Annotated in this window: 50 protein-coding genes and 1 tRNA gene (1 of these 51 running past the window's edge); 25 read left to right on the top strand and 26 right to left on the bottom strand. The window is 70.0% G+C overall.

The genetic code is table 11. From position 1 onward, the window contains the following. The 6 genes from K7862_RS16085 to dnaB all read right to left on the bottom strand — a co-directional run. On the bottom strand, positions 1-388 hold the 5' portion of the coding sequence (locus tag K7862_RS16085) for a LuxR C-terminal-related transcriptional regulator (protein ID WP_222963283.1). The gene continues 263 nt to the left of window position 1, outside the view; only the first 388 of its 651 coding nucleotides appear in the window; its start codon is at positions 386-388; its stop codon lies beyond the left edge, outside the window. Next, positions 340-1,407: a sensor histidine kinase gene (locus K7862_RS16080; RefSeq protein WP_222963282.1), complete on the bottom strand. Its 1,068-nt coding sequence runs from the start codon at positions 1,405-1,407 to the stop codon at positions 340-342. The genes K7862_RS16085 and K7862_RS16080 overlap by 49 nt, the downstream gene beginning before the upstream one ends. Before the next feature lie 38 nt (positions 1,408-1,445). Next, positions 1,446-2,801 carry an FtsX-like permease family protein gene (locus K7862_RS16075; protein WP_222963281.1) on the bottom strand — a complete coding sequence of 452 codons (1,356 nt, stop codon included), beginning with the start codon at positions 2,799-2,801 and terminating at the stop codon, positions 1,446-1,448. Beyond that, positions 2,798-3,595, bottom strand: coding sequence for an ABC transporter ATP-binding protein (locus K7862_RS16070; protein ID WP_222963280.1), 798 nt, complete (start codon positions 3,593-3,595; stop codon positions 2,798-2,800). The genes K7862_RS16075 and K7862_RS16070 overlap by 4 nt, the downstream gene beginning before the upstream one ends. Positions 3,596-4,079: 484 nt before the next feature. Further along, on the bottom strand, positions 4,080-4,514 hold the full coding sequence (locus K7862_RS16065) for a VOC family protein (RefSeq protein ID WP_222963279.1): 435 nt from the start codon (positions 4,512-4,514) through the stop codon (positions 4,080-4,082). Between the two features lie 73 nt (positions 4,515-4,587). Next, a complete protein-coding gene (gene dnaB, locus K7862_RS16060; RefSeq protein ID WP_222963278.1) occupies positions 4,588-6,045 on the bottom strand; it encodes a replicative DNA helicase in 1,458 nt (485 codons plus the stop codon). A gap of 390 nt (positions 6,046-6,435) precedes the next feature. On the opposite strand from dnaB, the gene K7862_RS16055 reads away from it, so the two are divergent. Continuing rightward, positions 6,436-7,908, top strand: a complete 1,473-nt coding sequence (locus tag K7862_RS16055) for an MATE family efflux transporter (protein WP_222963277.1) — start codon at positions 6,436-6,438, stop codon at positions 7,906-7,908. A 158-nt stretch (positions 7,909-8,066) separates the two neighbouring features. Here the strand turns inward: K7862_RS16055 and rplI are convergent, their stop codons facing one another. From rplI to rpsF, 4 genes are read right to left on the bottom strand one after another with little or no spacing between them, the layout of a single operon-like run. Then, positions 8,067-8,516: a 50S ribosomal protein L9 gene (gene rplI / locus K7862_RS16050; RefSeq protein ID WP_222963276.1), complete on the bottom strand. Its 450-nt coding sequence runs from the start codon at positions 8,514-8,516 to the stop codon at positions 8,067-8,069. 15 nt (positions 8,517-8,531) lie between these two features. Continuing rightward, entirely contained in the window at positions 8,532-8,768 is a 237-nt protein-coding gene (gene rpsR / locus K7862_RS16045; protein WP_031512678.1) for a 30S ribosomal protein S18, read from the bottom strand. Positions 8,769-8,808: 40 nt separating this feature from the next. After that, complete coding sequence (locus K7862_RS16040) at positions 8,809-9,393, bottom strand: single-stranded DNA-binding protein (protein WP_222963275.1); 585 nt, start codon at positions 9,391-9,393, stop codon at positions 8,809-8,811. A gap of 57 nt (positions 9,394-9,450) precedes the next feature. Beyond that, positions 9,451-9,741: a 30S ribosomal protein S6 gene (gene rpsF, locus K7862_RS16035; RefSeq protein WP_222963274.1), complete on the bottom strand. Its 291-nt coding sequence runs from the start codon at positions 9,739-9,741 to the stop codon at positions 9,451-9,453. A gap of 300 nt (positions 9,742-10,041) precedes the next feature. Between rpsF and K7862_RS16030 the strand changes: the two genes are divergently transcribed. From K7862_RS16030 to K7862_RS16020, 3 genes are all read left to right on the top strand, one after another. Further along, positions 10,042-10,344 carry a hypothetical protein gene (locus K7862_RS16030; RefSeq protein ID WP_222963273.1) on the top strand — a complete coding sequence of 101 codons (303 nt, stop codon included), beginning with the start codon at positions 10,042-10,044 and terminating at the stop codon, positions 10,342-10,344. Positions 10,345-10,515: 171 nt separating this feature from the next. Beyond that, positions 10,516-11,637, top strand: coding sequence for a lipid II:glycine glycyltransferase FemX (locus K7862_RS16025; RefSeq protein ID WP_222963272.1), 1,122 nt, complete (start codon positions 10,516-10,518; stop codon positions 11,635-11,637). A gap of 32 nt (positions 11,638-11,669) precedes the next feature. Continuing rightward, positions 11,670-12,710, top strand: coding sequence for an alanine racemase (locus K7862_RS16020; protein WP_222963271.1), 1,041 nt, complete (start codon positions 11,670-11,672; stop codon positions 12,708-12,710). A 126-nt stretch (positions 12,711-12,836) separates the two neighbouring features. Here K7862_RS16020 and K7862_RS16015 read toward each other — a convergent pair whose 3' ends face one another. Beyond that, positions 12,837-14,330, bottom strand: coding sequence for a glycosyltransferase family 87 protein (locus K7862_RS16015; RefSeq protein ID WP_222963270.1), 1,494 nt, complete (start codon positions 14,328-14,330; stop codon positions 12,837-12,839). A 103-nt stretch (positions 14,331-14,433) separates the two neighbouring features. After that, positions 14,434-16,737 carry a transglycosylase domain-containing protein gene (locus K7862_RS16010; protein ID WP_262413232.1) on the bottom strand — a complete coding sequence of 768 codons (2,304 nt, stop codon included), beginning with the start codon at positions 16,735-16,737 and terminating at the stop codon, positions 14,434-14,436. An 850-nt stretch (positions 16,738-17,587) separates the two neighbouring features. On the opposite strand from K7862_RS16010, the gene K7862_RS16005 reads away from it, so the two are divergent. The 3 genes from K7862_RS16005 (at position 17,588) to K7862_RS15995 (ending at position 20,730) form a co-directional block, all read left to right on the top strand. Further along, a complete protein-coding gene (locus tag K7862_RS16005) occupies positions 17,588-18,229 on the top strand; it encodes a PadR family transcriptional regulator (RefSeq protein ID WP_222963268.1) in 642 nt (213 codons plus the stop codon). 23 nt (positions 18,230-18,252) lie between these two features. Beyond that, complete coding sequence (locus K7862_RS16000; protein WP_222963267.1) at positions 18,253-19,335, top strand: inositol-3-phosphate synthase; 1,083 nt, start codon at positions 18,253-18,255, stop codon at positions 19,333-19,335. A 90-nt stretch (positions 19,336-19,425) separates the two neighbouring features. Further along, entirely contained in the window at positions 19,426-20,730 is a 1,305-nt protein-coding gene (locus K7862_RS15995; protein WP_222963266.1) for an MFS transporter, read from the top strand. Between the two features lie 237 nt (positions 20,731-20,967). On the opposite strand, the gene K7862_RS15990 is transcribed toward K7862_RS15995, so the two are convergent. Further along, positions 20,968-22,383: a CCA tRNA nucleotidyltransferase gene (locus K7862_RS15990; protein ID WP_222963265.1), complete on the bottom strand. Its 1,416-nt coding sequence runs from the start codon at positions 22,381-22,383 to the stop codon at positions 20,968-20,970. Positions 22,384-22,540: 157 nt separating this feature from the next. Between K7862_RS15990 and K7862_RS15985 the strand changes: the two genes are divergently transcribed. The 7 genes from K7862_RS15985 to trxA all read left to right on the top strand — a co-directional run bounded on the left by K7862_RS15985 (position 22,541) and on the right by trxA (position 32,915). Next, a complete protein-coding gene (locus tag K7862_RS15985; RefSeq protein WP_222963264.1) occupies positions 22,541-24,940 on the top strand; it encodes a DUF6049 family protein in 2,400 nt (799 codons plus the stop codon). A 26-nt stretch (positions 24,941-24,966) separates the two neighbouring features. Next, complete coding sequence (murJ, locus tag K7862_RS15980) at positions 24,967-27,405, top strand: murein biosynthesis integral membrane protein MurJ (protein ID WP_222963263.1); 2,439 nt, start codon at positions 24,967-24,969, stop codon at positions 27,403-27,405. A gap of 635 nt (positions 27,406-28,040) precedes the next feature. Then, positions 28,041-29,843, top strand: coding sequence for a serine/threonine protein kinase (locus K7862_RS15975; protein WP_262413255.1), 1,803 nt, complete (start codon positions 28,041-28,043; stop codon positions 29,841-29,843). 36 nt (positions 29,844-29,879) lie between these two features. Beyond that, positions 29,880-30,551: an RNA polymerase sigma factor SigM gene (gene sigM / locus K7862_RS15970; protein WP_222963261.1), complete on the top strand. Its 672-nt coding sequence runs from the start codon at positions 29,880-29,882 to the stop codon at positions 30,549-30,551. Continuing rightward, the gene (locus K7862_RS15965) at positions 30,548-31,456 is read left to right on the top strand and encodes an anti-sigma factor family protein (RefSeq protein WP_222963260.1); all 909 of its coding nucleotides are present in this window, start codon (positions 30,548-30,550) and stop codon (positions 31,454-31,456) included. The genes sigM and K7862_RS15965 overlap by 4 nt, the downstream gene beginning before the upstream one ends. 127 nt (positions 31,457-31,583) lie before the next feature. Next, on the top strand, positions 31,584-32,534 hold the full coding sequence (trxB, locus tag K7862_RS15960; RefSeq protein WP_222963259.1) for a thioredoxin-disulfide reductase: 951 nt from the start codon (positions 31,584-31,586) through the stop codon (positions 32,532-32,534). Positions 32,535-32,585: 51 nt separating this feature from the next. Beyond that, positions 32,586-32,915, top strand: coding sequence for a thioredoxin (gene trxA / locus K7862_RS15955; RefSeq protein ID WP_222963258.1), 330 nt, complete (start codon positions 32,586-32,588; stop codon positions 32,913-32,915). A 150-nt stretch (positions 32,916-33,065) separates the two neighbouring features. Here trxA and K7862_RS15950 read toward each other — a convergent pair whose 3' ends face one another. The 9 genes from K7862_RS15950 to rpmH form a co-directional block, all read right to left on the bottom strand. Beyond that, entirely contained in the window at positions 33,066-33,683 is a 618-nt protein-coding gene (locus K7862_RS15950) for a GNAT family N-acetyltransferase (protein WP_222963257.1), read from the bottom strand. Positions 33,684-33,761: 78 nt separating this feature from the next. Continuing rightward, positions 33,762-34,856, bottom strand: coding sequence for a ParB/RepB/Spo0J family partition protein (locus K7862_RS15945; RefSeq protein ID WP_222963256.1), 1,095 nt, complete (start codon positions 34,854-34,856; stop codon positions 33,762-33,764). Next, on the bottom strand, positions 34,853-35,971 hold the full coding sequence (locus K7862_RS15940; protein WP_222963255.1) for a ParA family protein: 1,119 nt from the start codon (positions 35,969-35,971) through the stop codon (positions 34,853-34,855). The genes K7862_RS15945 and K7862_RS15940 overlap by 4 nt, the downstream gene beginning before the upstream one ends. Before the next feature lie 330 nt (positions 35,972-36,301). Continuing rightward, the gene (rsmG, locus tag K7862_RS15935; RefSeq protein ID WP_222963254.1) at positions 36,302-37,039 is read right to left on the bottom strand and encodes a 16S rRNA (guanine(527)-N(7))-methyltransferase RsmG; all 738 of its coding nucleotides are present in this window, start codon (positions 37,037-37,039) and stop codon (positions 36,302-36,304) included. 125 nt (positions 37,040-37,164) lie between these two features. Then, the gene (locus tag K7862_RS15930; RefSeq protein ID WP_222963253.1) at positions 37,165-37,683 is read right to left on the bottom strand and encodes a Jag family protein; all 519 of its coding nucleotides are present in this window, start codon (positions 37,681-37,683) and stop codon (positions 37,165-37,167) included. Positions 37,684-37,698: 15 nt separating this feature from the next. Continuing rightward, a complete protein-coding gene (yidC, locus tag K7862_RS15925) occupies positions 37,699-38,895 on the bottom strand; it encodes a membrane protein insertase YidC (protein ID WP_308012014.1) in 1,197 nt (398 codons plus the stop codon). Positions 38,896-38,897: 2 nt separating this feature from the next. Further along, positions 38,898-39,215, bottom strand: coding sequence for a membrane protein insertion efficiency factor YidD (gene yidD / locus K7862_RS15920; protein ID WP_075016398.1), 318 nt, complete (start codon positions 39,213-39,215; stop codon positions 38,898-38,900). Next, positions 39,212-39,613, bottom strand: coding sequence for a ribonuclease P protein component (gene rnpA / locus K7862_RS15915; protein ID WP_222963251.1), 402 nt, complete (start codon positions 39,611-39,613; stop codon positions 39,212-39,214). The genes yidD and rnpA overlap by 4 nt, the downstream gene beginning before the upstream one ends. 27 nt (positions 39,614-39,640) lie before the next feature. After that, positions 39,641-39,778 (bottom strand): 50S ribosomal protein L34, encoded by a 138-nt coding sequence (gene rpmH / locus K7862_RS15910; protein WP_003975051.1) that lies wholly within the window; start codon positions 39,776-39,778, stop codon positions 39,641-39,643. Positions 39,779-40,151: 373 nt separating this feature from the next. Between rpmH and dnaA the strand changes: the two genes are divergently transcribed. From dnaA to K7862_RS15865, 9 genes are all read left to right on the top strand, one after another. Continuing rightward, complete coding sequence (dnaA, locus tag K7862_RS15905; protein WP_222963250.1) at positions 40,152-42,107, top strand: chromosomal replication initiator protein DnaA; 1,956 nt, start codon at positions 40,152-40,154, stop codon at positions 42,105-42,107. A gap of 810 nt (positions 42,108-42,917) precedes the next feature. Continuing rightward, positions 42,918-44,048, top strand: coding sequence for a DNA polymerase III subunit beta (gene dnaN, locus K7862_RS15900; RefSeq protein WP_222963249.1), 1,131 nt, complete (start codon positions 42,918-42,920; stop codon positions 44,046-44,048). 114 nt (positions 44,049-44,162) lie between these two features. Continuing rightward, positions 44,163-45,041 carry a phosphogluconate dehydrogenase (NAD(+)-dependent, decarboxylating) gene (gene gnd / locus K7862_RS15895; protein ID WP_222963248.1) on the top strand — a complete coding sequence of 293 codons (879 nt, stop codon included), beginning with the start codon at positions 44,163-44,165 and terminating at the stop codon, positions 45,039-45,041. Positions 45,042-45,114: 73 nt separating this feature from the next. Next, on the top strand, positions 45,115-46,260 hold the full coding sequence (recF, locus tag K7862_RS15890; protein ID WP_222963247.1) for a DNA replication/repair protein RecF: 1,146 nt from the start codon (positions 45,115-45,117) through the stop codon (positions 46,258-46,260). A 180-nt stretch (positions 46,261-46,440) separates the two neighbouring features. Then, on the top strand, positions 46,441-46,980 hold the full coding sequence (locus K7862_RS15885) for a DciA family protein (RefSeq protein ID WP_222963246.1): 540 nt from the start codon (positions 46,441-46,443) through the stop codon (positions 46,978-46,980). Positions 46,981-47,404: 424 nt separating this feature from the next. Beyond that, positions 47,405-49,405, top strand: a complete 2,001-nt coding sequence (gyrB, locus tag K7862_RS15880) for a DNA topoisomerase (ATP-hydrolyzing) subunit B (RefSeq protein WP_308012013.1) — start codon at positions 47,405-47,407, stop codon at positions 49,403-49,405. Positions 49,406-49,451: 46 nt separating this feature from the next. Further along, positions 49,452-52,085 carry a DNA gyrase subunit A gene (gene gyrA, locus K7862_RS15875; protein ID WP_222963245.1) on the top strand — a complete coding sequence of 878 codons (2,634 nt, stop codon included), beginning with the start codon at positions 49,452-49,454 and terminating at the stop codon, positions 52,083-52,085. A 3-nt stretch (positions 52,086-52,088) separates the two neighbouring features. Then, positions 52,089-52,703 (top strand): DUF3566 domain-containing protein, encoded by a 615-nt coding sequence (locus K7862_RS15870; protein WP_308012012.1) that lies wholly within the window; start codon positions 52,089-52,091, stop codon positions 52,701-52,703. Positions 52,704-52,750: 47 nt separating this feature from the next. Then, positions 52,751-52,827 (top strand) — tRNA-Ile (locus K7862_RS15865). 55 nt (positions 52,828-52,882) lie between these two features. Here K7862_RS15865 and K7862_RS15860 read toward each other — a convergent pair. Genes K7862_RS15860 through K7862_RS15845 form a run of 4 tightly spaced genes read right to left on the bottom strand, consistent with a single transcriptional unit; the run spans position 52,883 to position 56,077 of the window. Further along, positions 52,883-54,043: a tyrosine-type recombinase/integrase gene (locus K7862_RS15860; RefSeq protein ID WP_222963243.1), complete on the bottom strand. Its 1,161-nt coding sequence runs from the start codon at positions 54,041-54,043 to the stop codon at positions 52,883-52,885. Further along, entirely contained in the window at positions 54,043-54,222 is a 180-nt protein-coding gene (locus K7862_RS15855) for a helix-turn-helix domain-containing protein (RefSeq protein ID WP_222963242.1), read from the bottom strand. The genes K7862_RS15860 and K7862_RS15855 overlap by 1 nt, the downstream gene beginning before the upstream one ends. Beyond that, positions 54,219-55,646 carry a replication initiator protein RepSA gene (gene repSA / locus K7862_RS15850; RefSeq protein ID WP_222963342.1) on the bottom strand — a complete coding sequence of 476 codons (1,428 nt, stop codon included), beginning with the start codon at positions 55,644-55,646 and terminating at the stop codon, positions 54,219-54,221. The genes K7862_RS15855 and repSA overlap by 4 nt, the downstream gene beginning before the upstream one ends. Next, on the bottom strand, positions 55,646-56,077 hold the full coding sequence (locus tag K7862_RS15845) for a hypothetical protein (protein WP_222963241.1): 432 nt from the start codon (positions 56,075-56,077) through the stop codon (positions 55,646-55,648). Before K7862_RS15845 ends, repSA begins: the two co-directional genes overlap by 1 nt. 300 nt (positions 56,078-56,377) lie before the next feature. On the opposite strand from K7862_RS15845, the gene K7862_RS15840 reads away from it, so the two are divergent. Then, on the top strand, positions 56,378-57,157 hold the full coding sequence (locus K7862_RS15840) for a GntR family transcriptional regulator (RefSeq protein ID WP_222963240.1): 780 nt from the start codon (positions 56,378-56,380) through the stop codon (positions 57,155-57,157). After that, positions 57,154-57,651, top strand: a complete 498-nt coding sequence (locus K7862_RS15835; RefSeq protein WP_222963239.1) for a GNAT family N-acetyltransferase — start codon at positions 57,154-57,156, stop codon at positions 57,649-57,651. Before K7862_RS15840 ends, K7862_RS15835 begins: the two co-directional genes overlap by 4 nt. The last annotated feature ends 20 nt before the right edge of the window (positions 57,652-57,671 follow it).

Below are 57,671 nucleotides of genomic sequence, written 5' to 3'. Positions count from 1 at the left end.
GCACCGTCGCACCCGCCGCGACCTGCCGCACGGTCGCGATGAAGTCCGGCACGTTCCCGACCCGGTCCTTCAGCAGATAGCCGATCGCGCCCTCGCCGGACCGCAGCAACTCCCGTGCGTAGAGCTGCTCCACGTACTGGCTGAGCACCAGGACCGGCAGCCCGGGCCGGCGGGTCCTGGCCTCGATCGCGGCGACCAGGCCCTCGTTGGTGAAGGTCGGCGGCATCCGCACGTCGACCACCGCGATGTCCACCGGCTCGGACTCCAGGACGCGCGTCAGCTCCTCGACATCGCCGACCGCCGCCACCACCTCGAAGTCGTGCGCCAGGAACAGCCGGGTCAGGCCGTCCCTGAGGAGGGCGAGATCCTCGGCGATGACAACGCGCACCGTACCTCCATGGTCACCTGGGTCGGGCCGCCCGCCGGACTGTCCACGGTGAGGGTGCCGTCGAAGACCTCCAGGCGCCGCACGACCCCGAGCAGCCCGGTTCCCGCGCCCAGGTCCGCACCCCCGCAGCCGTCGTCGCCGACGAGCACGGTCAGCGTATCGTCGTCGTGAACGAGCCTGACCCAGGCCCGGGTTGCCCGGCTGTGCTTGACCACGTTGGCCAGGCACTCGGTCACCGCGAAGTACACCGCCGACTCCACGGGCGCCTGCAGCCGGCCCGGCACGTCCGCGGTGACGGTCACCGGCACCGACAGGTCCAGGGCCACCGCCTCCAGCGCGCCCACCAGCCCCCGGTCGGCGAGCACCGGCGGCTGGATCCCCTCCATGACCGAGCGCAGCTCGGCCAGCGCCGTCAGCGTGGTGGCCCGCGCCTCCACCAGCAGTTCGGCGACGGCTCCCGGGTCGCGGTCGAGGAGCTGGCTCGCCAGGCCGAGGTTCATCGCGAGGGACACCATGCGGGCCTGCGCGCCGTCGTGCAGGTCCCGCTCGATCCGCTTGAGCTCGGCGGCCTGCACGTCCAGCGCGCTGCTGCGGGTGCGGCTGAGCACCGCGATCCGGCCGGCCAGCTCCCGCTCCCGCGCGGCCGCCGGACGCCGCCGCCACAGCAGGTGCGCCAGCCACACGAGGGCCGCCGCGGGGACAGTGACACCCGGCCAGAACCAGCCCCCGCCGGACAGCACCCACACCGCCAGGTCGAGCAGGCAGTAGACGACGGTCAGCGCGCCGTGCACCGCGATGGCACGCTCACCGCGCGGCCTGCGCAGCCCCCAGCGGATGCCGTACTGGGCGGCGAGGCTGACCGCCAGGCCGAACCACACCCAGCGGGGCCAGTAGTACTGCGGACGCTGCGACGCCCACACCGCGGTCGTGCCCAGCCCTGCCACCACCGTCAGCCCGCACTGCGCCACCAGCATCGCGCCCCAGCCGCGCCCGCGTACGCCCGAGCCGGGCGGTGGCACACGCCGACCGCCCGGCTGGAGCCCTTCCGCCGTGCCCGTCACGAGGCCGCCCCGCGCAGCGCACCCGTCATCGGCCGCCGCACCGCCCGCCGGGTCGCGGTCATGCTCGTGGCCACCGTGAGGGCCACGACACCCGCGACCACCGCGAGGTACACACCGGCCGAGGTGTCCGGCAGCGCGCGGTCGGACACCGCCACGCTGTAGGGGACCACCGTCAGCAGCGCCGCGACCGAGCCGAACACGATCCCCGTGACCAGCACCAGCGCGGTCTCCGCGCCGACCAGCCGCAGGATCTGCCGCGGCGTCGCCCCGGTCAGCCGCAGCCGGGCGAACTCCCCACGACGGCCCGCGATCTCGGCCACCAGCAGGTTCACCAGCATGACCGCGGCGAACACCGCGATCATCCCCACCACCACGTAGTTCAGCATCTCCGTGCCCTCGTCGTCGGCCGCGGCAGGGTGCCGCCCCCCGTTCCAGATCGCCTCCATGGACAGGGTGCCGGTGGAGATCGCCGTGCACACGACGATCGGCATCATCGGCGTCGCCGCCCGCTGCAGCCGCTGCCGCACGCCCAGCATCCCGAGCTGCGCCGCCGGACCGCCCAGCGCGGCCAGCAGCGGGGCGAGCAGCGCGGCCGCGCCGCGCAGCAGGACCGGCGCCAGCAGCGCAAAGCCCAGCGACGCGAGGATGGCGCCCTCGGCCGCCACCGACTGCGTCACCATCTGCTCGCCGTCCATCACGGTCATGGTCGTCACACCGCAGTTGACGCCCGCGACCACCAGAAGGATGCCCGCCACCAGCCGGAAGCGGCTCATCCGCCGCCCGCCCGCCGACGCCTCGGTGAGCGCGCCCCGCGCACTGCGCCGGGCCCAGCGCCGGCCGGTCAGCCACGCCGCGGCCAGCGCCGCCACCAGGCAGCCGCCCGCGCCGATGGAGAGCGCGGCCGCACCGAACCGGTAGTGCGTGCCGTCCGCGATCTGCCCCGAGTGCCGCAGCGCCGCCAGCAGCCCGGCGCCGGCCCCGAAGCCGACGGGAACCGCCGCCACCACACCGAGCAGGCCGACCAGGGCCACCTCGCCGAGCAGCAACCGCGTCACCTGGCCGGGCGTCGCGCCCACCGTGCGCAGCAGCGCCAGTTCGCCGGCCCGCTGCCGGGCGGCCACCGCCACGGTCGTGGCCACCGCCGAGGCGACGATCACCGCGCCCCAGCCGCCGACCACGGAGGCCATGATGCCAAGCGCCGAACGATCGGCGTCCGTCACGCCCGGGCCGCCCGCGGTGTCCAGCAGCGACGCGAACGCCATGAGGATCGCCGCGCCCAGGAACACCGAGACGAAGGCCGCGACGAAGCCGCCCGAGCGGTGCCGGATCGAGGCCCGTGCCAGTCCGGTCATCGCGCCGCCCCCGTTCCGGCGTGGCGGGACGCGACGACCTCGTCGAGCCGGGTCATCCGCCGGGCCACCTCGTCGGCGTCCGGCGCGGCCAGCCGGTCCACGATCCGGCCGTCGGCGAGGAAGACGACGGATTCGGCGCAGGCCGCCGCCACCGGGTCGTGGGTCACCATCACCACGGTCTGGCCGAACTCGCGCACCGCCTCCTGGAGCAGCCGCAGCACCTGCCGCCCGCTCGCGGTGTCCAGCGCGCCTGTCGGCTCGTCCGCGAACAGCACCGCGGGCCGGCTCACCAGCGCCCGGGCGATCGCCACCCGCTGCTGCTGGCCACCCGAGAGCTCCGCCGGGCGCCGCTCCGCCAGCTCCGAGATCCCGAGCACGCCGAGCACGGTGGCGCACTCCTTGCGGGCGGGCCGGCGCCCGGCCAGCCGCTGCGGCAGCGTCACGTTCTGGGCCACCGTCAGATACGGGACCAGGTTGTACTGCTGGAACACGAAGCCGACGCGACCGCGGCGGAACCGGGTCACGGCCGCCTCCCCGCCCGACGGCAGCTCCTCGCCGCCGACCAGGACCCGGCCCGAGGTCGGCGTCTCCAGCCCGGCCGCGCACTGCAGCAGCGTGCTCTTCCCCGAACCCGACGGGCCCATCACCGAGGTGAAGCTCCCCGCGGGCAGGGTCAGCGAGACCGCGTCGAGCGCGGTCACCGGACGCGACGTCCCCTCGTACACCTTCGTCAGCGCTTCCAGCCGCAGCGCCTCGGCCGCCCGCGGCGGGCCTGCCGTCGTCACCCCGTACATGCTCGTCCCCTTCGTCGTCCGGCGTCACGGGCCGGCGTCTCGTCCGGCCCCACGGAGCGCGCGAAGGCCCCCGGATGTCCGGGGAGTTCAGGGGTTTCCCCCGCTTCGGCCGCGCTTCCCGATGCCTTCGAAACTACGGACCGCGCAGGTCAGGGGACATGACAGCAGCATCCCGTTCCCACCCTGCAGAAAACACCACCCCCGCACTGAACGAAAGCGCCGCGGCGGTGGCAGGGGCGCCCGGTTGACGCAGAGGGGACAGGAGGGCAAGCCCGTCCAGGCGACGGCCCGGCGAACCGGGTAGCCCCAGCGGGTGAGGGCCCGCACGACGGTCTCGGCGCCGACGGGGTTGGCGCTGTGGACGAAGAGGGTGCCGATCAGGAAGGGGCACCCGTGCCCCCCAGAATCACCGGTGCCGCCGCCTGCTCCCCCTCCACGCCTCCGCCCCCCGCACGGTGCCCGGGACGGAGTACGCCCGTCACTCTCAGTCGATGCAGAACTCGTTGCCCTCGACGTCCTGCATCGCGATGCAGGACTCGTTCTCCTCGTCGGCGACCAGCACCTGCACGCACACCGCGCCGAGCGCCTCCAGGCGGGCGCACTCGGCCTTGAGGACGGCGAGGCGGTCCTCGCCGACGAGCCCGGTGCCGACGCGCACGTCGAGGTGCACCCGGTTCTTGACGACCTTGCCTTCGGGAACCCGCTGGAAGTACAGCCGGGGACCCACGCCCGTGGGGTCACTGCACGCGAACCACGCGTCCTGCTTATCGGCCGGCAGCGAGGCGTTGTACGCGTCCCACGTGTCGAACCCCTCCGGGGGCGGCGGTGCGACGTACCCCAGCACCTCGCACCAGAAGCGGGCCACGCGCTCGGGCTGCGCACAGTCGAAGGTCACCTGGAACTGCTTGATCGACGCCATCGGCCCACCCTAGCGGCGCCCCCACCCACCCTTCACCGGGATATCGGAGAGCCGCGGCGAGGTGCGGGACCCATCAGGTCTGGGCCATGTCGACGAAGCGGGAGTAGTGGCCCTGGAAGGCGACGGTGATGGTCGCGGTGGGGCCGTTGCGGTGCTTGGCCACGATGAGGTCCGCCTCGCCGGCGCGGGGGGACTCCTTCTCGTAGGCGTCCTCGCGGTGCAGCAGGATCACCATGTCGGCGTCCTGCTCGATGGAGCCGGACTCGCGCAGGTCGGAGACCATCGGCTTCTTGTCGGTGCGCTGTTCGGGGCCACGGTTGAGCTGGGACAGCGCGATCACCGGCACCTCGAGCTCCTTGGCCAGCAGCTTGAGGTTACGGGACATGTCCGAGACCTCCTGCTGGCGGCTCTCCGGGCGGCGCGAGCCGCCCGACTGCATCAGCTGGAGGTAGTCGATGACGACCAGGCGCAGGTCGTTGCGCTGCTTCAGACGCCGGCACTTCGCCCGGATCTCCATCATCGACAGGTTCGGCGAGTCGTCGATGTAGAGCGGCGCCTCGGTCACGTCCGACATCCGGCGGGCGACCTTGGTCCAGTCGTCGTCCGTCATCGTGCCCGATCGCATGTGGTGCAGCGCGACCCGCGCCTCCGCCGACAGCAGACGCATCGCGATCTCGTTGCGCCCCATCTCCAGGGAGAAGATGACGCTGGGCATCTTGTTGGCGATCGAGCAGGCGCGGGCGAAGTCCAGCGCGAGGGTCGACTTGCCCATGGCCGGACGGGCGGCGATGACGATCATCTGGCCCGGGTGCAGGCCGTTGGTGAGGGAGTCGAGGTCGGCGAAGCCGGTCGGCACGCCGGACATCTGGCCGCTGCGCGAGCCGATCGCCTCGATCTCGTCGAGCGCGCCCTCCATGATGTCGCCCAGCGGCAGGTAGTCCTCGGACGTGCGCTGCTCGGTGACCGCGTAGATCTCGGCCTGCGCGCTGTTGACGATCTCGTCGACGTCGCCGTCGGCGGCGTACCCCATCTGCGTGATGCGGGTGCCGGCCTCCACCAGGCGCCGCAGCACGGCGCGTTCGTGGACGATCTCGGCGTAGTACTCGGCGTTGGCGGCGGTGGGCACCGCGTTGACGAGGGTGTGCAGGTACGGCGGGCCGCCGATGCGGGCGATCTCGCCGCGCTTGGTGAGCTCGGCCGCGGTGGTGATGGGGTCCGCGGGCTCACCGCGCGCGTACAGGTCGAGGATCGCGTTGTAGATCGTCTCGTGGGCGGGCCGGTAGAAGTCCTGGCCCTTGAGCACCTCGACGACGTCGGCGATCGCGTCCTTGGACAGCAGCATGCCGCCGAGCACGGACTGTTCGGCGTCCAGGTCCTGCGGGGGGACGCGTTCGAAGCCGCCGCCGCCCTCGGTGAACCGGCCCTCGTCGGAGGAGCCCTGAGTCCCCTTCTTACGGAAGGGCCTGACGGCCTGTGAGCCGTCCGGCGGGAGGTCGGACCAGGGTCCGTCGGTGGGTTCGGGCTGGCTCATGAGCGCCACCTCCCTCCCGTCCGACCGGTCCGTCGAACCGCGTGCGTGCCACTCTTTCACGGCACGGCTGACTACAACTGCGCCACCCGGCTTCCGCTCGCGACGCGTCGGGGGGACGGTCCACGGTAGGCCCCTCGGGCACCCGCACCAACCTCGTTATCCACAGGGGGTGTGGACGACGGCGGCATAGCTGTGGAGAACTGCCCCCAACCTGTGCACGAGCCTTGGGACAGCGCTGTGGACAAGCAGAAAATCTGCTAGCAGCACACCTGCTGACCTGCTGGTTCTCCATCCATAGCCTGTGCAGGAGAAAAACTTTCGCAGCCGGATCAAGATCACGACAAACAACGCGGAGGAGATCACTCTACGCAGTCGCGAGTAATGATCAGCATGCTACTTCACCTCTTACTTGTGGACGATTATGCTGATGCTGTGAACGCGGCACCCTCCCCCTCGGAACCGTCCTCGGCGACGCCTGCGCCCGCCGTCCTGCGGGACCGCCCTTCGAAGCGGTCCGGGCGGCGCCACGACCGCGAGATCCTCGCCCTGGCGCTCCCCGCGTTCGGCGCCCTGGTCGCCGAGCCGCTCTTCGTCATGGCCGACAGCGCGGTGGTCGGTCACCTCGGCACCGCCCAGCTCGCCGGACTCGGCGTGGCGGCCGCGCTGCTCACCACAGCCGTCAACGTCTTCATCTTCCTGGCCTACGCCACCACCGCGGCCGTCGCCCGCCGGGTCGGCGCCGGCGACCTGCGGGCGGCCCTGCGCCAGGGCGTCGACGGCATCTGGCTCGCCCTGCTGCTGGGAGCCGTGGTGGTAGCGGCCGTGCTGCCCGCCGCTCCCGCCCTCTCCCACCTCGCCGGTGCGTCGGACACGGCCGCCCCGTACGCCACCACTTATCTGCGCATCAGCGCCTTCGGCATCCCCGCGATGTTGGTGGTGCTGGCCGCGACCGGCGTGCTGCGCGGGCTGCAGGACACCCGCACCCCGCTGTATGTGGCGGTCGGGGGCTTCACCGTCAACGCCGGACTCAACGCGGCCCTGGTCTACGGCGCCGGCCTCGGCATCGCGGGCTCGGCCTGGGGCACGGTCATCGCGCAGAACGGCATGGCCGCGGTCTATCTGTGGACGGTCGTACGCGGCATCCGCCGCCAGGCCGCCGCGGACGGGGAAGGCGGAGGTGACGGCGGCGACTGGTGGTCCCTGCTGCGTCCCGACGCGGCGGGGATTCGCGCCTGCGCCCGCGCGGGTGCGCCCCTGCTGGTGCGGACGATCAGCCTGCGGGCGATGCTGCTGATCGCCACCGCGGTGGCCGCCCGGCTCGGTGACACCGCGATCGCCGCCCACCAGATCACCCTCACCGTCTGGTCGCTGCTGGCCTTCGCGCTGGATGCCATCGCCATCGCCGGCCAGGCCATCATCGGCCGCTACCTGGGCGCGGACGATGCCGCCGGGGCACGGGCCGCCTGCCGTCGCATGATCGAGTGGGGTGTCGCCTGCGGCGTGGTGCTGGGCGTGCTGGTGGCTCTCGCCCGCCCGCTCATCGGGCCGCTGTTCAGCTCCGATGCCGCGGTGCAGGGGGCGTTGTCCTCCGCGCTGCTCGTCGTGGCCGTGGGACTGCCCGTCACGGGTGTGGTCTGTGTCCTGGACGGTGTGCTCATGGGCGCGGGCGACGGGCCCTACCTCGCCTGGTCGATGCTGGTGACCCTGGCGGTCTTCACACCCGCCGCGCTGGCCGTGCCCGCCCTGGGCGCGGGCCTGGCGGCGCTGTGGTGGGCGCTGACGCTGATGCTGCTCACCCGGCTGACCGCTCTCTGGCTGCGCGCCCGATCCGGCCGCTGGGTGGTCACCGGCGCCGCGCGCTAGCCGGGCCGCCCGGCAACCACCAGGCAGCCCGGCACTCGGCAGCAGTCACCCGACCGGCACCATGCGCAACCGCGTACAACACCCCTATGGCACGCGAAAGGGCCGGCCCCCCGTTTCCGGGGAGCCGGCCCACTGTTCCACGTGGAACAAATGCCGCGTTACGCAGCCACGACCTCGACGTCGAGGACAGCCTCGACCTCGGGGTGCAGGCGCACCGAGACCTTGTGCGCGCCCAGCGTCTTGATCGGCGAACCGACCTCGACACGGCGCTTGTCCACCGCCGGGCCACCCGCGGTCTTGATCGCCTCGGCGATGTCCGCCGGGGTGACCGAACCGAAGAGGCGGCCGCTGTCGCCCGCACGCGTGCTCAGCTTGACCCGGACGGCCTGCAGCTGAGCCTTGACGGCGTTGGCGTCCTCCAGCGAGTGGATCTCGCGGATGCGACGTGCGCGACGGATCTGCTCGACGTCCTTCTCGCCACCCTTGGTCCACGCGATGGCAAAGCCACGCGGGATCAGGTAGTTGCGGGCGTAGCCCGGCTTGACGTCGACGATGTCGCCGGCGGCACCGAGGCCGCTGACCTCGTTGGTGAGGATGATCTTCGCCATGATGGTCACCCTCCCTTAGCGAGCAGTCGACGTGTACGGCAGCAGCGCCATCTCACGGCTGTTCTTCACGGCCGTGGCGACGTCACGCTGGTGCTGGGTGCAGTTGCCGGTCACGCGGCGGGCACGGATCTTGCCGCGGTCGGAAATGAACTTCCGCAGCATGTTGGTGTCCTTGTAGTCCACGTACACGGTCTTGTCCTTGCAGAACGCGCAGACCTTCTTCTTAGGCTTGCGCGGGGGCGGCTTCGCCATCGTGTTTCTCCTATGCGATCAAGAAGTGTGAGGGTCCGCCCTAGAAGGGCGGCTCGTCCGAGTAGCCGCCGCCGGAGGAACCGGAGCCGCCGCCCCAGCCACCTCCACCGCCCTGCCCACCGGCCGGTGCGCTGGTCGCCCACGGGTCGTCGGCGGGAGCACCGCCGCCGCCCTGCTGGCCGCCGCCGGAGCTTCCGCCCCAGTTGCCGCCACCCTGGCCGCCGCCTCCGTAACCGCCGCCCTGCTGGCCACGGCCGCCACCACTGGTCTTGGTGACCTTGGCCGTCGCGCTGCGCAGGCTGGCGCCCACTTCATCGACATCCAGTTCGTAGACCGTCCGCTTGACGCCGTCACGGTCCTCGTAGGACCGCTGCTTCAGCCGGCCCTGCACGATGACGCGCATGCCTCGCTGGAGCGACTCGGCGACGTTCTCCGCCGCCTGCCGCCAGACCGAGCACGTGAGGAAGAGGCTCTCGCCGTCCTTCCACTCGTTGGTCTGCCGGTCGAAGGTGCGGGGGGTGGACGCGACACGGAACTTCGCGACCGCCGCGCCGGACGGGGTGAAGCGCAGCTCCGGGTCGTCGACGAGATTGCCGACGACCGTGATGACGGTCTCGCCTGCCATGGGATGACCTCTCGACTGACTGTGAGCAGTGCTGGTGACTGCTACTCGAAGTCCGGACTAGTGCAGTTCCGGACGGAGGACCTTGGTCCGCAGCACCGACTCGTTCAGGTTGAGCTGACGGTCGAGCTCCTTGATGACCTCGGGCGTGGCCTTGAGGTCGATGACCGAGTAGATACCCTCGGGCTTCTTGTTGATCTCGTAGGAGAGACGACGACGGCCCCAGGTGTCGACCTTCTCCACGTTGCCGCCGCCGTTGCGGACGACGGACAGGAAGGACTCGATCAGCGGGGAGACAGCGCGCTCCTCGAGATCGGGGTCGAGAATGAGCATGAGCTCGTAGTGACGCATAGGGGAACCCACCTCCTTTGGACTCAGCGGCCACGGCATTTCCGTGGCAGGAGGGTTTGTGCTTGCGTCGCAACGGTAGCGCGGGGCACTGACAATGCGGCCGGAACGGACGATGCCGCCGACAGCGGCCAGTACCGCCCGGGCCGGAGCCCAGGCGCCCACGCAGACACCGGTGCAGACCGTACAGACTACCCGGGTCGGTCCCCCGGGTTGAAATCCAGTCCCTAATGCCCGCAATCTGTACACATCGGGTGTGTAGGGCGCTACACGGCGCCACGGCTCCGAAAGCGGAGGTGCCCCATGGCACAGCATGCGGAACGAACCCAGCGCCACCACTTCACGTTCAACACCGACGGCCGGCCCCATCCCCTGGAGAACACGCTGGTCGCCGTCACGGCGGTGCTCGGCATCATCTCGGTCGCCACCGCGGGCTTCTACAGCCTGCACCTGCTCGCCTCCTGGACGGGCCTGGTGGGCATCCTCACCGGCGGTCTCGGCCAGTTCATCTCGGTGACCACGGCGGAACGGTTCGCGCTTGTCATCGGCCTGGGCCTGGCGGGACTCGGTTTCTACCTCGGGGTGGCGCACGGCGGCCTCTGGTAGCCGTGGCGTCGTCCCGCACTCCGTGAGGACGCCTCACCAACCACGGACGACGACAGACGACAGGGGAAAGGCGGCCCCCCGGACCCCACCGGTCCCTAGCGGCGGCGCTTCCCATGAGCAGTAGGCTTCGGGCCAGTAAGCCCGCAGTCGTGAGCATGGGGAGCGCCCCGCATGAGCCTGACCCTGAGGACCATCAGCCGCGAGCAGCACCTGGCGTACATCCAGAGCCTGCCGTCGGCGAGCCACTGCCAGGTCCCGGCATGGGCTGATGTGAAGAACGAGTGGCGGTCGGAGAACCTCGGCTGGTTCGACGACAGGACCGGTCACATGGTCGGTGCGGGTCTGGTCCTGTACCGGCAGATCCCCAAGGTCAAGCGGTACCTGGCCTACCTCCCCGAGGGCCCGGTGATCAACTGGTACGCGCCCAACCTGGAGGAGTGGCTGCAGCCGATGCTCAGCCACCTGAAGTCCCAGGGCGCCTTCACCGTCAAGATGGGTCCCCCGGTGATCATCCGCAGGTGGGACGCCACCGCGGTCAAGGCCGGCATCGCCGACCCGGACGTCAAGCGGCTGCGGGACGTCGAGGCGACCTTCATCGAGCCGCGCGCCTTCGAGGTCGCGGACCGGCTGCGCCGCATGGGCTGGCAGCAGGGCGAGGACGGCGGCGCGGGCTTCGGCGACGTCCAGCCGCGGTACGTCTACCAGGTCCCGCTGGAGAACCGGTCCCTGGACGACATCCAGAAGAACTTCAACCAGCTGTGGCGCCGCAACATCAAGAAGGCCGAGAAGGCCGGCGTCGAGGTGGTCCAGGGCGGCTACGACGACCTGCCCGTCTGGCAGAACCTCTACGAGATCACCGCGGAGCGCGACCACTTCCGGCCGCGTCCGCTGAGCTACTTCCAGCGGATGTGGACCCGGCTGAACACCGAGGACCCCAACCGCATGCGGCTGTACCTGGCCGTCCACGAGGGCGAGGCGGTCGCGGCCGCCACGATGCTGACCGTGGGCCGCCACGTCTGGTACTCCTATGGCGCCTCCGCCAACCACAAGCGCGAGGTGCGGCCGTCCAACGCGATGCAGTGGCGCATGCTGCGCGACGCGTACGCGATGGGCGCGAGCGTCTACGATCTGCGCGGCATCAGTGACTCCCTCGACGAGACCGACCATCTGTTCGGACTCATTCAGTTCAAGGTGGGCACCGGCGGTCAGGCTGCCGAATACTTGGGCGAGTGGGATTTCCCGCTGAACAAGCTGCTGCACAAGGCTCTCGACATCTACATGTCGCGCCGCTGACGGCCGACTGCACGAAAGGTCCCGACCAGGCGATGGCCCTCACTCTGTACGTCGACACTGCGCGCTGGCGTGCCCACCAGCGGTCCGTGGTCGAGCAGTTCCCCGGAATAGTGCCCGTCTGCAAGGGGAACGGCTACGGCTTCGGGCACGAGCGGCTCGCCGACGAGGCGACCCGGCTGCACTCCGACATGCTGGCCGTGGGCACGACGTACGAGGCCGCCAGGATCAAGGACTACTTCAGCGGTGACCTGCTGGTCCTCACGCCGTACCGGCTCGGCGAGGAGCCGGTGCCGCTGCCGGACCGGGCCATCCGCTCGGTGTCCTCGGTGGAGGGCGTGCGCGGGCTGGTCGGCGCCCGGGTCGTGATCGAGGTCATGAGCTCCATGCGCCGCCACGGCGTCGCCGAGGACGACCTGGTCAAGCTGCACACCGCGATCGACGACGTCCGTCTCGAGGGCTTCGCCATCCACCTGCCGCTGGACCGCACCGACGGCAGCGACGCCGTGGAGGAGGTCTTCGCCTGGATGGAGCGGCTGCGGGCGGCCCGCCTGCCGCTGCACAGCATGTTCGTCAGCCACCTCAAGGCGTCCGAGCTGGCGGCACTGCAGCAGCAGTTCCCGCAGACCCGGTTCCGGGCCAGGATCGGCACCCGGATGTGGCTGGGCGACCACGACGCGACCGAGTACCGCGGCGCGGTGCTGGACGTCACCCGCATCGCAAAGGGCGAGCGCTACGGCTACCGGCAGGAGAAGGCGGCCGCCGACGGGCACCTGGTGGTCGTGGCGGGCGGCACGTCGCACGGTGTCGGCCTGGAGGCGCCCAAGGCGCTGCACGGCCTGATGCCACGGGCCAAGGGCGTGGCGCGGGCCGGCCTGGCCACCGTCAACCGCAACCTGTCCCCGTTCGTGTGGGCGGGCAAGCAGCGGTGGTTCGCCGAGCCGCCGCACATGCAGGTGTCGATCCTCTTCCTGCCCGGCGACGTGGCCCCGCCGGCCGTCGGCGACGAGCTGGTGGCGCACCTGCGGCACACCACCACGCAGGTCGACCGGGTCGTGGAACGGCAGTCGGCGTGACGGCTCGCGGCTGAGGCGCCACCCCGCGTCCGCGGAGTCTCGCCGCACCAGGACACCGGTAAGGCCCGCCATCCCTTGACGGCGGGCCCTTACACACGCATGGGCCGGGGGCGTGCCCGGCCCATGCTACGGCGCCGGGTGCCGCGTTCCCGCGTCGTACCCGGCGTGCTGCGCGGCGTGCTTGGGCTCGTGCGGCACCGGACCCAGCACGAACACGTCCTGGGCGCCGTCCAGCACCCCGCCCGCCGGGTCGTCCTCGCCGTCCTGCCGCAGCACGTCGTACTGCGGCAGCAGCATGTCCCGCACCACCAGGGCGCACAGGTAGAGCAGTCCGAGCAGGTGCAGGCCGACGGCCACGTGGTAGGCGTCGGCGGTCAGACCGTGGTGCTTGCTGCCGGTGACGTACGCCAGCCGCATCCAGATGCCGAGGAAGTACAGGACCTCGGCGCCCTGCCAGATGAGCAGGTCCCGCCAGCGCGGCCGGGCCAGCACGGCCAGCGGCAGCAGCCACAGCACGTACTGCGGGGAGTAGACCTTGTTGCTCAGCACGAGGGCCGCGACGACCAGGAACGCCAGCTGCCCGACCCTCGGGCGGCGCGGCGCGTACAGGGACAGGCCCGCGATGGCCGCGCACAGCAGCAGCATCAGAGCGGTCGCATAGGCGTTGACACTGTTGAGCGGCGTCTGGGCGCGCTCGGAGATGATCAGCCACAGCGAGCCGTAGTCGGTCGGCCGGGTTCTGCTGAAGGTGTAGAACTGCGCCCAGCCGTGCGGGGCGAGCAGCATCACCGGCACGTTGACGACCAGCCAGGCGGCGATCGCGCCGCCCAGGGTGGCGCCGAACGAGCGCAGCCGCCCGGCCCGCAGGCACAGCAGGAACAGCGCGCCCAGCAGCAGCACCGGGTACAGCTTCGCGGCTGTGGCCAGGCCGATGAGCACACCGGCGGCCCCCGGCCGGCCCCGGGACCAGAGCATCAGGCCCGCCGCGGTCAGCGCGACCGCGAACAGGTCCCAGTTGATGGTCGCGGTCAGCGCCAGGGCGGGGGACAGGGCGACGAGCAGTCCGTCCCACGGCCGCCGGCGGTTGGTCCTGGCCACGCACACCACCAGGACGACCGCGCAGATCAGCAGCATCGCGGAGTTGGCGATCCAGTACGCCTGCGCGCTGTGCTGGTCCGAGCCGTGCGGGGTCACCCAGGAGGCGACCTCCATGAACAGGCCGGTGAGCACCGGGTACTCGAGGTAGTGCAGGTCGCTCGACCCGCTGATGGTGTCCGGGATGCGGTCGAAGTACGGCACCAGGTCCGAGCCGAAGCCGCGCTGGGAGTACAGGTGGGGGATGTCGGAGTAGCAGGCGTGGATGTACTGCGGGTCGCCGGCCTGGAACCAGGCCGAGGAGTAGCAGGACGCCTTCTGGGCCATGCCGAGCGCGAACATGCCGATGACGACCAGGACCATCACCCGCATCGGGTTCCACCAGCGGTAGCCGCCGATCCTCGCCCGCCGGCCGATCGGGCCGCCGAGGATCTCGCTGCCCGACGCGGCCAGCGGGTCCTCGTCCGTGGGGCGCACCGGGAGCTCTCGCCGGTCGTCGTCTTCGCGGTCGCGCACGCTCGTCATGGCGCCATCCTGCCGTACGCGACTGTGTACGCGAGAGCCCCCGCGACGACGATTCGTCGCGGGGGCTCCACCGCTTCGCGCGGGCCGCTCGGGGACCGGGGCGTCAGCCGCCCGTCGGGCCCTTCGTGTGCTTCGTCGGCTGCCCGCCCCCTGGTGTGGTGGGGGTGTCGGTCGGCGTGGGGGTGTTGCAGCTCTGGTCCCACGGGAAGCACGGCTTGGTCGGCGTGTCGCTCGGCGTGGGCTGAGTCGGCGGCGTCCAGGTCGGGCTGGTCGGCGGCGTCGTCATCGGCGTGGTCGCCGGCGGCGTCGTCGCGGTCGGGGTGGTGTCCGTGGGGGTCGGCGTCGGGCTCTTGACGTTGCCCCACACCACCTGGCCGACGTCGCCGGACGGCTGCTCGAACTGCAGCTGTGTCTGACCGGAGAGCGCCGTGCTCATGTAGTCCTTCCAGATCTGCGCGGGGAAGGAGTTACCGTGGATCTTCGCCGCGCCACCGGTTCCGTACATCTTCAGGAACGGGTTGTTGAGGACCTTGCCGGTCTTCTTGTCGATGTGCGTCTGGTCGTCACGCCGGAACATCACGATCGACGTCGACAGCTGCGGGGTGTACCCGTCGAACCAGGCCGACTTGTTGTCGTCGGTCGTACCGGTCTTGCCGGCCGCCGGCCGCCCGTCGGGCAGCTGGGCCGTGGTACCGGTGCCCTTCTTGATCACGTCGGTGAGCATCCCGGTGATCGTGTCCGAGACGTCGGAGGAGAAGGCCCGCTTGGGCGCCTTCTTGTGCTGGTAGACGGGCTGGCCCGAGTGCAGCACCTTCGTCACGGAGTACGGGGCGTTCTGCATCCCGTGGTTGTCGAAGGTGGAGTACGCCCCGGCCATCCGGATCGCGCTGGGCGACGAGGTGCCGATGGAGTACGTGACACTGTTCTGGTAGTCGTTCAGCGCGTTCTGGCCGCTGGGGACGAGACCGGCTGCGAGGGCGGCCTCGTGCACCTTGTCGGTGCCGACGTCCACACCGAGCTGGACGAAGGGTGCGTTGAGCGACTTGTCGAGCGCGGTCCGCAGGGTGACCCGGGGGTCGTTGTCCCCGTCGTCGTTCGGCTGCTTCCAGGGCTGGCCGTCGGTGTTGAGCCACGGCTTGCCGTTGTAATCCATGATCTGCTGGTTGTTCTTACCGCTGAACCAGCTGTCCGGCGACACCTTCTGCCGGGTCTCGTCGCTCTGCACCGGCCCGAGCTTGGGGTCGCGGATGCCGTGCGTCATCGCCGCGGCGAGCACGAACGGCTTGAAGGTCGATCCGACCTGCGCACCGGTCTCGTCCGCGTTGTCGGTGAAGTGCTTGGTGTAGTCGGTGCCGCCGTAGATGGCCTCGATCGCGCCGTCGCTCGGGTTGACCGAGGCGCCGCCGAACTGCACGAACTTGTCGACGTCCTCGCCCTTGTTCATGTGAGCGCCGCCGGGCTTGATGTACTGCTTCTGCACCTTCTTCACGGCGGCTTCCAGGGCGTTCACCTTCGGCTTCTGGAAGGTGGTGTAGATCTGGTAACCGCCCTGCGTCAACTGGTCGCTGCTCAGGTAGCTGTTGTTGATCAGGTAGTGCTTGGCCAGGTCCACCAGGTAGCCGATCTGGCCGGCCATCTGCGTGTTCTTCTTCGGCGCCTGCGGCATCGGGTACGTGTCGAACTTCGCGCGGTCGGCGGCCGTCATCCGGCCGTCCTTGACCTCCTGGTCGAGGATCCAGGCCCAGCGGTCCTTGGAGTTCTTCAGGTTGTTCGCCGGGGTGGCGGTCTGGTCGATGTCCGTGGCGCCGGCCGGGTCGTAGTACGTGGGGCCCTTGAGCAGCGCGGCGAGGAACGCGCACTCGCTCGGGTTCAGGTCGATCGCGTTCTTGTTGTAGTACGTGCGGGCGGCGGCCTGGATGCCGTAGGCGCCACGCCCGTAGTACGAGGTGTTCAGGTAGCCCGCCATGATGTCGGTCTTCTTCATGGTCGCGCCGACCTTTATGGAGATGAACAGCTCCTTGAACTTGCGGCTGATCGTCTGCTGCTGGTCGAGCCGGGTGTTCTTGACGTACTGCTGGGTGATCGTCGAACCGCCCTGCGTCTCACCGCCGCGGGCCATGTTGTAGATGGCACGGGTGATACCCATCGGGTCGACGCCCTTGTCCGTCCAGAACGTCTTGTTCTCGGCCGAGACCACGGCGTTCTGCATGCCCTTGGGGATCTCGTCGATGCTGATGATCTGCCGGTTGACGCTGTTCTCGCCGCCGGTGGCGATCATCGGGGTGCCGTCGGCCCAGTAGTAGACGTTGTTCTGGGCCTTCGCCGCCAGGTTCACGTCGGGGACGCTCACCATCGCGTAGGCGACACCCACCACGCCGATGATCGCGCCGAAGAAGCCGACGGTCATGGCCGTGACCTGACGCCAGGACGGAACCCAGCGACGCCAGCCGTCCTTGCCGAAGCGCGGGTAGTCGATGAGGCGCTTCTTGCCCGGGCGGCGGGCCGGACCGCGCCCGCCGCGGCCGGACGGCCCGCTCGGACCGCCGGGGCCACCCGGACCTGCCGGGCCGCCGGGGCCCGCGGGACCGCCGGCACGGCGTCGGCCGCCGCGGCCCTGAGCCGCACGGCGGGCCGCGGCGCGCCCCTGGTAGGGCCCGTCGTCCGAGCCGGAACCCTCGGGGGGACCGAACGGTGTGTCGCTGCGCGAGCCGACGGGCGGTCCCGCCGCGCGCCGTCCTCCGGAGGGCGACGGCGGTGGTGGGGGTGTCGGCTGCTGTCCCCCGCGTCGGGCGGCAGCCCTGCCACCGGCCGGCGGCGACTGCTGCGGCTTGCGACGGTGCTCGCTCATGAACAGCTACTCCTCGACAGGCGGGATCGCCTGAAGGCTTCGGTGACAGTCGGTCGGTCCCCCTGCGTGCGACATGTCAAGTCGCACCGCACCGAGGATCAAGACGCGCCGTGGCGTCCTGAGGTTCCCGGCGTTCTGCATGGCGAACAGAGTACGCAGGCCCAAAAGACGCTCGGTACGCAGATCCGGAACATATCGGGCGTCGATCGGCTCACAGAATCGCCGATGTGACGCCGGTCACCAGTCCGCGCCTTGCGTGATGTGTCGGGCCGTTCTATCGTCGCGATGTATCGACTCGATACATCGGGTCGAGACGGTCTGGGAAAACATGCTGAACACGGTAGCCGGGCCGGGACGAGCACCCGCAGGGCGCTCGCTACGCGAACGAGGAGACGATGGGAACGCAGCATTGAGCAAGCGCTCCGGAATCCTCGAGTTCGCGGTTCTCGGCCTGCTGCGCGAGTCCCCGATGCACGGCTATGAGCTGCGCAAGCGGCTCAACACCTCACTCGGAGTGTTCCGCGCCTTCAGCTACGGGACGCTGTACCCGTGCCTGAAGACGCTGGTCACCCAGGGGTGGCTGATCGAGGAGACGGCCGCGGACACCGATCCGTCGGCCGCGCCCCTCGCCGGCCGCCGGGCGAAGATCGTCTACCGGCTGACGGCCGCGGGCAAGGAGCACTTCGAGGAGCTCCTGGCCCACTCCGGCCCTGATGCCTGGGAGGACGAGCACTTCGCCGCTCGTTTCGCCTTCTTCGGCCAGACGTCGAAGGACGTCCGGATGCGCGTGCTCGAAGGGCGGCGCAGCCGCCTGGAGGAACGTCTGGAGAAGATGCGCGCCTCGCTGGCGCGCACCCGCGAACGGCTCGACGACTACACGCTCGAGCTGCAGCGGCACGGCATGGAATCGGTGGAGCGCGAGGTCCGCTGGCTCAACGAGCTGATCGAGACCGAACGGGCCGGACGCTCCGAGCGCCCGGCCACCGGACGGGACCACAACGACAACAACCAAGAGAACGGCGGCCGACCCGGGGACCGGGGAACCGCGTGACGATTTCACAAGGAGCAACCGGTATGGGTTCGGTTCGCGTAGCCATCGTTGGCGTCGGCAACTGTGCCACGTCGCTGGTGCAGGGTGTCGAGTACTACAAGGACGCCGACCCGGACAGCAGGGTGCCTGGTCTCATGCACGTGCAGTTCGGCGACTACCACGTGCGTGACGTCGAGTTCGTGGCCGCCTTCGATGTCGACGCGAAGAAGGTCGGTCTCGACCTCGCGGACGCCATCGGCGCCAGCGAGAACAACACCATCAAGATCACCGACGTGCCGCAGACCGGCGTGACGGTGCAGCGTGGTCACACCCTCGACGGCCTCGGCAAGTACTACCGCGAGACCATCGAGGAGTCCTCCGAGGCCCCGGTCGACGTGGTCCAGATCCTCAAGGACCGCCAGGTCGACGTCCTGGTCTGCTACCTGCCGGTCGGCTCCGAGGACGCGGCGAAGTTCTACGCCCAGTGCGCCATCGACGCCAAGGTCGCCTTCGTCAACGCCCTCCCGGTCTTCATCGCCGGCACCAAGGAGTGGGCGGACAAGTTCACCGAGGCCGGCGTGCCGATCGTCGGTGACGACATCAAGTCCCAGGTGGGCGCGACCATCACGCACCGCGTGCTGGCCAAGCTCTTCGAGGACCGCGGTGTCATCCTCGAGCGCACCATGCAGCTGAACGTCGGCGGCAACATGGACTTCAAGAACATGCTCGAGCGCGAGCGCCTGGAGTCCAAGAAGATCTCCAAGACGCAGGCCGTCACCTCGCAGATCCCCGACCGTGAACTGGGCGCCAAGAACGTCCACATCGGCCCCTCGGACTACGTGCAGTGGCTGGATGACCGCAAGTGGGCGTACGTCCGCCTCGAGGGCCGCGCGTTCGGCGACGTCCCGCTGAACCTGGAGTACAAGCTCGAGGTGTGGGACTCCCCGAACTCCGCGGGTGTCATCATCGACGCGCTGCGCGCCGCGAAGATCGCCAAGGACCGCGGCATCGGCGGCCCGATCCTGTCGGCGTCCTCGTACTTCATGAAGTCCCCGCCGGTGCAGTACTTCGACGACCAGGCCCGCGAGGCCGTCGAGAAGTTCATCCGCGGCGAGGTCGAGCGCTGAAGCGCTGCCTGACCACCGGATCGGTGTAGAACCATCAGCGAGGCCCCGGGTCGTGTACCCGGGGCCTCGCCGTCATGTGAGGCTGTGTCCATGCCTGTTGTCCGCGACCTGCGCGTGCTGCTGCGGCTGCCGGACTTCCGGCGGCTGCTCGCCGTGCGCCTGCTGTCCCAGCTCTCCGACGGCGTCTTCCAGGTCGCGCTCGCCTCCTACGTCGTCTTCTCCCCGGAGAAGCAGACGTCGCCAGCCGCCGTCGCCTCGGTGCTCGGTGTGCTGCTGCTGCCGTACTCGCTGGTCGGCCCGTTCACCGGGGTGCTCCTCGACCGCTGGCGACGCCGACAGGTCCTGCTGTACTGCAATCTCCTGCGCGCGGTGCTCTCGGGCGCCACCGCCGGGCTGGTCCTGCTGCACGTGCCGGACTGGCTCTTCTATCTCTCCGCCCTTTCGGTGACCGCCATCAACCGCTTCGTGCTGGCGGGGCTCTCGGCGGCGCTGCCGCGCGTGGTGGACGAGCCGCGGCTGGTCACCGCCAACTCCCTGTCCCCGACGGCAGGAACACTCGCCGCCACCGTGGGCGGAGGCGCCGCCTTCGTCGTGCACCTCTTCCTGGCAGCGGGAGCGGGCGCCGACGCGGCCACCGTGGTGCTGGCCGGCCTGCTCTACGGCTGTGCTGGGCTGACCGCCCTCACCCTGGGACGCGACCTGCTGGGACCCGACACCCGGGCACGCGGTCCCCGGCTGGCCGCCGCCGTGGTCTCCACCGGCCGCGGCCTCGTCGCCGGGCTGCGGCATCTACGGGAGCGGCCCGCCGCCCGGCAGGCGCTGCTCGCGATGACGGCCATGCGGTTCTGTTACGGCGCACTGACCGTGGTGCTGCTCATGCTGTGCCGCTACACGTGGTCGGACGCCAAGGACAGCGACCACGGACTCGCCCTGCTCGGCCTGGCCGTCGGCCTGTCCGCGGCCGGGTTCTTCGCCGCGGCCGTCATCACTCCGTGGGCCACCGCCCGCCTCGGCACGGCAGGCTGGATCACCGGGTGCTCGGCGGTCTCCGCGGTGCTGCTCGTGCCGCTCGCCCTGCCGTTCCGCGAGGCGCCCATGATGCTGGCCGCCTTCGCGCTCGGGATCACCACGCAGGGCGCCAAGATCGCCACCGACACCGTCGTCCAGACCCACGTCGACGATCGCTACCGCGGCCGGGTCTTCTCCCTCTACGACGTCGCCTTCAATGTGGCCTTCGTGGGCGCGGCAGCCGCCTGCGCGCTGCTTCTGCCGCCGGACGGCCGCTCCTCGACGGTGATCATCGCGCTGTCCCTGATCTACGCCGCGGTGGCAGCCGCCATGACCCGCGTGACCCAGCCGGCCCCCGAAGCATCCGACACCGGCCTCCGTTCGTAGACGGGAAAGGGGGACGGGGGACGGGGGACGGGTTCTTCTCGGGCTCTCTTCGGGCTCTCCTCGGGCTCTCCTCGGGCTCTCCTCGGGCTTCACGCCACGGCAGCGGATCGCAGCGATGTTTCACGTGGAACCGGGATGTTCCACGTGGAACATCGGGAGCGTGGGCGCTCATGGCAGACGAACCCGGGGTGATGTTCCACGTGGAACATCACCCCGGCTCTTGTCGTCACGCGACGGCTACTGCTCGGCCGCCCACCACTCCTTGAGCGCGGCGATGGCCGCCTCCTCACCCAGGGGACCGTTCTCCAGGCGCAGTTCCAGCAGGTGCTGGTAGGCCTTGCCGATCATCGGGCCCGGCTTGAGGTCCAGGATCCGCATGATCTGGTTGCCGTCCAGGTCGGGCCGGATGGCATCCAGCTCCTCCTGCTCCTGGAGCTCGGCGATGCGCGCCTCCAGGTTGTCGTAGGTGCGGGACAGGGCCGCCGCCTTGCGCTTGTTGCGGGTCGTGCAGTCCGAGCGGGTCAGCTTGTGGAGCCGGTCCAGCAGCGGGCCGCCGTCCCGGACGTAGCGGCGGACCGCCGAGTCGGTCCACTCGCCGGTGCCGTACCCGTGGAAACGCAGATGCAGCTCCACCAGCCGGGAGACGTCCTTGATCATGTCGTTGGGGTACTTCAGCTGGGTCATCCGCGCCTTGACCAGCTTCGCCCCGACGACCTCGTGGTGGTGGAAGGAGACCCGGCCGTCGGACTCGAACCGGCGCGTCTTGGGCTTGCCGATGTCGTGCAGCAGGGCGGCCAGCCGCAGGACCAAATCCGGGCCGTCCGTCTCCAGGTCGATGGCCTGCTCCAGCACGGTCAGGCTGTGCTCGTACACGTCCTTGTGGCGGAAGTGTTCGTCCCGCTCCAGCCGCAGCGCCGAGAGCTCCGGCAGCACACGGTCGGCCAGCCCGGTGTCCACGAGGAGACGCAGGCCCTTGCGGGGGTGCTCGGACAGCAGGAGCTTGTTGAGCTCGTCCCTGACCCGTTCGGCGGAGACGATCGCGATCCGGTCGGCCATCGCGGTCATCGCCGCCACGACCTCCGGGGCCACCTCGAAGTCCAGCTGCGCGGCGAACCGCGCCGCCCGGAGCATCCGCAGCGGGTCGTCGGAGAACGAGGCCTCCGGAGTGCCCGGCGTCCGCAGCACACGGGCCGCGAGGTCGTCCAGGCCGCCGTAGGGGTCCACGAAATGGGTGTCGGGCAGGGCGACCGCCATCGCGTTCACCGTGAAGTCCCGGCGGACCAGGTCCTCCTCGATGGTGTCGCCGTAGGAGACCTCCGGCTTGCGGGAGGTCCGGTCGTAGGCCTCGGAGCGGTAGGTGGTGACCTCGACCTGGAAGCCGTCCTTCATTCCGCCCACCGTGCCGAAGGCGATGCCGACCTCCCAGACCGCGTCGGCCCAGGGCCGCAGGATCTTCAGCACGTCCGCCGGGCGGGCGTCCGTGGTGAAATCGAGATCGTTGCCGAGCCGTCCGAGCAGGGTGTCTCTGACCGAGCCCCCGACGAGAGCGAGCTGGAAGCCGGCATCGCGGAAACGCCGGCCGAGGTCCTCGGCCACGGGTTCGATCGTGTGGCGGGCCTGCGGGGTCTGGGCGGCATTGGTGGCGTTCGGCACAACGTCAAAGGGTACGGGTCCCGAGCGGTCCACGACGCCCCGGTTTCGGCCTCGGCATGGCGGCGACGGGCCTTCCGGATCTTGACTCCGTCGCACGTGGACACAGCGCCGCTCGTTAACATGCCAGCACGCACTTCCGAAGAACCACCGAGTACCGATGACGACGAGGGACGGCGAACGCGTGGGCGACGCGGCACAGGCACCCCGGACAGCTCCGCCGGCGCGCCGCCGGCGGTGGCTGCGGGCGACGGCGGCCATCGCCGGGGCCACCCTGCTCACCGGCCTGCTCCAGGGCCTCCAGGCGACCGGCTCCGAGGCCGACTCCTTGAACGGTTCGCAGGCCAAGGCTCCGAGCGGGTCCCGCACCGCGGTCCTGTCGATCGACACTCTCGATCCGCGCGTCCCCACCAAGGACGGCTCGGTCACCGTGTCGGGCACGATCACCAACGACGGCAAGTCGACGATCACCGACGCCAAGGTCGAGCTCCGTACGGGCCCCGGCGGTCCGCTGCACACGCGCAGCGACATGACCAGCGCGGCCGACCGGGCGGGCTTCACCACCCAGGCCGACGGCGAGGTCGACGGCGACCCGGTCGGCCTCCCGGACATCCCGGCGGGCAGCACCGTCCCGTACACCATCAAGGTGCCGGTGAGCGCCCTGAGCCTCGGCGACACGGGCGTCTACCAGCTCGGCGTCACCCTCGAGGGGCAGAACAGCGCCCTGGCGTGGCCGCACGTGCTGGGCATCAAGCGGACCTTCCTGCCCTGGTACGCCGACGGTGAGGCCGCCAAGGCCACCGAGATGACCTACCTGTGGCCGCTCACCGACCGGCCGCACATCGCCGCCCGCGGGGACACCGACACCGCCCAGAGCCCGATCTTCCTCGACGACGACCTGACGCAGGAGCTCGCCCCCGGCGGCCGGCTGGACCAGATGGTGCAGCTCGGCAAGCAGCTCCCGGTGACCTGGGTCATCAACCCCGACCTGCTCGCCACAGTCGAGGCCATGCTCAAGAGCTACCGGGTCGCGGGACCCGGCGGTGACGTCGCCCACACCACGCCCGGCACGGGATCCGCCGTGGCCCGCCAGTGGCTGAACTCGGTCAAGGCGGCCGTCGCCGGCGCCCAGGTGGTGGCGCTGCCCTTCGGGGACACCGACCTGGCCTCGCTGGCCCACCACGGCACGTCCGGCACCATCTCCCACGTCAAGGACGCCGCGCTGCTGGGCCGGAGCACGGTGAACACCATCCTGGGCGTCCAGGCCTCGGCGAACGTCGCCTGGCCCGTCCAGGGCGCCGTCGACTCGTCCATCGTGTCGGTGGCCCGCAGCGGCGGCATGAACCGGATCATCGCCAGCAACGCCACGTTCCCCGAGAACGACCTGGCGTACACGCCGACGGCGGCGCGTTCGCTGGGCGGCGGCATGACGGGGCTGGTGTCCGACGCCTCCCTGTCGAACGCCTTCACCGGTGACATGCTGCACGAGCAGAACGCCAACCTGGCCGTCCAGAGCTTCCTCTCCCAGACGCTCCTCATCACCATGCAGGCACCGGAGAACCAGCGGTCCCTGGTGGTGGCGCCGCAGCGGATGCCCACGGTCTCGCAGGCGCAAGCCATGGCCGAGGCGATCTCCACCACCGAGTCCAGCCCCTGGACCCAGTCGGTGGACCTCAACGCGGCGGCGACCGCGCACCCGGACTCGCACGTCTCCCACCGGGTCCCGCCCACGAGCGCGTACCCGGCCTCGCTGCGCAAGCAGGAGCTGTCGACCAACGCGTTCGAGCAGATCCAGGAGACGCAGCGGAACCTCAACGACTTCGTGGTGATTCTCACCGTCAAGGACCGGGTGACCGTGCCGTTCGGCAACGCCGTGCTGCGGTCGATGTCGACGGAGTGGCGGGGTGACTCCGGCGGCGCCGCGGACTTCCGCGACGCGATCGGCGGCTATCTGCAGGACCTGATCAACGCGGTCCACATCCTCGACAAGACCACGCTCACGCTCTCCGGCCGCAGCGGCACCATTCCCGTCACGGTCAAGAACGACCTCGGGCAGCCGATCACCGGCCTGGTGCTGCGGCTCACATCCGGCACCAACATCAGGCTTGAGATCCGCAATCCGGAGCAGCCGATCACCATTGACGGCGGCCACACCCGTACCCTGAAGTTCCAGACCAAGGCCAACGCCAACGGCACGGTCCGGATCACCGCGCATCTCTACACGAAGAACGGTACGCAGTACGGCCTGTACGGCGGCACCGTGCGGTTCGACGTGAATGTCACCAAGGTCACCGACCTGGTGATGCTGATCATCGCGGCCGGACTGCTGCTGCTGGTGCTCGCCGGGGTACGCATCTACCGTCAACGTAAGCGGCAGGCGGCCGACGACGGTGGAGACGACGGGTCCGGCGGCGACGGCACGAGTGACGGAAGCAGCGGAGACGGCGGCGACGGCGGACAGGCCGAGAGCAAGGACACGGGGCAGCCGGGTGACCCTGCGGCTGACACCGGCCTGGACAGCCAGGAGCGGTCACCGGCGGGTGAGAAGGTGGACGGATAGCCAGCGGACAATAAGGTGGGGCACTGATGAACGCGCCGTACGACGGTGATCGCGACGCTTCGGGCCACACGCCTCCCTCGCCCGAAGAGCGTCCCACGCCACCTGACCCGTATCTGCAGAACACCTACGCCTACGATCCGTACCAGCAGCAGGATCCGTCGGCTCAGGACCCCGTCGACGAGGCGCTCTACGACCGGGCCGCGCATCCGCCGCCCCCGTCGTACGGCCAGCAGCACTGGCAGCAGGCGATGTACCCGCAGATGCCCTACAGCGACAACCCGTCGACGCAGTACCTGGGCGTCGACGACTTCGTGGGGCACACGGGTCAGTTCCCGCAGTACGACGCGTACCAGCACCTGTACCGCGACCAGCAGCCCGGCGCCTACCCCCAGCAGGGCGGCCAGCCGCAGCCGGGGCAGCAGCAGCCCTACCCCCAGCAGGGACAGCAGGCGTACCCGCAGCAGGGGCAGCCGCAGGATCCGCGGCAGGGCTACTACCAGCAGTCCCCGGGCTACCAGCAGCAGTACGGCGCGCCGCAGGACTACACGCAGCAGCAGTACGGCTATGCCCAGGTGCCCGCCGACAACACGGGCACCGGCTACTCCGAGCCCGCGTACGAAGAGCCGCCCTACGGGCAGGCCACGTACTACCAGGGCACCGAGCAGCAGCCGTACGTCGAGCCCGAGCCCCAGTACGCCGACCCCCGGTACCACCAGCAGCACGCCCCGGCGGGAGCCCCGCCGTACCCGCAGCAGCCCGACACCGGGCAGATGCCGCCGCGGGACGCGACCGGGCAGATGCCCCCGGTGGCGCCGGCCGCACCGGCCACCCGCGGCGGCGGCATCCTCAAGTCCAGCGCGCTGATGGCCGCCGGCACCCTGGTCTCCCGGGTGACCGGCTTCGTCCGCACCCTGGTCATCGCCGCCGCGATCGGTGTCGCCACCCTCGGCGACTCCTACGCGGTCGCCAACACCCTGCCGACGATGATCTACATCCTCACCATCGGCGGCGGCCTCAACTCGGTGTTCGTCCCGCAGCTCGTGCGCGCGATGAAGGACGACGACGACGGCGGCGCGGCGTACGCCAACCGCCTGCTGACCGTGGTCATGGTGATCCTTGGCGGCATCGTCGCGGTCACCGTCATCGGGGCGCCGCTGCTGATCCGGCTGATGTCGGCGAAGATCGCGGCCAACCCCGACACCTACAACGTGGCGATCACCTTCGCCCGGTACTGCCTGCCGACCATCTTTTTCATGGGCGTCCACGTGGTGATGGGCCAGGTGCTCAACGCCCGCGGCAGGTTCGGCGCGATGATGTGGACCCCGGTCCTCAACAACATCGTGGTGATCTTCACCTTCCTGATGTTCATCTGGGTCTACGGCTCCTACAGCACGACCCACATGGACGCCACGACCATCACGCCGGAAGGCACCCGGCTGCTGGGCATCGGAACCCTGCTGGGCCTGGTCGTGCAGTCGCTGGCCATGCTCCCGTACCTGAGAGACGCCGGCTTCAAGTTCCGGCCGCGCTTCGACTGGCGCGGCCACGGACTCGGCCACGCGGCCAAGCTCGCCAAGTGGACGTTCTTCTTCGTGCTGGCCAACCAGGCGGGCCTCATCGCGGTCACCCAGCTCGCCACCTGGGCCGGCTCCAACGCCGACAAGGACGGCTACCAGGGCACCGGCATCACCGCGTACAACAACGCCCTGCTGATCTGGCAGATGCCGCAGGCCATCATCACCGTCTCGGTGATGGCGGCGGTGCTGCCGCGGATCTCCCGGGCCGCGGCCGACGGCGACATCTCCGCGGTCCGCGACGACATCTCCTACGGCCTGCGCACCTCGGCGGTGGCGATGGTGCCCGCCGGCTTCGCGTTCCTCGCCCTGGGCGTGCCGATGTGCGGCCTGCTCTACGCCAGCACCGGCGCCGAGTCCGCGCAGAACATCGGCTTCATCCTCATGGCGTTCGGCGTCGGCCTGATCCCGTTCTCGGTGCAGTACGTGATCCTGCGCGGCTTCTACGCCTTCGAGGACACCCGGACCCCCTTCTACAACACGGTCATCGTGGCCGCCGTCAACGCGGCGGCGTCCGCGGTCTGCTTCCTGCTGCTGCCCTCACGCTGGGCCGTGGTCGGCATGGCCTTCTCCTACGGCCTCGCCTACGCGGTGGGCGTCGGTGTGGCCGCCAAGCGGCTGCGCGCCCGGCTGCGCGGGGACCTCGACGGACGGCGTGTGGTGCGCACCTATGCCCGCCTGATCGGGGCGTGCTTCCCGGCCGCCGCGATCGCCGGCGTCGCCGTCTACCTCATCACCAAGTCGCTGGGTGACGGTCCGGTCGGCTCGCTGGCCGCGCTCGTGGTCGGCGGCGTCCTGCTGCTGGGCCTCTTCGTCCTCGCCGCGAAGCGCATGAGGATCCAGGAGATGACAGCGATGATCGGTATGGTGCGGGGGCGTCTCGGACGCTGAGGCCGGTCTTCACAGCACCGCGGCCCGCTGTCGCGCAACCATCGCGGTCTGCCGCGTGTCGTGCATAGAGCCGGAGTGTGGGCACAATTGTCTTCGGCTTGAGGTGAGATCGCGCAATGGATGGGGAGGCAGGAACGACGGTGGCGGATCGGAGCACGGCCGCTGTCGGCGTGGCCAGCGAGGGCGGCGATGCGCCCGGCGCTCAGCACAACGGTGCCACTCCCGACGGGACGACGAACGACGACCAGACCAAGGGCAAGCCCGAGGGCGACGCGACCGAGAGCACCCACGGGGAACAGCCTGACGCCACCGCAGAACCCGCAGAGAAGGCCACAGAAGACGCTGACACCGACGCGGAGACCGTTGCCGGTGTCGTGACCCCGGGTGCCGCCTCCGAGCCCGGCAGCGCGGCTCCTGAGCCCGCTCGCGGGGAGGAGACGGCCGCCACGGAGGAGTTGCCCGCGGAGGCGACGGCTCCCACCCAGGAGTTGCCCGCCGAGGCGACCGCTCCCACCCAGGAGCTGCCCGCCGAGGCGACCGCTCCCACCCAGGAGCTGCCGGCCGAGGACGCGAACCCCACCGAGTTGCTGCCCGCCGGCGAGACCACCCCCACCCAGCGCCTCACTCCTCAGCACATGCGCGAGAAGGAGAACGAGGAGAAGAACGCCGCGAGCACCTCCGGCAAGGGCACCGCGGCCAAGCGCGCCACGGCCGAGGGCGCCGGCGCCGGGAACGGCGCTGGGGCGAAGCCGGAGACCGGTTCCAAGACCGAGCCGGAGACCGGCTCCGAGGCCGAGCCGAAGGGCGCGGCCGAGTCGAAGCCCGAGCCCACACCCGCACCGAAGGCCCAGCGCGAGCCGGAACCCACGCCCGAACCCTCGGCTGAGCCCAAGCCGGAGACCCCGGCCCGTTCCGTCCCCGTGAAGCGACCGGAGCTGCACAGCGGTCACAAGCTGGCCCGCCGCTACCAGTTGGAAGAGTGCGTCACCCGGGTCGACGGCTTCAGCAGCTGGCGCGCCGTCGACGAGAAGCTCCGCCGGGCCGTCGGCATCCACATCCTGCCCGCTGACCACACGCGCGGCCGCCAGGTGCTCGCCGCCGCACGCTCCGCGGCGCTCCTGGGCGACCCGCGGTTCGTCCAGGTCCTCGACGCCGTCGAGGAGAACGACCTCGTCTACGTCATCCACGAGTGGCTGCCGGACGCCACCGCCCTCAGCGACCTGCTGGCGGCGGGCCCCCTGGAGCCGCACGACGCGTACCAGATGGTGAGTCAGGTCTCGCAGGCCATGACCGCCGCCCACCGCGAGGGACTGGCGCATCTGCGGCTCGACCCGGGTGCGGTGCTCCGGACGGTGTCCGGGCAGTACCGGATCCGCGGCCTCGCGGTCACCGCCGCGCTGCGCGGCCTGAAGTCCGACCGGCCGCAGCGCCAGGACACCGAGGCGATCGGTGCGCTGCTCTACGCCTCCCTCACCCAGCGGTGGCCCTACGAGGAGGACGCGCACGGCCTGACCGGGCTGCCCAAGGGCGTCGGCCTGGTGGCCCCCGACCAGGTGCGGGCGGGCATCCACCGCGGTCTGTCCGAGGTGGCCATGCGAGCCCTGGTGAACGACGGCGCGACGGCCTCCCGGGAGGAGCCGCCCTGCACCACGCCCGAGGAGCTCGCCAAGGCCGTCGCGGGCATGCCCCGGATCAGGAAGCCGGAGCAGGCGCCGCCGGTCTACCAGCCGCCGGCCTTCCAGAAGTACCCGCCGGCGACTCCGCCGCCGCGCGGCGCCACCCGCACCACCCCACCGGTCCAGGTGCCGCCGCCGGCGCTGCCGGGCCGGACCGGGCAGGCCCTGAAGTGGGCGGTCGCCGCCCTGCTCATCGTGGCGATCGGGCTCGGCAGCTGGCAGCTCGCCGACGCGCTGAAGTCCAACGAGGACGGCGCACCCAAGCACACGCCCACGGGGCAGAAAGCCGGCCAGAACACCGCGCCGCCCGCGCCCAAGCCGATCGCGATCGCCACGGCCAAGGACTTCGACCCGTACGGCGACGACCACAGCGAGAACCCGTCCCAGGTCCCGAACGCCTACGACAACAACCCGAGCACGTACTGGCAGACCAGCTGGTACACCCAGGCCAACCTCGGCGGTCTGAAGCCCGGTGTCGGAGTCATCGTGGACCTCGGACATGCCGCGAACGTGAGCAAGGTGAAGGTGGACTTCATAGGGTCCACCTCGGTCCAGCTCCTGGCCGCCCCCAGCACCACCTCGTCGATGCCGACCACGCTCGACGGCTTCACCAAGGTCGCCGAGGGTTCGGGCGAGCAGGTGACGCTCACGCCCACCTCCAAGGTGTCCTCCCGGTATCTGCTGGTCTGGCTGACCAAGCTCCCGCAGGAGTCGTCGGGGACGTTCCGTGGCAAGATCGGCGAGATCAGCGTCACAGGCTGAGCCGAGCACACCGCGGGATCCAGGGGGGAGGCAGCCATGGAGCAGAACCCGCTGGCCGGCGTCGCCGACGCCGACCTCCTGGCGCGGCACGTCGCAGGGGACACGGACGCCTTCGGAGAACTGGTCCGGCGGCACCGGGACCGCCTGTGGGCCGTGGCCCTGCGCACCCTCGGGGACCGCGAGGAGGCCGCTGACGCCGTCCAGGACGCCCTCGTGTCGGCCTTCCGGAGTGCCCACAGCTTCCGCGGCCAGTCGGCCGTGACGACCTGGCTGCACCGGATCACCGTGAACGCCTGCCTGGACCGCGTCCGGCGGGCGGCCAGCCGCCGGACCTCACCCGTCGCGGACGACCAGAACTTCGAGGCCCTCATGGAGCCGCACGAGTCCGCCGAGGCGCCGGCCGAGCGCGACGAGCTCCAGCGGGAGCTCGTCGCCGCCCTGGCCACGCTGCCGCCCGAGCAGCGGGCCGCGCTGGTCCTCGTGGACATGCAGGGCTACCCGGTGGCCGAGGCCGCGGCGGTGCTCGATGTGCCCACCGGAACCGTGAAGAGCCGTTGCGCCCGGGGCCGCGCCCGGCTGCTCCCGCTGCTCACTCATCTCCGCCTGACGGAGGCGGGTACCGGCGATCTTGGCAGGGGAAGGAACCCGACGGAGGGGACATCCGTCCCAGAGACGGGAACGGAACAGGGCGGAGGTGGCCACCGATGACGACGGGGATGGACCCGCATCCCGAGGTCTCGGAGATCTCCGACCTCTCCGAGGGCTTGCTGCCCCCTGACCGCAGTGCCGAGGTTCAGGCACACATCGCCGACTGCGACCTCTGCCGGGATGTCCTGCGCTCGCTGGAGGAGATCCGCGGCATGCTCGGGACACTGCCCGGCCCCCCGCGCATGCCTGCTGACGTCGCGGGCCGGATCGATGCCGCCCTGGCCGCCGAGGCGCTGCTCGACTCCACCCGGCCCCCTGTTCCACGTGGAACATCGACCGGTTCCACGGCACGGCCGACCCCTGTTCCACGTGAAACATCAACAGCTCCCGGCGGGCATCCCGGAGGCACGTCCGGGCCGGGTCGTGCCGGACGGTCCGGGGACCGCTCGGCGGGCAGCCGCAGACGGCGCGGGTTCCTCGCCGTCGCCATGGCCGCCGCGACCGCCCTGCTGGGCGGAGTCATCTGGGCAGCCACCTCCGGGTCGGGCGGGACCTCGAACAGCGCCGGACTGGACACGGCCCAGCAGAAGACGGCCGGGGCCAACGCCGACGCGGTCCGCCAGCAGGTGCACGACCTGCTGGCCGCGCCGAACACCACATACGCCGCCCAGAGCCCGGGGTCCACCGATCGCGGCAACACGCCGATGCTCCACCAGGACACCAATGGGGCCTCCGCACAGCCGAAGGCCTCCCCGGTGGCGGTGCCGCCGTGCGTCCTCAAGGCCACTCACCGGACCCAGACCCCGCTGGCCGCAGGCCGTGAGCTCTTCCGGGGTGCGCAGTCCTATCTCGTGGTTCTGCCGCACCCGCATGACGCCTCCCGCGTGGACGCCTTCGTCGTCAACGCCTCGTGTACGCCGAGCAGCCCGGGTGCGGTTCTCTTCCAGGGGACCTATCCCCGTTAGGACGTCGGCCACGGCGCCGCGTGAGCGGTGCGCTGCCGTGGGAATGCGGGACCCGTAGGATCCGTTAGGCAGGACGAGAGTCCAGCCAGGGCCCCCACCGCAGTTCGCAGAGACGAGGAAGACACCCGTGAGCGACGTCCGTAACGTGATCATCATCGGCTCCGGGCCCGCGGGATACACCGCGGCGCTCTACACGGCACGCGCTTCCCTGAACCCGCTGGTGTTCGAGGGTTCGGTGACCGCCGGCGGTGCCCTGATGAACACCACCGACGTGGAGAACTTCCCGGGCTTCCGGGAGGGCATCCTGGGCCCGGACCTCATGGACAACATGCGGGCCCAGGCCGAGCGCTTCGGCGCGGAGCTCATCCCCGACGACGTGGTCGCCGTCGACCTGACCGGCGACATCAAGACGGTCACCGACTCGGCGGGCACGGTTCACCGGGCGAAGGCCGTGATCGTGACCACCGGCTCCCAGCACCGCAAGCTGAACCTGCCCAACGAGGATCAGCTCTCCGGTCGCGGTGTCTCCTGGTGTGCCACCTGTGACGGCTTCTTCTTCCGGGAGCACGACATCGCCGTGATCGGTGGTGGCGACACCGCGATGGAGGAGGCGACCTTCCTCTCCCGGTTCGCCAAGTCGGTCAAGATCGTGCACCGGCGGGACTCCCTGCGCGCCTCGAAGGCCATGCAGGAGCGCGCGTTCGCCGACCCGAAGATCTCCTTCGTCTGGGACAGCGAGGTCACCGAGATCCACGGTGACGGCAAGCTCACCGGCCTGACGCTGAAGGACACCAAGACCGGCGAGACGTCCGAGCTGCCGGTGACGGGTCTGTTCATCGCGATCGGCCACGACCCCAGGACCGAGCTCTTCAAGGGCGTGCTCGACCTGGACGCCGAGGGTTACCTCGTCGTGCAGGCGCCCAGCACCCGGACCAACATCCCTGGTGTGTTCGCCGCCGGTGACGTCGTCGACCACACCTACCGTCAGGCGATCACCGCGGCCGGCACCGGCTGTTCCGCCGCCCTGGACGCCGAGCGCTACCTGGCGGCTCTCGCCGACGCCGAGAAGACCGTCTGACCCGAACTTCACCCTCACCCCCGCACGTTTCAACACCCCGAGGAGACTGCCGTGGCCGGCAACACCAAGCCCGTGACCGACGCGACCTTCGCCCAGGAAGTACTCGCCAGCGACAAGCCCGTGCTGGTCGACTTCTGGGCCGAGTGGTGCGGCCCGTGCCGTCAGATCGCCCCCTCTCTGGAGGCCATCGCGGCCGAGCACCCGGACGAGATCACCATCGTCAAGCTCAACATCGATGAGAACCCGGTCACCGCCGCGAAGTACGGCGTGATGTCCATCCCGACGCTGAACGTCTACAAGGGCGGCGAGGTCGTCAAGACCATCGTCGGCGCCAAGCCGCGTGCCGCCCTGGAGCGGGACCTGTCCGACTTCATCGGCTGAGTCTCCCGACCGGCTGAGTGCCGGATCGGACTCCAGCAGCACACAGACGGAGGCGGTGTCTGTTCCACGTGGAACAGACACCGCCTCCGTCATGTCCGGGGTACGGCCGAAGAGTTGAGGTTCGGAAGGGCGTGCGGGGGAGGGTGAGTATCAGAGCGGCCGCAGGGCAGGTTCCTTCTGGACCGCCCCCAGCAACCGGTCGATCGCCATCTCGACGTCCTCCTTCCAGGAGATCGTCGAGCGCAGCTCCAGCCGCAGGCGCGGGTAGCGCGGGTGGGGACGGACGGTCTTGAAGCCGACGGCCGTGAGGTGGTCGGCGGGCAGGACGCAGGAGGGACCCGACCACTTCGCATCGCCGAACGCCTCGATGGCCTTGAAGCCGCGCCGCACCAGATCCTTGGCGACCGTCTGCACCAGCACTCGGCCGAGGCCCTGCCCCTGGTAGCCGGGCAGTACCCGGGAGGTCATCAGCTGGACGGCGTCCCCGGACACCGGGCTCGTCGGGAAGGCCGTGGAACGCGGCACATAGGCAGCCGGCGCGTAGAGCACGAACCCGGCCGGTACCTCGTCGACGTAGACCACCCGGCCGCAAGATCCCCATTCCAGCAGTGCCGCGGAGATCCAGGCCTCCTTCTCCAGTTCGGGCTTGCCCGCCTGGACGGCGGCCTCACCACTGACCGGGTCGAGCTCCCAGAAGACACAGTGGCGGCAGGGCTTGGGCAGATCCGGCAGGTTGTCCAGGGTGAGCGGTACGAGCCGACGTCCCATCGGGCCCAGACCCCTTTTCTGTCGTGAACCGAGCACCCCGTGGGCACCCCGGCGATCTCCCCCCGGGGTGCCCCTGTGTCACTCGGCCTCGTCCTCGTCGACGTCGTCGTCGAGCTTGTTCTCCAGGACCCGGCCTTCACCCGGGGCCATCGTCCCCAGGATGCGCTCCAGATCCTCTATCGAGGCGAATTCCACGACGATCTTTCCCCGCTTTTGGCCAAGGTCGACCTTCACCCGGGTCTCGAAGCGATCCGAAAGACGGGTGGCGAGGTGTGTGAGGGCCGGGGAGACCCGGCGGCCGGCCCGGGGGCCAGGCGCCTTGCGAGCCGCCTTGGGCTCGTTGTTCATCAGGGTGACGATCTCCTCGACCGCCCGCACGGACAGCCCCTCGGCCACGATCCGGTGAGCCAGCTTGTCCTGCTCCTCCGGGTCCTCCAGCGCGAGCAGCGCCCGCGCGTGACCGAAGGAGAGCACACCGGCCGCGACCCGCCGCTGCACCGGGGCGGACAGCTTCAGCAGCCGCAGGGTGTTGGAGACCTGGGAGCGCGAACGGCCGATGCGATCGGCGAGCTGCTCATGGGTGCAGGCGAAGTCCCGCAGCAACTGGTCGTAGGCGGCGGCCTCTTCCAGCGGGTTCAGCTGTGCCCGGTGGAGGTTCTCCAGGAGGGCGTCCAGCAGCAGCTTCTCGTCGTCCGTGGCACGGACGATCGCAGGGATCCGCTCCAGGCCCGCCGCCTTGCAGGCCCGCCAGCGGCGCTCACCCATGATCAGCTCATAGCGTTCCGCGCTGATCTGCCGCACCACGACCGGTTGCAGCAGACCCACCTCCTTGATGGAGATGATGAGCTCGTTCAGCGCATCCTCGTCGAACACCTCACGCGGCTGGCGGGGGTTCGGCGTGATGGAGTCCGGTGCCAACTCCGCGAAATAGGCCCCGGTAGCCGGGATCTTCTGCGCGGACAGGTCCGGCTCTGTTTCACGTGAAACAGGGATGTCGACCACGGGCGGGGCCGACTCGGACCCCCTGCGGTCCGTCAGGCCGGCCACCTTTGCCGCCGCGACGCCCCGCTCGGGCGTCAGTACCGGTGTCCCCGCCGGGGAGGTCCCCGCGGGCGGCCCGGCTGGGATCAGCGCGCCGAGACCACGGCCGAGCCCTCTGCGTCGATCACTCACTGGATCCCCTCCGACATGCTGTGCGGGTTGTGCTCGTTGTGCTGTTCTTCCTGCGGGTCGTACTCGACCTCCACCTGGCCGGGCAGACCCCGGAGGGCCATCTCCCGGGCCGCCTCAAGGTACGACAGGGCTCCACTGGATCCCGGGTCGTAGGTGAGGACGGTCTGGCCGTAGCTGGGCGCCTCCGAGATGCGGACCGAGCGGGGGATGCTGGTCCGCAGCACCTCCTTGCCGAAGTGGGTGCGGACCTCGTCGGCGACCTGCGACGCCAGCCGGGTGCGGCCGTCGTACATGGTCAGCAGGATCGTCGAGACGTGGAGTTTGGGGTTGAGGTGGGCCCGGACCAGGTCCACGTTCTTCAGGAGCTGTCCGAGTCCCTCCAGCGCGTAGTACTCGCACTGGATCGGGATGACCACCTCGGCGCCGGCAACCAGGGCGTTGACGGTCAGCAGGCCGAGGGAGGGCGGGCAGTCGATGAGGATGTAGTCCAGCGGCTGCTCATAGGACTCGATGGCCCTCTGCAGCCGGCTCTCGCGAGCGACCAGCGAGACCAGCTCGATCTCGGCACCGGCCAGGTCGATCGTGGCGGGCGCGCAGAAGAGCCCCTCCACATCGGCAACCGGCTGGACGACGTCGGAGAGCGGCTTGCTCTCCACCAGAACGTCGTAGATCGAGGGGACCTCGGCGTGATGGTCGATACCCAGCGCCGTGGAGGCGTTCCCCTGGGGGTCGAGGTCGATCACCAGCACCCTGCCGCCGTGCAGCGCCAGGGAAGCAGCCAGGTTCACGGTCGTCGTGGTCTTCCCCACGCCGCCCTTCTGGTTGGCCACCACCATGACTCTGGTCTGGGGAGGCCGGGGAAGCCCCTCACCTGTGCGGTTCAGTGCCTCGACGGCCAACTGAGCGGCGCGACCGATGGGGGTGTCATCCATGGGAGGCAATGTTTCACGTGAAACATCACCCCCGAACCCCGGGGGCCCGGAATAGGGTCCCCCGGCTTGTTCAGCTGAGCGGGGACCGGGGACCGGATCGGCCATCGGCCCCGCGATGTTGGCGTCGGACCGCAAGGACTCACACTCCTCGACTTCAGGCTCGCAATGAGAAGAGCCTGCCATGCCCAAGGGGTGCTGAACCAGCGAGCCCCGGCGACCTGTGGATAAATCCCGAGAACTATCCACAGGGCCAGTCGTTTTAGCAGGTTTATTGGCGCGCGCCTCGGCCGCAGCACGACCACGGCTGAGGACTCCGGGAAGCAACGAGCGACGTTTCACGTGGAACACGATGCCCAGCTCGCAAGCGTTATGTCAGAAGACACTCCGATTTGCGCGCTTTTGCCCGTTTGTATGGCGTAGAAAGTCCGGCAACGGAACGACCGGCACATACCCCCGCACGGCCGCACCACAAAAGGTCACACGGCCGCATCACACGGCCGCATCGCGGGGGCCTCAGCGCCGCCTGCGGCCGCCGGCGTTCCGGGGCGGCCGGCTGGCCCGGGCCGCCTTCGCCCTGCGGGTCGCCGCCCGGACACCTCCGGGGCTCTCGCCGACCACCACCCGGACCACGGTGGACAGCGGCTCGACGATGCCTTCTCCCACCTGGACGATGGTGGCGTCCACCGCCCCGAGACGTCCCAGGGCGGCACGGGCCGCCTTGAGCTCCTCCTCGGCGGTGTCGCCCTTGAGGACCGCCATCTCGCCGTGCGGCCGCAGCAGCGGCAGGCCCCAGCCCGCCAGCCGCTCGAGCGGGGCCACGGCGCGGGCCGTCACCACGTCCACCGGTGGAAGCTTACCGAGGACCTCCTCGGCCCGGCCGCGAACCACCCGGACGTTCTCCAGCCCGAGCAGCTTGACCACTTCCTCCAGGAACGTGGTCCTGCGCAGCAGCGGCTCGAGCAGGGTGATCTCCAGGTCGGGACGGGCGAGCGCGAGCGGGATCCCAGGGAGCCCGGCGCCGGAGCCGACGTCGCAGACCGACACCTCGCGGTCGATCACCTCGGAGAGCACCGCGCAGTTCAGCAGGTGCCGCTCCCAGAGCCGCGGGACCTCACGGGGGCCGATCAGACCTCGCCGCACGCCCGCGTCCGCGAGCAGCTCGGCGTAACGCACCGCGTCGGCGAACCGGTCGCCGAAGGCCGCGCCGGCCTGCTCGGGCGGCACGGGGAGCTCCGCTGCTGCCTCCGTCACGAGGGGGCCGTCCTTTCCTTCACGGGGACTTCCAGGGCTGCGGACGTCCGTGGGGTCGACTTCCAGGCTTACAAGATTCGGCCCCGCCTGCGAACAGACGGGGCCGAGGGGCAGGCACGGGCCGGTCAGGCGGGAAGAACGACCACTCGGCGCTGGGGCTCCTCGCCCTCGGACTCGCTGCGGAGACCGGCGGCGGCCACGGCGTCGTGCACGACCTTGCGCTCGAACGGCGTCATCGGGTCCAGCTTGACCGGGGCACCGGTCTCCTTGGCCTCGGCGGCCGCCTGCGCGCCGAGCTTGGCCAGCTCGGCCCGCTTGCGGGCCCGGAACCCGGCGATGTCCAGCATGAGCCGACTGCGCTCACCGGTCTCCCGGTGCACCGCGAGACGGGTCAGCTCCTGGAGCGCCTCCAGCACCTCGCCGTCCCGGCCGACCAGCTTGTTCAGGTCACGGCTGGAGCCCTCGCCGATGATCGAGACCGAGGCACGCTCACCCTCGACGTCCATGTCGATGTCGCCGTCGAGGTCGGCGATGTCGAGCAGGCCCTCGAGGTAGTCGGCGGCGATCTCACCCTCCTGCTCGAGGCGGGTCAGGGTGGCGGACGAGCCGCTGTCGGGTGCCGTGCTGGTGTTGACGTCGCTCACGCCTGGACTCTCCTCTTACTTCTTCTTCGACAGGTTGGTCGGCTTGGACTTGGAGCCACCCGCCTTGGGAGCACCGCCCTTGTTGGCGCCCGCCCGGGGCGCACCGGCCCGCGGAGCACCAGACGCCTTGCCGCCACCGGAGCCCTTGGCACCGCCCGGCTTCTTCGCACCCGAGGACTTGGCACCACCGGACGGCTGGGTGTCGCCAGGCGTCTGAGCGCCGTCGTGCGACTCGTCATCGCCGTGCGGTTTAGCGCCACCGGTCGCCTTCTGCGCGCCGGCCGTGTGGCCCGTGCGCTGGGACTTGCTCTGCCGCTTCGGCTGGGTGCGGTTGGCACGCGCGACCTCGACGGCCTGCTTGGCCGCCACCTCTTCCGGCGTCTCCACCAGCTTGCCCTGGGCCCGCAGGCGCTCCTGGCGCTGCTGGAACGCCAGGCTGCCCGGCGTCGGGTTGCGCCGGATGACGACGAGCTGCTGGACCATGGTCCACACGTTGGTGGTCAGCCAGTACAGCAGGACACCGACCGGGGCGATGATGCCGAAGCCGGCGAAGATCAGCGGGAACACGTACATCAGCATCTTCTGCTGCTGCATGAACGGCGTGTTCACCGACATGTCCACGTTCTTCGTCATCAGCTGGCGCTGCGTGTAGAACTGCGACGCGGACATCAGGACGATCATGATGATCGTGACCGTGCGGACCTCGCCCTGGGAGGTGCCGAGCTTGGCCAGGGTGGCGGCGCTGTCCAGGAACTTCGCCGGCAGCGGCGCACCGAAGATGTGGGCCTGCTGGGCGCTCGCGACCAGGTTCTCGTGGATCACGCCGACCGGCTTGCCCTTGGCGATGTTGCTGAGCACGTGATACAGCGCGAAGAAGAACGGGGACTGCACAAGGATCGGCAGGCACGAGGAGAGCGGGTTGGTGCCCGTCTCCTTGTACAGCTTCATCATCTCTTCGGACTGACGCTGCCGGTCGTTCTTGTAGCGCTCCTGGATCGCCTTCATCTTGGGCTGGAGCGCCTGCATGTTCCGCGTCGACTTGATCTGCTTGACGAACAGCGGAATCAGGGCCGTCCGGATCAGGACCACCAGCGAGACGATGGACAGACCCCACGCCCAGCCGCTGTCCTTGTCGAAGATCAGGCCGTAGAACGAGTGGAACTGGACGATGATCCAGGAGACGGCGTCATAGAGGGGGTTCAAGATCCCCACGGTCAGGCTCCTTGTGCGTGAGAGGGTCCGGTGGGCTCGGGCGTGACGGGCCCGTCGGAGCCGCCCCGCAGGTAGCGGCGCAGCCGATCGTGCCATGGTGGTCGCTTACGCGGCGGGACATGGTCCACACCGCCCGGCGACCAGGGGTTGCATCGAAGGATGCGCCACGCGGTCAGGGCCGTGCCCTTGATCGCGCCGTGCCGGTCGATGGCCGTGTAGCCGTAGTGCGAGCACGAGGGGTAGTAGCGGCAGACCGGGCCGAGCAGCGGACTGATCGTCCACTGGTACAGCTTGATCAGCGCCAGCAGTGGGTATTTCATCGGGTGGCCACCCTCCCCTCGGCATCGCCATGGGCTTGTCGGCCCAGTAGCCGCTCCAGTGCGGCATCCAGGTCGAGGGCCAGCTGTGGGTAATCGGCACTGCCTGCTCCCGGCAGCGCACGTACTACCACCAGGCTACCGGGGGGCAGCAGTGACAGTCGGTCCCGGACAAGGTGACGCAGGCGACGCTTGACCAGGTTGCGCTGGACCGAGCCGCCGACGGCCTTGCTCACGACGAAACCCGCACGCGCAGGGAGAGTCCTCCCCCCTGGCGCGTGCGGGTCCGTGGCGTCACGACGCAGATGGACCACCAGCAGCGGGCGACCCGCTCGGCGTCCGCGGCGAACCGCTTCTGCGAAGTCCTGGCGCCGCCTCAGCCGATTCTCGGTGGGCAGCACGGCATCATCCGGAGATGGTCAGGACGATCAGGCCGACAGGCGTGCGCGGCCCTTGCTGCGGCGGGTCGCGAGGATGGCGCGACCGGCGCGGGTGCGCATACGCAGGCGGAAGCCGTGGGTCTTCGCGCGGCGGCGGTTGTTCGGCTGGAAGGTGCGCTTGCTCACTCGGGGGCTCCAGATCAGAAATCGTGTCCGGCGGGGCGTCGTGTGGCTGTCACCGTGCGCCCACGAAAGCTCGCGGACCAGAGGTGTACCGCTGTGACGTCGCCCGGGGAGCCCGGAGGACCGTCGCCTTTCGCTAGGCAGGCGGCAGCAGCCATCGACAACTCGACCTCGATACGGTACGTGCGGCTGGGCCGTTCGGTCAAACCCGTCGCGGCCGCCTCCGCCGTTTGTACACACCCTGTGGACAACGACTTGAACCTGGCCTGCCGCCCTGACTACCGTGGCTGAACTCCGTACTCTTCCCGCCCGTCCTGAGAACCACACTTTCGCGGGAGTTCATCAGCACTGATCAGCGACCGAGAGAGCGTGCACTGTGGCCGACGTGACTGCCGATCTTGCCGCAGTGTGGCCGAGGGTCCTCCAGAAGCTGCTGGTCGAGAGCGAGGATCTCAAGCCCAAGGACGCCGAGTGGCTCCAGCGGACCCAGCCGCTGGCCCTGGTCGCCGGCACCGCGGTGCTCTCGGCGCCCAACGAGTTCGCCAAGAGCGTGCTGGAGGGGCGGCTGCTGCCGCTGATCACCGAGGTCCTCAGCCGTGAGTTCGGTCACTCCGTCGGCATCGCCATCGCGGTGGCGTCCGGCGGGGACCAGGACGGGCCGTCCCCGGCCCCGCCGGCGCCGCAGCAGGACCGCGGCGAACGGCCGGACCCCTATGCGCACAGTGAGCGCCCCGACCCGTACGGACACCCCGACCGCCAGGACGGCGGCGACGGGACCGACGGCCCGCGGATGCGCCCGGCGTACCCCGATCACCAGGACTGGCAGCAGCCGCGGCTCGGCAACTGGGGCGTGCCCTCCTCGTCCGGCTACGACGGCCGTGATCACCGGGACCCCCGCGACAGCCGAGACCCGTACGACAGCCGCCGCGACGGCGGCTACGAGCCCCGGCGCGACGGGTACGACTACCCGAACATCCCGCACCAGGGCCACCAGCCGTACGCACCGCCGCAGGGCGGGTACCAGCAGCAGGGCGGCCCCGGGCCCAGGAACGACCCGTCCGGCCCCTCGATGGGCTCCGCAGGCGTCCCCGGCGGACCGGGGGGACCCGGCGGCGGCCACGGCGCACCCGGCGGCCACCGCGCGCACGGCGACCATCCGGGCGTCCCGGGCGGCACCGGAAGCCATGACAGCCACGACAGCCGCGTCGGTCCGGGCGGCCACCCAGGTCCGGGCGGTCCCGGCCGTCATGGCGCGCCGGGCGGCGGCAGCGGCAGCGGTTCGTCCGGCGGCGCGGTGGAGCCCACCGCCCGCCTGAACCCGAAGTACCTCTTCGACACCTTCGTCATCGGCGCGTCCAACCGCTTCGCGCACGCCGCGGCGGTCGCGGTCGCCGAGGCGCCGGCCAAGGCGTACAACCCGCTGTTCATCTACGGCGAGTCCGGCCTGGGCAAGACGCACCTGCTGCACGCGATCGGCCACTACGCGCGGAGCCTCTACCCCGGCACCCGGGTGCGCTACGTGAGCTCGGAGGAGTTCACCAACGAGTTCATCAACTCCATCCGGGACGGCAAGGCGGACGCGTTCCGCAAGCGGTACCGGGACATGGACATCCTGCTGGTCGACGACATCCAGTTCCTGGCGCAGAAGGAGTCGACGCAGGAGGAGTTCTTCCACACCTTCAACACCCTGCACAACGCCAACAAGCAGATCGTGCTCTCCTCGGACCGGCCGCCCAAGCAGCTGATCACCCTGGAGGACCGTCTGCGCAACCGCTTCGAGTGGGGTCTGATCACCGACGTCCAGCCGCCCGAGCTGGAGACCCGGATCGCGATCCTCCGCAAGAAGGCGGTGCAGGAGCAGCTCAACGCGCCGCCGGAGGTCCTGGAGTTCATCGCCTCCCGGATCTCGCGGAACATCCGCGAGCTGGAGGGCGCGCTGATCCGCGTCACGGCGTTCGCCAGCCTCAACCGGCAGCCGGTCGACCTGCAGCTCACCGAGATCGTGCTGAAGGACCTGATCCCCGGCGGCGACGACTCGGTGCCGGAGATCAGCGGGACCGCGATCATGGCGGAGACGGCCGCGTACTTCGGGCTGGCGGTGGAGGACCTGTCCGGGTCCTCGCGCAGCCGGGTGCTCGTCACCGCCCGGCAGATCGCCATGTACCTCTGCCGTGAGCTGACCGACCTGTCGCTGCCGAAGATCGGCGCGCTGTTCGGCGGCCGCGACCACACCACGGTCATGCACGCCGACCGCAAGATCCGCTCGCTGATGGCCGAGCGGCGGTCCATCTACAACCAGGTGACCGAGCTCACCAACCGCATCAAGAGCTGAGCGGGCGGGCCGCCGGCCCCCGTTTCCCCACCGCGCCCCGGGAGTCCGACTCCCGGGGCGCCGCCGTGTGTTCACCCGCGGGGGCACCCGCTGTTCGATTTCCCGTCGCCCGGGACGGCTTCTCCACAGTTCTGGGCGGGTGGGGCCGTCCACAGGCTGGGGACACCGGAGTTGTCCCGATCCACTCCACAGGCCGCCCGCTCCGAGGGCGGTCCGCCCAGCTCAGCCGGGTGGGGATATGTGGGCAACCCGGATCCACAGACTGTGGACGGATCGGACACCCGCCACGGCGAGTCGGCGGTTGTCCACCGCCCACCCACAGGATGCACCGGGTTGTGCACAGCTCAGGGCCGCTTCTCCACATCTCTGTCCACTGTTCGGCAAGGAAATGGCACGCGTCGCACGGACGAGTGAAAGCCGTCACACCAAGGGGGTGGGTTGGCCTGGGGAGAACGCGGGTATTTCTGGGGACGGCGCTGGGGAGAACCCCGGATCGCCTGTGAATCGGGTGTGCACAACTTCCGCCCGTCCACAGCGGCGGCTGGTTGTCCACGTCCCCCGCCCACAGGCCCGGTGGACAAAAAATGCGGCCTGACCTGCGACGGAACCGGTTATCCACGGTATCCACACCCCCTACTACTACTGCTACACGTAGAGAGCGGGGATCAAGCTTCGAAGCGGGGGCTGTGCACAACTCGGCCCGGCCTCGATCTGCCGCGGCGTCTCGGCTTGACGGCAACGAGCACCGAGTGTCGGTCCGGTGCGTCAGACTGTTCCCCGACAGCCAGCAACAAGCAGGAGGCGGTTCCGGTGAAGATCCGGGTGGAGCGCGACGTACTCGCCGAGGCAGTGGCTTGGGCAGCCCGCAGCCTTCCGGCCCGTCCTCCGGTGCCCGTGCTCGCCGGGCTGCTGCTCAAGGCCGAGGACGGCAAGCTCAGCCTGTCCGGATTCGACTACGAGGTCTCCGCCCGCGTCTCCGTCGAGGCCGAGGTGGACGAGGAGGGGACCGTCCTGGTCTCCGGCCGGCTGCTCGCCGACATCTCGCGGGCGCTGCCCAACCGCCCTGTGGAGATCGCCGACGACGGCGTCCGCGTCACCGTCGTCTGCGGCAGCTCGCGATTCACACTCCACACCCTGCCTGTGGACGAGTACCCCGCCCTGCCCGCGATGCCGACCGCCTCCGGCACCGTGCCCGGTGAGGTCTTCGCCGCCGCCGCCAGCCAGGTCGCCATCGCCGCCGGGCGCGACGACACCCTCCCGGTGCTCACCGGCGTCCGGATCGAGATCGAGGGCGACACCGTCACGCTGGCCGCCACCGACCGCTACCGCTTCGCCGTCCGCGAGTTCCTGTGGAAGCCCGAGCAGGCCGACATCTCCGCCGTGGCCCTGGTGCCCGCGAAGACCCTGCTGGACACCGCCAAGTCGCTGACCAGCGGTGACACCGTCTCCATCGCGCTGGCGGGCGCCGGCGCGGGCGAGGGCCTGATCGGTTTCGAGGGCGCCGGGCGGCGCACCACCACCCGTCTGCTCGAGGGCGACCTGCCGAAGTACCGCACGCTCTTCCCGACCGAGTTCGCCTCCGTCGCGGTGATCGAGACCGCCCCCTTCGTGGAGGCCGTCAAGCGCGTCGCCCTCGTCGCCGAGCGCAACACCCCGGTGCGGCTGAGCTTCGAGCAGGGCGTGCTGACCCTGGAGGCCGGTTCCAGCGACGACGCACAGGCTGTGGAAAGGGTCGACGCCAAGCTGGAGGGCGACGACATCTCCATCGCCTTCAACCCGACCTTCCTGCTGGACGGCCTGAGCGCCATCGACGCGCCCGCCGCCCAGCTGTCCTTCACCACCTCGACGAAGCCCGCGCTGCTCAGCGGCCGCCCGGCCGTCGACGCGGAGGCGGACGACGCCTACAAGTACCTCATCATGCCGGTGCGGCTGTCCGGCTGACGCCCCACCGATCCCGGCCGGGCCCACCGGCTGAGTGCCGCCGCACCCGCCGACGTAGGCTCGTCCTCAGGTCAGGGCAGGCTTGTGTCGAACGCTTCGAACGAAGGATGTGTGATGGAGCTCGGTCTCATCGGTCTCGGCAAGATGGGTGGCAACATGCGCGAGCGCATCCGCCGCGCCGGCCACACCGTCATCGGATACGACCGGAACCCGGATGTCGCCGATGTCCACAGCCTCAAGGAGCTTGTGGATTCCCTGCAGACGCCCCGCGTGGTGTGGGTGATGGTGCCCGCGGGCGCCGCGACGCAGTCCACCATCGACGAGCTGGGCGAGCTGCTGTCGCCCGGTGACCTCGTCGTCGACGGCGGCAACTCCCGCTGGACGGACGACGAGAAGCACGCCGAGCAGCTCGGTGCCAAGGGCATCGGCTTCGTCGACTGCGGCGTCTCCGGCGGCGTGTGGGGTCTGGCGAACGGCTACGCGCTGATGTACGGCGGTTCCGCGGAGGACGTCGCCAAGGCCCAGCCGATCTTCGACGCGCTCAAGCCCGAGGGCGACTCCGGCTCGGTGCACGCCGGCCGCGTCGGCGCCGGGCACTTCGCGAAGATGGTCCACAACGGCATCGAGTACGCGATGATGCAGGCGTACGCCGAGGGCTGGGAGCTGCTGGAGGCCGTGGACTCGGTCACCGACGTGCGCGAGGTGTTCCGCTCCTGGAAGTCCGGCACGGTCATCCGGTCGTGGCTGCTCGACCTGGCCGTGGACGCGCTCGACAAGAGCGAGCACCTGGAGAACCTGCGGGGTTACGCCGACGACTCCGGCGAGGGACGCTGGACGGTGGAGGCGGCGATCGACAACGCCGTGCCGCTGCCCGCGATCACCGCGTCGCTGTTCGCCCGCTTCTCGTCCCGCCAGGACGACTCGCCGCAGATGAAGATGATCGCCGCGCTCCGCAACGAGTTCGGCGGCCACGCGGTCACCGCGGCCGAGTAGGCACGGCGGCGGGCGACCGCCGCACACCGCACGTCACAGCAGGGAGGTCGGCGCGGTCAGCGCCAAGCACGCGATGCACGTAGCGCACCTGTCGCTCGCCGACTTCCGCTCCTACGCCCGGGCCGAGGTCCCCCTCGACCCGGGCGTCACGGCTTTCGTGGGCCCCAACGGCCAGGGGAAGACCAACCTCGTCGAGGCGGTCGGCTACCTGGCGACGCTCGGCAGCCACCGGGTGGCCTCCGACGCGCCGCTGGTCCGCATGGGCGCGGACCGCGCGATCGTGCGGGCGCAGGTCGTGCAGGGCAGCCAGGGCGGCGAGCGGCAGCAGCTCGTCGAGCTGGAGATCAACCCGGGGCGGGCCAACCGCGCCCGGATCAACCGGTCCTCGCAGGTGCGGCCCCGGGACGTGCTCGGCATCGTCCGCAGCGTGCTGTTCGCGCCGGAGGACCTGGCCCTGGTCAAGGGCGACCCCGGTGAGCGCCGCCGCTTCCTCGACGAGCTGATCACCGCGCGGGCCCCGCGGTTGGCCGGGGTGCGCAGCGACTACGAACGGGTCCTCAAACAGCGGAACACGCTGCTGAAGACGGCCGCGCTGGCCCGTCGGCACGGCGGCAAGGGCGCCGACCTGTCCACGCTCGACGTGTGGGACCAGCACCTGGCCAGGGCGGGCGCCGAACTGCTGGCGCAGCGCCTGGACCTGGTGGCCGCGCTGCAGCCGCTGGCCGACAAGGCGTACGAGCAACTGGCCCCGGGCGGCGGCCCGGTCGGCCTGGAGTACCGCAGCTCCATGGGTGACGAGCGGCTGGTCGCCGTGACCGGGCGTGAGGAGCTGTTCGGGCGGCTGCTGGAGGCGCTGGGCGAGGCGCGCCGTCAGGAGATCGAGCGCGGGGTGACGCTGGTCGGCCCGCACCGCGACGACCTGGTCCTCAAGCTGGGTGAGCTGCCGGCCAAGGGCTACGCCAGCCACGGTGAGTCCTGGTCGTACGCGCTGGCGCTGCGGCTGGCCTCCTACGAACTGCTCTGCGCGGACGGCGGCGAGCCGGTGCTCGTGCTCGACGACGTGTTCGCCGAGCTGGACGCCCGCCGCCGGGAACGCCTGGCGGAACTCGTCGCCCCCGGTGAACAGGTCCTGGTCACCGCCGCGGTGGACGACGACGTACCCGGCGTCCTGGTGGGCACGCGCTTCTCTGTGGAGAACGGGACGGTGGTGCGGCAGTGAGCGACGCGGACGAGGCAACCGGCCTGTGGACGGCGACGAAGCGCGCACCCCTGCGCCGAGTCGGCGGAGAAGCGAACGGAACAACGCAGTGAGCGACGCGGACGAGGCAACCGGCCTGTGGACGGCGACGAAGCGCGCACCCCTGCGCCGAGTCGGCGGAGAAGCGAACGGAACAACGCAGTGAGCGACGCGGACGAGGGCCCCAGGGCTCAGGCGAGTGCGGAGCCGGCCGGGGTGGATCTGGCGCGGGTGGCGCTGCGGGCGGCCAAGGAGCAGGCGCGCGCCCGCGGTACGGCGGCCGCGCAGAAGAAGCAGGCCCGGCGGGGCGGGCTGCGCAGCGGCGCCCGTGCGGACGGCCGGGACCCGCTGCCGCTGGGCGCGGCGATCAGCCGCCTCATCACCGAGCGCGGCTGGGAGGCCCCCGCGGCGGTGGGCGGGGTGATGGGCCGTTGGCCCCAGCTCGTGGGACCCGAGGTGGCGCTGCACTGCGCCCCCGACCGCTACGACGAGGACGAGCGGGTCCTGACGGTGCAGTGCGACTCCACCGCCTGGGCGACGCAGCTGCGGCTGCTCGCGCCGACGCTGGTGGCCCGGCTGAACGCCGACCTCGGCCACGGCACGGTCAAGCTGATCAAGGTGCTGGGTCCGGCCGGTCCCAGCCGCTCGTACGGCCGGCTGCGGGCCCCCGGCAGCCGTGGCCCCGGCGACACCTACGGGTGATCTGCGCTACACCACGCCCCGCCCCCCGTTCGGGTAGCCGCACTCTGGAGGTGCGGCCCACCGGTGTACCCCCGGAGCGCGGCCTCTCCCGCCCGGGGCTCTCCCGGGACGCTCGCGGACATCCGTACTGGTGAGCGGCCTGGGACGGCTGGTGCGGGGGCACCCGTGCTCAGCGTAGCCGGAGGTTGACAGCCGGAAGCCCTGGACGCCCGTGTGAGCCGTTTTGGCCCCGGGGCCGCGTGTAGGGAGTCGGGCGAGGGCCGTTTTGGGCGGCACATGGGAACTGAGGTACCGCCAAAGCCCCATTCATGGCGCCGCTACCGGTAGACTGAATGGCAGACCGCCCTCCCCTGGCAGACGGCAGGGGTACCCCAGCGGAACATGTCGAACGACGCAGCCGATCCCGCTCGGCGGGAGACGGCTCGTGCTGTGCCAGAAAGGGCGCTTCGTGGCCGATTCCGGCAACCTCAACGAGAACTCCAACAAGTCCTACGACGCCAGCGCGATCACCGTGCTCGAGGGGCTCGACGCGGTGCGCAAGCGCCCCGGCATGTACATCGGGTCCACCGGTGAGCGGGGTCTGCACCACCTCGTGCAGGAGGTCGTCGACAACTCCGTCGACGAGGCGATGGCAGGTCACGCGGACACCATCGACGTCACGATCCTCGCCGACGGCGGCGTGCGCGTGGTGGACAACGGCCGCGGTATCCCGGTCGGCATCGTCCCCTCCGAGGGCAAGCCGGCCGTGGAGGTCGTGCTGACCGTCCTGCACGCCGGCGGCAAGTTCGGCGGCGGCGGGTACGCGGTCTCCGGCGGCCTGCACGGCGTCGGCGTCTCGGTCGTGAACGCGCTCTCGACGCGCGTCGCGGTCGAGGTCCACACCGACGGCCACCGCTGGACCCAGGACTACAAGCTGGGCGTGCCGACCGCGCCGCTGGCCAGGAACGAGGCCACCGAGACGACCGGCACGTCGGTCACCTTCTGGGCGGACCCGGACGTCTTCGAGACCACGGAGTACTCGTTCGAGACCCTCTCCCGGCGTTTCCAGGAGATGGCGTTCCTCAACAAGGGCCTGCGGATCACGCTGACCGACGAGCGCCTCGACCACGTGGACGAGGACGGCAACCCGCTGCGCGCCGAGTACCACTACGAGGGCGGCATCGTCGACTTCGTGACGTACCTCAACTCGCGCAAGGGCGAGCTGGTCCACCCCACCGTCATCGACATCGAGGCGGAGGACAAGGAGCGGCTGCTCTCGGTCGAGGTCGCGATGCAGTGGAACACCCAGTACAGCGAGGGTGTCTACAGCTTCGCCAACACCATCCACACCCATGAGGGCGGCACCCACGAGGAGGGCTTCCGCGCCGCGCTGACGTCCCTGATCAACCGGTACGCGCGCGACAAGAAGCTGCTCCGGGAGAAGGACGACAACCTCACCGGTGAGGACATCCGCGAGGGTCTGACCGCGATCATCTCGGTCAAGCTCGGCGAGCCGCAGTTCGAGGGCCAGACCAAGACCAAGCTCGGCAACACCGAGGCGAAGACGTTCGTGCAGAAGGTCGTGCACGAGCACCTCAACGACTGGCTGGACCGCAACCCGAACGAGGCCACGGACATCATCCGCAAGGCGATCCAGGCGGCCACCGCCCGCGTCGCGGCCCGCAAGGCACGGGATCTGACCCGCCGCAAGGGCCTGCTGGAGTCCGCGTCGCTGCCCGGCAAGCTGAGCGACTGTCAGTCCAACGACCCGACGAAGTGCGAGATCTTCATCGTCGAGGGCGACTCGGCCGGCGGCTCGGCCAAGTCCGGCCGCAACCCGCAGTACCAGGCGATCCTCCCGATCCGCGGCAAGATCCTCAACGTGGAGAAGGCGCGGATCGACAAGATCCTGCAGAACCAGGAGATCCAGGCGCTGATCTCGGCCTTCGGCACGGGTGTGCACGAGGACTTCGACATCTCCAAGCTGCGGTATCACAAGATCATCCTGATGGCGGACGCCGACGTCGACGGCCAGCACATCAACACCCTGCTGCTCACCTTCCTGTTCCGCTTCATGCGGCCGCTGGTCGAGGCGGGTCACGTGTACCTGTCGCGCCCGCCGCTGTACAAGATCAAGTGGGGCCGGGACGACTGGGAGTACGCCTACTCCGACCGTGAGCGCGACGCGCTGGTGGAGCTCGGCAAGCAGGCCGGCAAGCGGATCCGCGAGGACTCGATCCAGCGCTTCAAGGGTCTCGGCGAGATGAACGCCGAGGAGCTGCGGGTCACCACCATGGACGTCGACCACCGGGTGCTCGGGCAGGTCACGCTCGACGACGCGGCGCAGGCCGACGACCTGTTCTCGGTGCTGATGGGCGAGGACGTTGAGGCGCGCCGCTCGTTCATCCAGCGCAACGCCAAGGATGTCCGCTTCCTCGACATCTGAGTCGGCCGACCACTGCCGCACCCCGCGAAAGGACTGAACACCACCGATGGCCGACGAGAACTCCCCCGTCACGCCCGAAGGCATCCCCGTCGACGACGGTCAGACGCTCCGCATCGAGCCCGTCGGGCTCGAGACGGAGATGCAGCGCAGCTACCTCGACTACGCGATGTCCGTCATCGTCTCGCGTGCGCTGCCCGACGTCCGCGACGGCCTCAAGCCGGTGCACCGCCGCGTGCTGTACGCGATGTACGACGGCGGCTACCGGCCGGAGAAGGGCTTCTACAAGTGCGCCCGCGTCGTCGGCGACGTGATGGGCACGTACCACCCGCACGGTGACTCCTCGATCTACGACGCCCTGGTCCGCCTGGCGCAGCCGTGGTCGATGCGGATGCCGCTGGTGGACTCCAACGGCAACTTCGGCTCGCCGGGCAACGACCCCGCGGCGGCCATGCGGTACACCGAGTGCAAGATGGCGCCGCTGGCCATGGAGATGGTCCGTGACATCGACGAGGAGACCGTCGACTTCACGGACAACTACGACGGCCGCAATCAGGAGCCGACGGTCCTGCCGGCCCGGTTCCCGAACCTGCTGATCAACGGCTCGGCCGGTATCGCGGTCGGCATGGCGACCAACATCCCGCCGCACAACCTGCGCGAGGTCGCCGACGGTGCCCAGTGGTTCCTGGCGAACCCCGACGCGGAGCCCGATGAGCTGCTGGACGCCCTGATCGAGCGGATCAAGGGCCCCGACTTCCCCACCGGCGCGCTGGTCGTCGGCCGCAAGGGCATCGAGGAGGCGTACCGCACCGGGCGCGGCTCGATCACCATGCGGGCGGTCGTCGAGGTCGAGGAGATCCAGAACCGGCAGTGCCTGGTCGTCACCGAACTGCCGTACCAGGTCAACCCGGACAACCTCGCGCAGAAGATCGCCGACCTCGTCAAGGACGGCAAGATCGGCGGCATCGCGGACGTCCGTGACGAGACCTCGTCGCGCACCGGCCAGCGCCTGGTGATCGTGCTCAAGCGCGACGCGGTCGCCAAGGTCGTGCTGAACAACCTCTACAAGCACACCGACCTGCAGACGAACTTCGGCGCGAACATGCTCGCGCTGGTGGACGGCGTGCCGCGCACCCTGTCGCTGGACGCCTTCATCCGCAACTGGGTCACCCACCAGATCGAGGTCATCGTCCGGCGCACCCGGTTCCGGCTGCGCAAGGCCGAGGAGCGCGCCCACATCCTGCGCGGTCTGCTCAAGGCGCTCGACGCGATCGACGAGGTCATCGCGCTGATCCGGCGCAGCGACACGGTCGAGATCGCGCGCGAGGGCCTGATGGGCCTGCTGGACATCGACGAGATCCAGGCGAACGCGATCCTGGAGATGCAGCTGCGCCGGCTGGCAGCCCTGGAGCGCCAGAAGATCGTCGCCGAGCACGACGAGCTGCAGGCGAAGATCAACGAGTACAACGCGATCCTGGCCTCGCCGGAGAAGCAGCGGCAGATCATCAGCGAGGAACTGCAGGCCATCGTCGACAAGTTCGGCGACGACCGGCGCTCCAAGCTGGTGCCCTTCGACGGCGACATGTCCATCGAGGACCTGATCGCCGAGGAGGACATCGTCGTCACGATCAGCCGTGGCGGCTACGTCAAGCGCACCAAGACCGAGGACTACCGGTCGCAGAAGCGCGGCGGCAAGGGCGTGCGCGGCACGAAGCTGAAGCAGGACGACATCGTCGACCACTTCTTCGTGACGACCACCCACCAGTGGCTGCTGTTCTTCACCAACAAGGGCCGGGTCTACCGCGCCAAGGCGTACGAACTGCCGGACGCGGGCCGGGACGCCCGCGGTCAGCACGTGGCCAACCTGCTGGCCTTCCAGCCCGACGAGCGGATCGCCCAGATCCTGGCCATCAAGGACTACGAGGCCGCGCCGTACCTGGTGCTCGCCACCAAGTCCGGCCTGGTGAAGAAGACCGCGCTCAAGGACTACGACTCCCCGCGCGCGGGCGGCGTCATCGCCATCAACCTGCGCGAGGCCGCCGTCGAGGGCGGGTTCGACGAGCTGATCGGGGCCGAACTGGTCTCGGCCGAGGACGACCTGCTGCTGGTCAGCCGCAAGGCGCAGTGCATCCGGTTCACCGCGACGGACGAGGCGCTGCGGCCGATGGGCCGGGCCACGTCCGGAGTCAAGGGCATGAGTTTCCGCGAGGGTGACGAACTTCTCTCGATGAACGTCGTCCGGCCCGGTACGTTCGTCTTCACCGCCACCGACGGCGGCTACGCCAAGCGGACCCGGGTGGACGAGTACCGGATCCAGGGTCGCGGCGGTCTCGGCATCAAGGCGGCGAAGATCGTGGAGGACCGTGGTTCCCTGGTGGGGGCGCTGGTGGTCGAGGAGACCGATGAGATCCTCGCCATCACCCTCAGCGGTGGAGTGATCCGCACGCGGGTCAACGAGGTCAGGGAGACCGGCCGTGACACCATGGGCGTCCAGCTGATCAACCTCGCCAAGCGGGACGCGGTCGTCGGTATCGCGCGGAACGCCGAGGCGGAGGATGATCCGGAGACGGCCATCCTGTCCGCCGAGGGGGAGCAGGACGAGCAGGACCGGCACAATCAGCAGGACGAGCACGACACAGTGGCCGAGGGCGAGGCGCCCACGGCCGGTGAACCGGAGGAGTAAGCCGTGAGTGGAGCCTCGGGCGCCGCGGATGGGACCGGGAGGACCGGGGGTGCCCATGGCTCCGCGAATGTCAACGGCCCGCAGCAGGGGGGACACACCGTGACGGACACCCGTCAGCCGGCGCAGCCGCAGCAGCCGCCGTCGGCCTACGCGCCTCCGCCGCCCACGTCGGCGCCGGGCACCGGCTCGCCGGCCGCGGCGGCCGGGGTGCGGCGGCCGAGGCCGGCGGCCAGGACGGCGCCGCGCACCCGCAAGGCGCGGCTGCGGGTGGCCAAGGCCGACCCGTGGTCGGTGATGAAGGTCAGCTTCCTGCTGTCCATCGCGCTGGGCATCTGCACGATCATCGCGGTGGCGGTGCTGTGGATGGTGCTGGACACCATCGGTGTGTTCAGCACCGTCGGCTCCACCATCAGCGACGCCACCACCTCGGAGCAGGGCAAGGGCGGGTTCGACCTGGTGTCGTTCCTGTCCCTGCCCCGGGTGCTCACCTTCACCACGGTGATAGCGGTGATCGACGTGGTCCTGGCCACCGCGCTGGCCACGCTCGGCGCCTTCATCTACAACCTCTCTGCGGGTTTCGTGGGTGGCGTGGAGCTCACCCTCGCCGAGGACGAGTAACGGATTTGGGGCACAGCCTCACGTGCGCTAATCTTTCGGTGCAGCGCGGGGCTATAGCTCAGACGGTTAGAGCGCTTCCCTGATAAGGAAGAGGCCACAGGTTCAAGTCCTGTTAGCCCCACCAGCGCCAAAGGGCATCTACGGAAACCGTAGGTGCCCTTTGACATCTATGGGTGACATCAACGGCCGGGGCCGAGCCCGTTCAGCAAGTCCGCAAGACGGGCCGCAGCCGCCCGCTGATCCTCGTCCACAACGTGTGTGTAGATGTCGAGGGTCATGCTGATCTGGCTGTGCCGCAGGATGGCCTGGGCGACCTTGGGATGCACCTTGAGGTAGGCCAACAGGGTTCCGCAGGTGTGGCGAGCCAGCCGGACCGTGATCCGCCTCACCTTCGACCGCGTCACCAGGGCGTCAAAGGTCCGGGAGAAGCCCCGAGGCTCGATCGGTCCCCCGTTGCGCTCGGAGAAGATCAGATCGGCGTCGGCAGCCTGCCTCCAGCCCTCCCCGGCCGCACGGCGCTCCAGCTCCTGGAGGTACCGGCGACCGGCCAGCGCTTCGAGGCAGAAGGCGGGCAGGGGTAGGGCCGCCTGCGACGAGTCCGTCTTGAGTTTCTTGAGAACGAGGCCGCCGTTCACGCGCTGCACCTGCATGGTCGGGGTGAACTGCCCGTTCTCCAGGTCCACGTCCTGCCAGCGCAGCCCCAGTACCTCACTGCGCCGCAGGCCGAGCACGAGCACCAGGACGAACGCGGCGTAGAGCCGATGAGGCCGAGCCGTCCGCAGGAACTGGATGGCCTCGGTCGCCGACCAGGGACTGACCTTGCGTTTGGTCACCTGTGGCATGTCCACCAGGGCCGCCACGTTCCGCCCAACGACCTCCTCCTGCATCGCGCGGTTCAGAGCGTTCCGCAGGGTCCGCAGAGCCTCGGCCCACGTGGCAGCCTGTCCTGGCTTCTCACGGCGCAGGTCCGCCAGCATGCCCCGCACCTGGGCGGGGGTCAGGCGCGTCAGAGGCTTTTTCCCCAGGCTGGGGACAAGGTAGAGCCGAGACATGGCCTCGTACTTGTTGTACGTGCCGGGCTCCTTGTTCGGCTTCACGATGTGCTCAAGCCAGTAGTCCAGCCACTCGGCCAGCTTCCACGTCCGGTCCGGCACCGGGACGCCGGCGCGCTCCTTGTCCTGGAGAGCGCCCAGCTTCTCGGCCACTTCGTCGTAGGACCGGCCGTAGACGTACTTCCGTACCCGATGCCCACTGGCGTTGGTGACGTACGCAGCGCCCTGGTACCGGCCGTCCTTGCGCCTGGTGATGGTTCCGCCCCCGTTGGGCCTCCTGGTGGCCATCAGGCAGCCTCCTCGACTCGGGACGCGATGAAGGCCCGCAGAGCGTCTGCCGGAACGCGACGGCAGCGCCCGATCGTCACGGAGGCCAGCCGGTGCGTGCGCATCAGGTCGTACACGGTGGACCGGCCGACCTTGAGACGCCTCATGACGTCGGGCACGGTCAGTAGTTCGTCGGTCATCCCTCATCCCCCCAGTCGTCCAGGTCGGCGATTGCTTCACGTGCGGTCTGTCGGTTCTCGGTGATGTCGCGGGCGATGGTGGCAGCGAGCCAGGACTCTCCCGGGGTGTGGCCGTGTCCGGCGTAGGTCCAGTGGGCGAGGGTCAGCGTGGAACCCTCCGGACAGTCGTCGGGGTCAGGCAGGCCCCGCTCCCGGCGTTCCTGGCGGGCGCGGTAGTCGGCGCGGACCTGGCGCAGCGCCCCGAGGGTGGTGGAGTAGCGGCGGGACTTGGTGGAGAAGTGGCCGCGGAAGCCGAGCATGTGCGCCCACTGCGCGAGCTTGCGGCCCGGGTAGTCGGCATCGAGGGAGAAGCAGGCTTCGATCAGGTGCCGGGCGTGCTCGGGCAGGCCCGGGAGCTTGTCGAGTTCCGGGAGCTCCCCGATCCGCCGGTCAACGGTGCCCGTGGTCTCGGCCGCTTTGGTGGCGTACTTGGCCACATACGCCGCGACAGCTTCCTCGGTCAGTTCCTGGCCGTCGGTGGCGGTGCTGCCGATGGGCTGGACGTCGACTTGGGTGCCCCAGCGCAGGACCCGGGCCGGGTGCTCGCCAGTGGCCGGCACGGGCACCGAGACGCGGGCGGCAGCCGCCCGGATCGCGTCATCGAGCAGGCCCGTCGTTGCCCAGGCGGGCGGGGTGTCGTCGGGTCCGGCCGGGCCGTCCAGGCGCACGATCGCATGGAAGTGGACCGCGCCGCGCTTCTGGAACTCGGCGACCTTCCCGAACGAGACCCGGCACACCTCACCCATGGCCGACTGAGTGAGCCCCGCGCGGTGGGCGAGTTCACGGCGCAGGTAGATGGTGAAGCGTCGCCACAGGTCCCCGGCGTGGTTGTTCCACAGCACCGCACCCGCGTAGTCGTACGTGCTCGGGTCCAGTGCGGTCCCCAGTTCCGCAGCCCCATCCGGATGGGTGGTGCCGCAGCGGCAGCGGCCGGAGGCGGGGCGGTTGTGGACCGTCCCGAACGACGGGGCGGTCAGGGTCGCGAACACCTTCGGGTGCGAACGCACCGTGTGCGGGGTTCCCTTGCCGGGGTCGCCGGTCAGTCCAGCGCGGATCAGGTGGAAGGTGTCCCCGGCGTACAGCCAGGCGCACGACGGGCAGCGCGAGGCCCGGCGGTTGCCGCAGGCGACGCGTAACCGGCCGCCCGGCTCCCCGTCCGTGGAGTAGGAGTACAGGACGTTGCCCGTGGCGCGGTCGCGGGTGACGGTCAGCCCGGACAGGTGGATCGGGTCGGAGCAGCCGCCCGTCCGCCGGACCTGTTCCTGCCAGCGGTCGAAGCCGGGGGTGTTGGCCACCCGCAGCAGGTCCGCCAGCGTCACGGGGTCAACCCCGACCGAGGCAGCCTGCGGGGCAACCTCAACCGGGGCGACAGGGAAAGCGACGATCACGCGCTCACCGCCAGCGGCAGGGTGCGCAGGCCGTCCGGGTTGTGGCCGGGGCAGCTCGACTCGTAGTAGGTGGTCGGGTCGTCGGGGTCGAAGACGTTGCCGTACCAGCCGGTTCCCTCGCACACACAACGCCCCTCGACCATCGGGCGCTTGGACCGGGCCAACGCGGCATCGCTCACCCTGGTGCGGAGCACCGACAGCGAGGCCACCCCGTCAGCACGCTTCAGCCGGGGACGGCAAGGGAACCGCACGGTGTGGGCTGTGTCCTGCTCACGGGTGCTCAGACCGGCCAGCCACAGCAACCGGTAGCTGTGCTCGTAGGCAGCCGAGCGGTACAACTCCTCCAGGCCCAGACGCTCCGCACCCTGAACGATCCAGGCCGACACCTGCGCATCAGCGCCACGGGTCCAGCGGTACCGGTCGGGCATATCCGAGGCGTACAGCGCCACTCGGCGCTCCGCGTTCGACAGGTCCGACACCGACACGGCAGCGGAGGCAGGTAACGCGGCAACCGGCGCGAGGACAGCGGAACCAGGCATGATGGGACTCCCTTACGAGGGGGCGGGAGCGGCGGTCTGCTTGGCGGTAGTGCGCCGCTCCCTGCTGACATCGTGTGCATTGTCTGAACAATGCGCTCAATCACGATGATGCGTATGCGGCTGCCCGCCGTCAAGGGCATTGACCGCATTGACTAGACAATCCTGCCGTCTCGGCGGTTTCATGGAGTCATGGCAGTGAGGAAGCTGGGGCGCACGCCCTACAAGCAGCAGATCGCGGACGACCTGCGTGAGCAGATCGCGGATGGGTCGCTGAGCCCTGGAGACCAACTGCCCACCGAAGCCGAGCTAGAGAAGCGATATGGCGTCGCGCGAGGGACGGTCCGTCAGGGGATCGAGATCCTGATCAATGAGGGGCTAGTGGTATCCGCCCGCCCGAAGGGCCACTTCGTGCGCGAGCGGAAGCCGATGGTCTTCCGCCCCCAGGCGGAGTTCCGACCTCGTCCCTACACGCCTGAGATGGACGCCTTCATGACCGAATCCTCGGCGGACGGGCGCGAGGCCCGGCAGACGATCGAAGTCTCGATCGTGGAAGCGCCGGCCGAGGTGGCCAAGCGGCTGCAACTCGACGCTGGGCAACTGGTAGCGGTGCGACGCCGAGTGCGCTTCCTGGACGGAGAGCCGTTCAACATCAACGACAGCTACTTCCCGCTCGACCTGGTGCAGGACTCCGAGATCATGCGTCCGCAGAACATCACCCAGGGCGCAAACGAAGTCCTCGCCGACTTGGGATACAGGCAGGTCCGTGCCCTTGATGAACTGTACGTGCGGATGCCGACGCCGGAGGAAGTGAAGCGGCTGGACCTCAGCCCCGGCACGCCGGTCGGCTATCACGTGTGCACCGGCTTCACCGAGGAGGGCAAGGCCGTCCGCGTGGCCGTGACAGTCCTGCCCGGAGACCGGCACGTGGTCTCTTATGAGCGTCGTCGCGAGACCGACCCTGCCTCATGAGCAAGATCACCATGCGCCCAGCGAAGCCTTCCGAGCTGGGCACCGTTGAGGACCTGCTGACGGAAGCGTCAGTCTGGCTGGCCCAACGAGGGATAGATCAGTGGCAGTTCCCCCCGCACCGCGATCGGATCACCCACGCGATTGAGCACGGAGAGTGCTTCATCGCCGAGATGGATGGAACCATCATCGGGACGATCACTCTGGACGCCCATCCTGATCCGGAGTTCTGGGTCGCAGATGATGAGCCCAACGATGCGTTGTACGTGCACCGCATGGCAGTAACTCGAAAGGCTGCCGGTGCAGGCGTGGGCGCGGTCATGCTGGAGTGGGCCTCGAAGCGTGCCGCCGAGGCAGGGAAGGGCTGGCTTCGTCTCGATGCATGGCGCACCAACGAGGGCCTGCACCGCTACTACACCGACCAGGGCTTCACCTTAGTTCGCATAGTCAGCCTTGCGCACCGCGGATCAGGCGCTCTCTTTCAGCGCCCAACCTAGCCTGAGCTGGGAAGTTACAG

It is taken from the genome of Actinacidiphila acidipaludis (assembly GCF_019890725.1).
Taxonomy (GTDB): domain Bacteria; phylum Actinomycetota; class Actinomycetes; order Streptomycetales; family Streptomycetaceae; genus Actinacidiphila; species Actinacidiphila acidipaludis.
This window is presented reverse-complemented; position numbering and strand designations above follow the sequence as displayed.

Coding starts and splice junctions, on each gene's coding strand:
- K7862_RS16075 (WP_222963281.1), bottom strand. CDS start 2,801: ATGACCGGACTGGCACGGGCCTCGATCCGGCACCGCTCGGGCGGCTTC.
- K7862_RS16070 (WP_222963280.1), bottom strand. CDS start 3,595: ATGTACGGGGTGACGACGGCAGGCCCGCCGCGGGCGGCCGAGGCGCTG.
- K7862_RS16065 (WP_222963279.1), bottom strand. CDS start 4,514: ATGGCGTCGATCAAGCAGTTCCAGGTGACCTTCGACTGTGCGCAGCCC.
- dnaB (WP_222963278.1), bottom strand. CDS start 6,045: ATGAGCCAGCCCGAACCCACCGACGGACCCTGGTCCGACCTCCCGCCG.
- K7862_RS16055 (WP_222963277.1), top strand. CDS start 6,436: ATGCTACTTCACCTCTTACTTGTGGACGATTATGCTGATGCTGTGAAC.
- rplI (WP_222963276.1), bottom strand. CDS start 8,516: ATGGCGAAGATCATCCTCACCAACGAGGTCAGCGGCCTCGGTGCCGCC.
- rpsR (WP_031512678.1), bottom strand. CDS start 8,768: ATGGCGAAGCCGCCCCCGCGCAAGCCTAAGAAGAAGGTCTGCGCGTTC.
- K7862_RS16040 (WP_222963275.1), bottom strand. CDS start 9,393: ATGGCAGGCGAGACCGTCATCACGGTCGTCGGCAATCTCGTCGACGAC.
- rpsF (WP_222963274.1), bottom strand. CDS start 9,741: ATGCGTCACTACGAGCTCATGCTCATTCTCGACCCCGATCTCGAGGAG.
- K7862_RS16030 (WP_222963273.1), top strand. CDS start 10,042: ATGGCACAGCATGCGGAACGAACCCAGCGCCACCACTTCACGTTCAAC.
- K7862_RS16025 (WP_222963272.1), top strand. CDS start 10,516: ATGAGCCTGACCCTGAGGACCATCAGCCGCGAGCAGCACCTGGCGTAC.
- K7862_RS16020 (WP_222963271.1), top strand. CDS start 11,670: ATGGCCCTCACTCTGTACGTCGACACTGCGCGCTGGCGTGCCCACCAG.
- K7862_RS16015 (WP_222963270.1), bottom strand. CDS start 14,330: ATGACGAGCGTGCGCGACCGCGAAGACGACGACCGGCGAGAGCTCCCG.
- K7862_RS16010 (WP_262413232.1), bottom strand. CDS start 16,737: ATGACCGTCGGCTTCTTCGGCGCGATCATCGGCGTGGTGGGTGTCGCC.
- K7862_RS16000 (WP_222963267.1), top strand. CDS start 18,253: ATGGGTTCGGTTCGCGTAGCCATCGTTGGCGTCGGCAACTGTGCCACG.
- K7862_RS15995 (WP_222963266.1), top strand. CDS start 19,426: ATGCCTGTTGTCCGCGACCTGCGCGTGCTGCTGCGGCTGCCGGACTTC.
- K7862_RS15985 (WP_222963264.1), top strand. CDS start 22,541: ATGACGACGAGGGACGGCGAACGCGTGGGCGACGCGGCACAGGCACCC.
- murJ (WP_222963263.1), top strand. CDS start 24,967: ATGAACGCGCCGTACGACGGTGATCGCGACGCTTCGGGCCACACGCCT.
- K7862_RS15975 (WP_262413255.1), top strand. CDS start 28,041: ATGCGCGAGAAGGAGAACGAGGAGAAGAACGCCGCGAGCACCTCCGGC.
- sigM (WP_222963261.1), top strand. CDS start 29,880: ATGGAGCAGAACCCGCTGGCCGGCGTCGCCGACGCCGACCTCCTGGCG.
- K7862_RS15965 (WP_222963260.1), top strand. CDS start 30,548: ATGACGACGGGGATGGACCCGCATCCCGAGGTCTCGGAGATCTCCGAC.
- K7862_RS15950 (WP_222963257.1), bottom strand. CDS start 33,683: ATGGGACGTCGGCTCGTACCGCTCACCCTGGACAACCTGCCGGATCTG.
- K7862_RS15940 (WP_222963255.1), bottom strand. CDS start 35,971: ATGGCAGGCTCTTCTCATTGCGAGCCTGAAGTCGAGGAGTGTGAGTCC.
- yidD (WP_075016398.1), bottom strand. CDS start 39,215: ATGAAATACCCACTGCTGGCGCTGATCAAGCTGTACCAGTGGACGATC.
- gnd (WP_222963248.1), top strand. CDS start 44,163: ATGGAGCTCGGTCTCATCGGTCTCGGCAAGATGGGTGGCAACATGCGC.
- recF (WP_222963247.1), top strand. CDS start 45,115: ATGCACGTAGCGCACCTGTCGCTCGCCGACTTCCGCTCCTACGCCCGG.
- gyrA (WP_222963245.1), top strand. CDS start 49,452: ATGGCCGACGAGAACTCCCCCGTCACGCCCGAAGGCATCCCCGTCGAC.
- K7862_RS15860 (WP_222963243.1), bottom strand. CDS start 54,043: ATGGCCACCAGGAGGCCCAACGGGGGCGGAACCATCACCAGGCGCAAG.
- K7862_RS15855 (WP_222963242.1), bottom strand. CDS start 54,222: ATGACCGACGAACTACTGACCGTGCCCGACGTCATGAGGCGTCTCAAG.
- K7862_RS15845 (WP_222963241.1), bottom strand. CDS start 56,077: ATGCCCGACCGGTACCGCTGGACCCGTGGCGCTGATGCGCAGGTGTCG.
- K7862_RS15840 (WP_222963240.1), top strand. CDS start 56,378: ATGGCAGTGAGGAAGCTGGGGCGCACGCCCTACAAGCAGCAGATCGCG.
- K7862_RS15835 (WP_222963239.1), top strand. CDS start 57,154: ATGAGCAAGATCACCATGCGCCCAGCGAAGCCTTCCGAGCTGGGCACC.